This window comes from Comamonas sp. w2-DMI (genome assembly GCF_040187735.1).
Classification (GTDB): domain Bacteria; phylum Pseudomonadota; class Gammaproteobacteria; order Burkholderiales; family Burkholderiaceae_C; genus Comamonas; species Comamonas terrae.
This window is the reverse complement of sequence record NZ_JBANEL010000003.1, coordinates 1-56,689: the sequence shown is the minus strand read 5'-3', so window position 1 is coordinate 56,689 and position 56,689 is coordinate 1. Positions and strand designations below refer to the sequence as shown.

The window sequence follows — 56,689 nt, the reverse complement described above, 5'->3', positions numbered from 1 at the left end:
GGCCCACGCCCAGGCCACGCAGGACCAGCTGCAGGCCGCCCAGCCCGGGCTGACGCTGGCCGCCGCGCCGCTGAAATACGGCTACGGCCACTTCACCACGCGCACCAACGTGCAGTTCAACTGGATTCCCATCACCAAGGCCGCTGACGTGATGGACCTGCTGGCCAGCGTGCACATGCACGGCATCCAGACCAGCGGCAACACCATCCGCAACATCACCAGCGAGGCGTACGAAGGCATCGCCGAGGACGGCATCGTCGATGCCCGTCCGTTTGCCGAAATCCTGCGCCAGTGGAGCACGCTGCACCCCGAGTTCGCCTTCCTGCCGCGCAAGTTCAAGATCGCCTTCAACGGCTCCGCCGAGGACCGCGCGGCCACCGGCTGGTACGACATCGGCCTGCAGGCGCTCAAGAATGCCGAAGGCGAAGTCGGCTTCACCGTCAAGGTCGGCGGCGGCATGGGCCGCACGCCCGTGATCGGCACCGTGGTGCGCGAGTTCCTGCCCTGGAACCAGCTGCTCAACTACATCGAGGCCGTGGTGCGCGTCTACAACGGCTACGGCCGCCGCGACAACAAGTGGAAGGCCCGCATCAAGATCCTCGTCAAGGCCGAGGGCCAGAAGTTCATCGACGCGGTGGAGGCCGAATACCAGGCCATCGTCGAGCAGGACGGCGCCCCGCACACCATCACCCAGGCCGAGCTGGACCGCGTGAGCGCCAACTTCGTGGTGCCCGAACTCAAGCCCGCCAACCTGCCCTCATCCGTCAAGACCGACGGCCAGCTCTACCAGCGCTGGCTGCAGCAGAACGTGCGCGGCCACCGCCTGCCCGGCATGCGCGCCGTCACCTTGTCGTTCAAGCGCGTGGGCTTTGCCCCTGGCGACGCCGACGCCGACACCATCGACGCACTGGCCCGGCTCGCCGACCAGTTCTCGGCCGGCGAGGCGCGCCTGACGCACGACCAGAACCTGATGCTGCCCTGGGTCTTCGAGTCCGACCTGCCGGCGCTCTACGAAGCCGCCCGCGCCCTGGGCCTGGCCCAGCCCAACATCGGCCTGCTGACCGACATGATCGCCTGCCCCGGCGGCGACTTCTGCGCGCTGGCCAATGCCCGCTCGCTGCCCATCGCAGCGGCCATCACCGAGCGCTACCAGGACCTGGACGAGGTGTTCGACCTCGGCCCCATCGACCTGCACATGAGCGGCTGCATCAACAGCTGCGGCCACCACCACAGCGGCCACATCGGCATCCTGGGCGTCGACAAGGACGGCAAGGAGTGGTACCAGATCACGCTGGGCGGCGCCGACGGCTCCACGCTCTCCGGCCCCGCCATCGCCGGCAAGGTGGTCGGCCCCTCGTTCTCGGCGGCCGAAGTGCCCGACGTGATCGAGGCCGTGCTCTCCACCTACCGCGAGCTGCGCAAGCCCGGCGAGTTCTTCATCGACGCGCTGCGCCGCATCGGCCACGACCCGTTCAAGGCCGCCGCCAATGCCGCCCGCCATCCCAAGCAGGCCGAAGAAGCCATCGCCGAATAACGCAGCCGCCCCCGAGAGAAACGCCATGAAAATCATTGCTGCCAACGCCGTACCCGCCAGCGACAACGAACTGAAGACGCTGCAGATCGCCAACGACGCCGAGCTGGCCGAAATCGCGGCCAGCGGCGCCCTGCAGGGCGTGGAGCGCATCGAGCTCTCCTTTCCCAAGTTCACCGACGGCCGCGCCTTCAGCCAGGCCGTGCTGCTGCGCCGCCGCTACGGCTTCACCGGCGACATCCGCGCCACCGGCGACGTGCTGATCGACCAGCTGGTGCAGATGGCGCGCAGCGGCTTCACCAGCGCCGTGCTGGCCGAAGGCGTCAACGCCGAGGCCGCCGAGCGCCAGTTCGCGCGCTACAGCGCCTTCTACCAGGGCGATGCGCTGCAGCCCCGCCCCCTCTTTGCCCGCGAATCCGCACAGGAGGCCGCATGAACGCCGTCCATGCTCCCCATGCCGTGAATGCCGCCGAGCTGGCGCGCGTGAACGCCGAACTCGGCCGCGACGCCGCCGCCCTGGTGGACTGGGCCCTGAGCCTGGGCCAGCGCGCCATCGTCACCACCAACTTCCGTCCGTTCGAGGCCGTGATCCTGCACATGGTCACGCGCGTGCAGCCCGACGTGCCCGTCATCTGGATGGACAACGGCTACAACACCGAGGCCACCTACCAGTTCGCCGACGCAGTCACCCGCCAGCTGGGGCTGAATCTCAAGATCTACCTGCCGCTGCGCTCGCGCGCCCACCGCGAGGCCGTCGAAGGCCCCACGCCCGCGCTCGACGATCCACGCCACGCGGCCTTCACCGAGGAAGTCAAGCTCGAGCCGTTCGCCCGCGCCCTGCGCGAGACCGCACCCCAGGTCTGGTTCACCGCGCTGCGCGCCACCGACAGCGCCGTGCGCGCCCAGATGGAGCCGGTGAGCATCAACCCCGACGGCCTGATCAAGGTGGCACCGCTGCTGCACTGGTCGTCCAAGGATTTGTACGAATACTGCGAAAAGCACGGCCTGCCCAACAACTTCGACTATGTGGACCCGACCAAGGGCGAAGAGCAGCGCGAGTGCGGACTCCATCTCGCCCACTAAGAAAAACGATAGCTGTCAGCGCTTGATGCACAAGCGCCAGAGCCCTGTTTGATTGGAAAACAAATGAATGCCCGTGTTGACACTTCCGTTCTGACTCACCTCAGCAACAGCCATCTGGACGCACTGGAAGAAGAAACCATCTTCATCCTGCGCGAAGTGGCTGCCGCCTTCGAGCGCCCTGCCCTGCTGTTCTCGGGCGGCAAGGATTCGCTGGTCATGCTCAAGTGCGCCGAGAAGGCCTTCGGCGCCGGCCGGATTCCCTACCCGCTGCTGATGATCGACACCGGCCACAACTTCCCCGAGGTGACCGACTTCCGCGACCAGCGCGCCAAGGAGCTTGGCGCCGAGCTGATCGTGCGCAGCGTGGAGGACTCCATGGCCCGCGGCACGGTGCGCCTGGCCCATCCCGGCGAATCGCGCAACGTGCACCAGTCGGTGACGCTGCTCGAGGCCATCGAGGAATTCCGCTTCGACGCGCTGATCGGCGGTGCCCGCCGCGACGAGGAAAAGGCCCGCGCCAAGGAGCGCATCTTCTCCCACCGCGACAGCTTCGGCCAATGGCAGCCCAAGGCCCAGCGCCCCGAGCTGTGGACGCTGTTCAACACCCGCATAGCCCCGGGCGAACATTTCCGCGTGTTCCCCATCAGCAACTGGACCGAGCTGGACGTGTGGCAGTACATCGCCCGCGAGAACATCGCCCTGCCCAGCATCTACTACACCCATCAGCGGGAGGTCGTGGAGCGCAAGGGCCTGCTGGTTCCGGTCACCCCCCTGACCCCGCCGCGCGAAGGCGAGCAGGTCGTGGTGCGCGACGTGCGCTTTCGCACCGTGGGCGACATCACCTGCACCTGCCCGGTGGAAAGCGATGCCGCGACCGCCGAGGACATCGTGATCGAAACCCTGGCCGCCGAGGTCAGCGAGCGTGGCGCCACCCGCATGGACGACAAGACCAGCGAAGCCTCCATGGAAAAGCGCAAGAAGGACGGGTATTTCTAAGGCTCCCCCCGAGCGGCTGCGCCGCTTCCCCCTCTCTCGCTTCGCGGGAGGGGGACGACACCCTCGATGCGCGGCGGCGCTTCCTCGGTGTCCCTCCGTTGGGCTGTGCCTGATCAAAGAAAGAATGCGATGACTGAAACTATCAAATCCGTAGCTGCTGGCGCAATCACATCAAGCGCTGCAGGCCAATCTCTCCCAAATTCCGACCATGCCTCCGCGCTGCGCTTCATCACCTGCGGCTCGGTGGACGACGGCAAGAGCACGCTGATCGGCCGCCTGCTGGTGGACACCAAGGCCGTGCTGCAGGATCACCTGGCCGGCGTGACCAAGTCGGGCGAGACCGACCTGGCCCTGCTGACCGACGGCCTGTCGGCCGAGCGCGAGCAAGGCATCACCATCGATGTGGCCTACCGCTACTTCGCCACCGAGCAGCGCAAGTTCATCATCGGCGACGCGCCCGGCCATGAACAGTACACCCGCAACATGGTCACGGCCGCTTCGAGCGCCGACGCCGCCGTGGTGCTGGTGGATGCCACCAAGCTCGACTGGAAGAACCCCGATCTGCAGCTGCTGCCGCAGACGCGCCGCCACAGCCTGCTGGTGCACCTGCTGCGCGTGCATTCGCTGGTGTTCGCAGTGAACAAGCTCGACGCCGTGGCCGACCCGGCGCTGGCCTTTGCCCACATCGGCGCCGCGCTGCACAAGTTCGCGCAGTCGGCCGGCATCCGGGTGGCCGCCACCGTGCCCGTGTCGGCGCTCAAGGGCTTCAACGTGGTCAACGCCCAGGCCGGCTGGGCCGGCTATGAAGGCCCCAGCCTGCTGCAGCTGCTGGAACAGCTGCCCAACACCCCGGCCGACGTGGCGCTGCCGCTGGCCTTCCCCGTGCAGTGGGTGGAGAAGTTCTCCTCCTCGGCCGACACCAGCCAGGGCCGCCGCGTGTTCTGGGGCCGCGTGGCCGCGGGCGCGGCCCAGGTCGGTGCCCAGGTGCAGATCCTGCCCAGCGGCCAGCTGGCCACGGTGGCCCAGGTCATCGACCATGCACGCGTGCCCAAGGCCGTGAATGCCGGCCTGTCGGCCGGCATCACGCTGGACCGCGAGGTGGACGTATCGCGCGGCGACTGGATCGTGGCCGCGCCCGTGGCAGCCCAGGCCGCCGAAGACGATTTCGATACACCCGCTGCCTCCGTTCCCTGGCCCGCCAGCCGCGAGCTGACCGCCACCGTGGCCTGGATGGACAACGAGCCGCTGGTGCCCGGCCGCGTGTACTGGGCGCTGCACGGCCACCGCTGGGTCAAGGCCAAGGCGCGCCGCGTGCAGCACCGCCTCAACATCAACACCCTGGCGCAGGAAGCGGCCGAGCAGCTCGAAGCCAATGCCATCGGCCAGGTGGAGCTGGTGCTGCAGGAAGCCATTCCCGCCGCGCCCTTTGCCAGGGCGCGCCAGCTGGGCTCGCTCATCCTCGTGGATACGGCCAGCCACGCCACGGCCGGCGCGGCCCTGGTGAACTGAGCGCCGCCGCGCGCAGCCGGTGCGCCGGAATCAGCGCATCGGCGCGCGGCAGCAGCAGCCCGCCGACACGGCGCGCAGCCCTGAAACCGCGTCGCGCCAGCCAGCTTTGCACCGCCCGTCCTGGCACCGAGCGGAAAAATCCTAGAATTGCAGGGTTTCAGCCACCCTTTTCTTATAAATAGAACCCCAATGACTCACGTCGTCACCGAAAACTGCATCAAGTGCAAATACACCGATTGCGTGGATGTTTGCCCCGTGGACTGCTTCCGCGAAGGCCCGAACTTCCTGGTCATCGATCCCGACGAATGCATTGACTGCGCCGTGTGCATTCCCGAATGCCCGGCCAATGCCATCTTTGCCGAAGAGGACGTGCCGGCCGACCAGCTGGCCTTCATCAAGCTCAACGCCGAGCTGTCCCTGGCCAAGGGCTGGAAGAGCATCACCAAGCGCAAGGCCTCGCTGCCCGACGCAGACGAGTGGAATGGCAAGCCGAACAAGATGGATTTGCTGGAGCGCTAAGCCGCTGCCGGGGCTGTGTGCGCTACGCTTGCCGGCATGAGCGCCACTCCAGCCCCCGCCTCCCAGGCCCCGCAGACCTCCTGCGCGAATCCCCTCCTTGCCTCTCCCATTGAAACCGATGCCCTGATCATCGGTGCCGGCCCCGCAGGGCTGTTCCAGGCCTTCCAGCTCGGCCTGCAAGGGATTGCGTCCCATCTGGTCGACGCACTGCCCCATGTCGGCGGCCAGTGCGCCCAGTTGTACGGCCACAAGCCGATCTACGACATCCCCGGCATTCCCGTCTGCACGGGCGCCGAACTGGTGCAGTTGCTGGAGCGGCAGATCGCTCCCATGCAGGTGCCGCGCCACCTGTCCCAGCAGGTCGAGTCGCTGCAGCAGCGCGACGACGGCCGCTGGCTGGCGCAGACCACGGCGGGCACCCTGTTCGCCGCGCGCAGCGTGTTCATGGCCGCCGGTGTCGGCGCCTTCGTGCCCAAGGCGCTCAAGGTGCCCGGCGTCGACGGTCTGCTTCCCGAGCAATTGCACTACCACCCGCTGCAGCTGGACATGGCCTCGGGCCGCACCGTGCTGGTCTATGGCGGCGACGAGGAGGCGGTGAACGCCGCCATCGCGTGTGCATCCTCCTGCGCCGATCCCCAGTCGTCCGGTGGCGCGGGTGCCGCCAAAACCTATCTCATGCACCGGCGCGATGCCTTCCAGGCCGAACCGCAGCAGCTGGCCCGCCTGCGGCAGCTGCGCGACAGCGGCGCCATCGAGGTCGTGATCGGCCAGATCACCGAAGTGCGGCATGCGGCTGGCCGGCTCGGTGCCGTACAGTGGATGGACGGCGAGGGCCGGGAGCATCTTCTCTGCATCGACATGCTGCTGGTCTTTCTCGGCATCTCGCCGCGCCTGGGCCCCATCAGCGACTGGGGCCTGTCCATCGAGCGCAAGCAGCTGGTGGTCGACCCAGCCACCCAGGCCACCAGCGCGGCGGGCATCTACGCCGTGGGCGACATCGTGACCTACCCGGGCAAGAAGAAGCTCATCCTCTGCGCCTTCCACGAGGCCACCATGGCCGCCTTTGCCGCCGCCGAATACCTGCAAGGGGAAAAGCCGCTGCTGCAGTACACGACGACCAGCGCCAAGCTGCACGCAATCCTGGGCGTCGCGCATCCCGGCGCACAGTGATGCCTGCAGGCATTGCGCCATCCGCTCCTCTTTAAGAAGCTGCCAGCGCAATGCCCTCCTTGGTTTCAGCCATTGATCCATCTGGAAACCATGAAGAGCATGCGCAAGCTGCTATCAAAACATCCAGTCCCGACAGTTCCAGGCTGGCGATCGCAGAAGGCCGGCGCAGGCCCCACAGGGATGGCGCTATTATTTTTTCGGTTCCCGGCCTTCAGTTTGCGCGGCAGTTGCCGATAGCCAGAACATCACCACTATTGGACGCCTATGCTGGTTGCACCCCAAGAAGCCCCCACCCCGGCTGCAACGCCGGCTGCCTCACGCAGTGGCCTGTTCCAGATGCCGCTGTTCCATCCCGGCACCGAAGTCACGCAGAACGGCCGACGCGAAAAGGTCAGCCACGTGATCCTGCGCCGCCGCGAAATCATGGTCTACCTCGAAGGCCAGGAAGAGCCCGTCAAGCCCGAGCGCCTGAGCCTGGCTCCCACGACGTTCACCACCGAGCGCCGCCCCGAAACGCTGACCTGGTACCTCTGACCAGCGCTGCATGCAAAAAGGCCACTGACGTCCCGGACGTCAGCGGCCTTTGTTCGTGATGGCTCCGGCCTACGCCCTTTGCGCCATCATCTGGCCCAGGCGTACCGCGCCGGCATGCTGCCACTGCGCGTTGAAACGCACGCCCGCGCTCTGGGGGAACAGCAGCACCACGGTGGATCCCAGCTGGAAGCGCCCCATCTCCTCGCCCTGCGCCAGCTCCACCGCCTGCTCGCCGCTGTAATCCCAGCGCTGGATGCGGCCCGGACGCGGAGGATTCACCACGCCATGCCAGACGGTGGCCATGCTGCCCACGATGGTCGCCCCCACCAGCACCAGCACCATGGGGCCGTGCGCCGTATCGAACACGCAGACCACGCGCTCGTTGCGCGCGAACAGGCCGGGCACGCCGCGCGCCGTCACCGGGTTGACCGAGAACAGGTCGCCGGGCACATAAATCATGCTCCGCAACCGGCCTGCGCATGGCATGTGGATGCGGTGGTAGTCCTTGGGGCTCAGATAGATGGTCGCAAAGCTGCCATTGTCGAATGCGCGCGCCAGCTGGGCATCGCCGCCGACCAGGGCGGTGGCGCTGTAATGGTGGCCCTTGGCCTGGAAGATCTGTTCGCCCTCGATCGCACCGAACTGGCTGATGGCCCCGTCCACCGGGCAGATCCAGTCCGCCTGCGCCAGCGGACGCGCGCCATTCCTGAGCGCGCGCGTGAAGAAGGCATTGAAGGTGGCATAGGCCGCGGGATCGGGCTGCGCGGCCTCCGCCATGTCCACACCGTAACGCGCGATGAAGCGCCGGATGACGGCTGTGGTCAACCCACCGGCCTGCGCCTGCGCCAGGCGGCCCATGACAGCGGTAAGCGCCTGCTTGGGCAGCAAATATTGTGAGATTACGGCGAGTCGTTCAGACACAGTGTGGTTTGCTATCAAAGTTATAGACGATGACGCGGGATTCTAGCCAAGCGCGGTGGTGTGCAAGGCCGTGCGCCGAATACTTTGCATCTTGGCCCCAGGTTTCAAGCAAAACCATCATGAATTACCTCAGCAAAGGTGAAAACCGACCACTGACTCCCGGCAGGCATTTTTCCTACCGCCGGGCCTGCAGCCCGCTTGCACCGTGTCTTGGCCGCTACGGTATATCCTGCTGCAGCGCACAAGGGGAAAACCGGCGGGTTACAATCGACGGGCTAAGGTGCACGCTGTTTTTCGTGTCCCTTCTGTGATTGATATCGGCCTTTTGTTCGGTCTGCGCGGTTGAGCGCAGCACATCCACCAGTAGCCGCGTGAGCTTGCTGCCCACGTTCCAGGCCATGCACCGTGGACCTGACGAACGAGCGCCGCTGACGACTTACCTGAGAGATTGAACATATGGCCAAGGAAGAACTGATTGAAATGCAAGGCTCCGTCACGGAAGTCTTGCCCGACTCGCGCTTTCGCGTCACGCTGGACAACGGTCACCAGCTGATCGCCTACACCGGCGGCAAGATGCGCAAGCACCACATCCGCATTCTGGCTGGCGACAAGGTGTCGCTGGAAATGTCGCCCTACGACCTGACCAAGGGCCGCATTACCTTCCGCCATCTGGCCAACCGCGGCCCGGCCCCCTCGGGCGGTTCGCGCTAAGACCGCAAAAGCCTGGCAACGGCATAAAAAAAGCGCGCTTTCCCAAAAGCACGCCTGTTTCCGGGCTAGAATGCCAGCTTACGGAGCGTAGCGCAGCCTGGTAGCGCATCTGCTTTGGGAGCAGAGGGTCGCGAGTTCGAATCCCGCCGCTCCGACCATAAAAGACAACGGCCTACGTGAGAAATCACGCAGGCCGTTTTTCTATGCATTTCCGGGCTCTCCAACGCACTGGAAAGCCCTTCTTGCATGGATCCCGCCGGCCAGGCCTTCAAACTCAATTGTCTGGCGGCGCTGCCGCCGCAAGCGGCCGGCCCGCAAGCCCGAAACCAATCGCCTCACGCTTCGCTCAGGCGCCGGTCCCTGGTCCTGGCCTGATAGGCACGCGCCTTTTCTGCGTACATGGCCTGGTCCGCGCGCTGCACGATGGACTCTATGGGCGTGCCCTCGTGACCGCAGGCCATGCCCATGGACACATGGATGGTGTGCCCCGGATAGAACTGGTTGTTCAATTCCAGCAGCGACAGGATCCGCTCCTGCACGGCCTGGGCGCCCCGCTCGTCGGTCGCCGGCAGCAGCACCATGAACTCGTCGCCGCCAATGCGGGCCGCACAGGCCGGCGCATCCACGGCCTTGGCCAGCACTTCGCCCATGCGGCGCAGCATGGCATCCCCTGCCGCATGTCCATGTTCGTCATTGACGCCCTTGAGGCCATTCATGTCTATGGCAATCAGCGACAGCGGCCAAGGCCCCTTGCGGGACAGGCGATTGAGCTCCTCCGTATAGAAAGCCCGGTTGCGCAGCTGGGTCAGTACATCATGCTTGCCCAGGTACTCCAGATAGGCCTCGGCCTTCTTGCGGGCCGTAATGTCCACCAGAGACAGCAGTACCAGACCCCAGTTCTCCATATGGCTGGACATGATGGAGAACTCCAGGTGGATGTGGAGCACGTCGCCGGTCAGCGCGTAGTTCACAACCTCCCGCTGCTGCACCAGCTTGCCGTCCCACAGGTCCTGCAATTGCTCGGCAAACGACTCATACATCTCCCCGCGGAAGATCTTGGGCAGGTTTTGCAGCAGCTGGGCCTTGCTCTGCGCACCGAACATCTGCAGCGTCTGCCGGTTGACGTCGAGGACGTGGATTTCCTGCATGCACCGCGTGACGAATTCCGGATGCACCTTCAGGAAAGTGCGAAAGTCGCTGATCCCCCTTGCCCGCACTTCATCGAGCAGCCGCTTGACCTCGCGGAAGTCCTCCACCCATAGCGATACGGGCGAGTACTCGAACAGGTCCCTGGCATATTGCTCGCTGCGCTGCAACTGCAGCGTGCTCTGCACTTCGGCGGTGACATCTTCCAGCGAAACCAGTACCCGGCTCCAGCTATCCTCATAGCCGGGTAGCACCCGGGCCCGCACCTGCACATCCAGCCGCCGCCCATCCAGCGCATAGTTGACCGACCGGGTCTCGAAGCTGAGCTGCCCCTGCCATAGCGCGAGCAACTCGCTCACGATGCTATCGAGCATGTCACCGCGAAAGACTTCATGCAAACGGCCTTGCAATGTCTGCTGGTCGGGAGCCTTAAACAAATCCAGGGTGTATTGGTTGACGCGCAGGACCTTGTAGGACTGGCTGCAACGCGCCAGCTGCTGCGGGTCTTCTCGCAGAAATGCAAGCAGGTCCACAACCCCGTTGGCTCGCCATTGATCGAACAACTGCCTGAGCTCGCTGTAATCCTCCATCCAGAGCGATACAGGAGCAAGGTCGAACATGTCTTCGAAGTCCAGACCTTCTGCGAGTGAATTTGTCACAAAGAACACCTCCACTCACAATTATTGCCGACATGGCCATGCGGGCGGGCCCATCGCATGAACGCAGCGAAGATCTGACACGGACATTGCCCGAAGGAGCCGAGCCAAGCCGGGCGCCGGTTGGGAAGAGAGAGACCTATCTCTTGAACTGGGAATGCAGGCTTACCAGACGCTTGGCCAATGTTTCCGCGTCATAGGCCATCGCATAGACAGAAGTCGTGCCGATGCTTACATGCTCATACCAGAGATGAAGCGCCTCGACGCCCGCCCTGACGCCGACAGCCCCTTGCCGTATGGCTGCCGAAATCGTTACAGCTTGAAATTCGGCAATCTCATTTCTTCCATCAAGAATCCGGGCGCTGTAGATGCCTGGGTCCGTTTGATCGATGTGCAAGGAAATGATCATGCCTTGATGGTAGGGCATGACTGACGTGCGAGCGACTAACTTTTGGCAATGGAATAAGAATAATTCTTGGTTTTAACTATCACATCAAATATCCCTGAGCGACTCAAGAACGACACATGCTGCAACAGTTATTCCATCAAACCATATAAGGCCGACCGGCCATCAAGAATAGCTCCTACGACCTTTCCATCGGCTTGTCACCAATATTGAACAAGGTTTGCCCGATCCAGAACCACCCGATTTTCAGATGCCTGCATGGCACATTTTTTCTGCAGGCTCCACGGGGGATTGAAGCAACACAAGCAGTATTCCGTCCGTCTATTCGATTCGCCGAGTAAAACATGCCAAACATCCAATACAACGTACAGGAAAAAAACAAAAAAGACGTGCTGGGCTCCATGCCTGATTCTTCCAGCGCATCCTATGCCGATCATTCACGGCTGCTGACCGCTTTCGATCACTTTGCCAACAAGGTCACGCGCTGGGCAGGGACACCCATCGCATTCTGCGCAGCACTGGTCGCAGTGTGCATATGGGCAGCGGTGGGCCCGATGTTCCATTACTCGGAGACTTGGCAGCTGGTCATCAACACCGGCACCACCATCGTGACCTTCCTGATGGTCTTCCTCATCCAGCAAAGCCAGAACAAGGACAGCGTGGCATTGCACCTCAAACTCAACGAACTGCTGGCCGCCAGCAAAGTGGCAAGCAATCGCATGATCGGTATCGAAGACCTTGATGAAGAACAGCTGCGCGAAGTGGCAGCCTTCTATGACAGCCTGGCTGCCCGGGCGCGCAAGGCGGGCAAGGACAAGGAATGCCACTCCATCGATGATGACGATTCAAAGCCCGTCGACTTCTAGCTGCATATGCGCAGGACTCCTCGCCCTCCGCATTACGCTCGCAATCGTGCCATGGCCTCGCGCTTGCCCATTTTGAGAATTGCCTGAAGACGTTCCAGCTGCGCTGCGCGCGGCATCACTTTGCCGCTTTCCCAGCGACTGACGGAAAGAGTGGATGCCTCCAGCAAGACGGCCATGGCCTGTTGGGAAATTCCCAGTTTCTTCCGTTTGGCAACCAGCATCTGCGCATTGAACTTGAAGCGACTCGCTTTGGGGGCCGCTTCCTCGGCAGCCTGGGAAGCCGCTTTTTCATTGGCGCCGGCCCGGACCATATCTCTTCTTGCAGTTTTCAAGTCGGAAGCCAATTTCTTGATTTCCTGCTTCAGCGCCACGATCTCGGCCCGCTGGGCCGCAGCGGCCTTTCGCAGGACTTCGAGTTCCGCTTTGATTTCCTTGCGCGCCACACGCGAAACTTCAGTCCGGAATGCATCAGAAAAAGCAGTCATCATTTCACCCCCTTGTGATGTACTGTACAAAGCTCATCCGTCCATGTGAAGCGGTAGCCGAAACCGCAAGGCGCAACGCCATGCATATACAAAGATGGCAAGGTTTTTCTGGCATCCCTCTGCCCGGCATCTTGTGCCGCCACCCCGCGATACCGGCACAGAGTACTCGGGCACCAGCAACGGCCAAGCTCGTTCTATTGAAAGAAGGTTTGCATTTGCCATCGTCGCATGCAGCCTCACCCCCGCATGCCATTCCGCAGCGCCACCATCAGAGCCATGTTTCAGCAAACTTTAAGACGCCGGCGCGACGCTTGCGGCTGAGTCGCTTCATGGAAGCCCAGGTCTATCCATGGCTTCCATGCAGACACTCACGCCAGGCCACAGACGGCAAGCGTTCTCGCACCGACATGAAGGCATCGAAAGCATTCGCCACTTCGATGCACGCATCCGATGCAAAGGATCACACAGGAAATACCATATGAAAACATATACGGCCTCATACAAGGAATTGCTGGCACAGCGTGCGGCACTGGAGCAGCAAATTGCTGCCGCCCGTGAAGCAGAGGTCACCGAAGCAATACATCAGGTCCGGACCTTGGTAGAGAGTTTCGGTCTCACCCATGAAGATGTTTTTCCTTCAGCCAGGAAGAGGCGCACGACTGGCTTGGTAGCTCCGAGATACCAGGATCCGGCGACCGGCCATACCTGGACTGGCCGCGGCAAGCCGCCTGTCTGGATCAAGGACAAGGACCGCACGCAGTTCGAAATCCAATGAACTCTGGAAAAAATGGCCTTGAAGGCCATTTTTTCCAATACGTCAGCGCTTTATGCCATCACTCGGCACCACCGCTTCCTCGCATGGCGTTGAAAGCGTTTTCTGCCCTCTACAGCAAGTGGCTCTTCCAATTCTTCAGATACACGGCTGAAAAACCGAGGTAACGGCAAGCATACAAAGCCATATCCATTGGTGCGACGTACGTATTTCGAGCATCAGGCCACAGTGAACCTCTACGTCTATGGATCTTTCGATGCCTCGTCTGCAAGCATCACTGCACCACTGACTGCTGCACTCCCGAATGCGCCGACCACGCTTCCCAAGGCACTCCCCACCACCGCCCCCACCGGGCCGGCAACTGCAGCGCCGATTGCAGCACCGGCCGCCATGCCTGCAACCGCTGCGCCACCCGCCATGCTGGTCCGCGCCTCCCGCGCCGCTTCCGCGGGAGACAGCCGGAACTGAGCACCGGCGTCAGCATCCTGCGACGGAACACCATGCCCGGGTTTGGCCTGTTCGAGCAGGTCGGGGTCCACCGGCTTGTCGGTATGGCGCGGAAAGTTGCTCCTTCTCATCAGCAGGCCTTTCGAATTCCATAAAGCAGATGCTCCCATCCATCCCTACAACGATTCCAGGGAGATAGCCGCTCTTCATCGAAGTCCTGCAGGCTTCCCGGTTGCCGGAGCCGGTCCCGGAGCACCGTAGTCATGCGGACAGCTGCAGCCCGCTCCGTTTTCAGCCCGCTTGCAGCCAGTAAGACACAAAAGAAAAAACGCGCCAGGCTGCAAGCACTGGCGCGTTTTCTGATTTGGGGTGGCTGATGGGACTCGAACCCACGACAACAGGAATCACAATCCTGGACTCTACCAACTGAGCTACAGCCACCGTAGAAGCAATGATTCTACTGTAAAAACATCGCCTTTCGAGGCTTGCAAAGCAAGTACGACTTTTGGCAATGTAAAACGCCTCATGGTGCATGAGGCGCTTTTTTCTGATCTGGGGTGGCTGATGGGACTCGAACCCACGACAACAGGAATCACAATCCTGGACTCTACCAACTGAGCTACAGCCACCGTAGAAACATCTATTGTACTTCAGGAAAATCAGTCCTCAGTCGAACTTCGAACTAATTTCCCAATTCAGTTCAAGGCCGGGCCACTTTGATCTGGACCTTCAGCTGTTTCTTCAGCAGCTCGTAATATGCCATCACTTCGGCCAGCGACGACCACTGCACGAATTGGGCCCGCTGCTGCTCCAGCAGCTGGGCGTCCGTCGCGGGGCGCTCCACAATGCGGCCGACCTTCACCACGGCATAGCCTTCGGAGCCCAGGTCCACGCCCACCCAGGAAGGCAGTGCGGCCGTCGACGCGCTCAGCGCCGCATCCACGACCTCTCGCGGCAGATTCTGGGGCTGGTCGCGGCTCACGGTCACGGCAGCGGCCAGCTGCGCGGCATCAGGCTTGGCCTTCCAGACGGCCAGCTTGCTCTGGCCTTCCTGGCGAGCCAGTTCGGCCGACTTCTGTGCCACATACAGCTGCTTGAGCTTGTCGCCCACCTCGTTCATCGGCAAGGTGCGGGCCGCCGAATATTGCGTCACGCGGCCGGCGGCCAGGCTGTTGGGAGCCAGCTCCACCGCGTCGGTATTACGCTTGTTTTCCAGCGAATCCTTGGAGAACAACGCCTCCAGGAAACGGGCATTGGCCAGAGGGCCTTGCGCGCCTGCAGAAGGCTGGCGGGTCACATGGTCAACCTTGTGGATGGTCAGCTTGAACTTGTCGGCAACGGGCTGCAGGCTGTCCGACTGCTCGTAGACGCCATTCGAGAAGGCTTCGGCCATTTCGGCGAATTTGCGCTGGGCCTGCTGCATCTTGAGCTCGGCCTCCAGCTTGGGACGCATTTCCTCGAACGAAGGCACCTTGGGCTTTTTGATGCCGGTCAGCTCGATGATGTGGTAGCCGAAGTCGGATTCGATCACATCGCTGATCTCGCCTTCCTTCATGCCGAACACGGCATCCTCGAACGGCTTGACCATGGCGCCGCGGCCAAAATACCCCAGGTCGCCGCCGGAAGCCGCGGAGCCCGGATCCTGCGAGTTGGCCTTGGCCACTTCCGCAAAGCCCTTGGGGTTCGCACGTACCTTGGCCAGCACTTCCTCCGCCCTGGCCTTTGCCTTGGCACGATCGGCCGCCGGAGCATCCTTGGCGGCATTGATCAGGATATGGCTGGCACGCCGTTCTTCAGGGCCGGCCAGACGTTCCGCGTTTTCCTTGTAATAGGTGCGCAGATCGTCTTCGCTCAGCGTGATCCCGGCCTCCACGGCAGCCAGATCCAGCTGCACATATTCCACCGAAGCCTCTTCGGGCTGCTGGAAGCGGCTGGTATGGGCATCGTAATAAGCCTTGAGCTCGGCCTCCGAAGGCTGCACCTTGTCGGCGAACGCCTTGGCATCGAAGCGGGCCACCTGCACTTCCCGGCGCTGGTACAGCGCATCCATGGCCTGCTTGAGCTCCGCATCGGTCGTGAACACCGTGCCGGAAATGCCGCCCAGCACCTGGTTGAGGGCCAGTTCATTGCGCAGATTGGCTTCGAAGCCTTCGGGCGTCATGCCCTGCGAGCCCACGAGTGCCTTGTAGGCCTGTGCGTCCAGCGAGCCATCGGGCTTGCGCAGGGCAGCAATCGCGGGAATCTCCTGCAAGGTGCGCACCAACTGCTCGTCGGTCGTGGTCAGATGCAGCTTCTTCACGGCCGCCGCCAGCACGCGGTTGCGCACCAGCTTTTCCAGCGTGGCGTAGCGGGCCTCTGGCGAGTCCAGCAGCTTCACATCCATGTTGGGATTCTGGGCGCGCAGCCTGTCGCTTTCCATGCGATGCGCATTGTCCCAATCCTGTTGCGTGATGTCATGACCATCCACCCGGGCCACGGTCTTGCTCGACTCCGTGAAATAGTTCTGGTTGATCCCGACAAAGATGAAGGAGGGAATGATCAGCAAGAACAACAAGATCATCACGAACTTGGAATGCTTGCGGATGGATTCGAACATGGTCTATCTTTCTGCGGCAGCAAAAACAAAGGCGAACTTGCGTTCGCCTTCGGTATTGTTCAGTGGTGAAGCCATCAGGCACGCCCGAGATACGCCACAGACCGGGTCTCTACAGAGCATCAAAGCGCCACAGCATGTGCCATCCAACCTCCACCAACGGGTTAGGCTAATCTGGAGCATTCTACCTGCGCGCCCTACGGTTGCCGCTGCCCGCTGTTGCATGGCCGTCATAAAACCGGATTTGCTCCATATCGCGGGACAGTGCCTGGCAACAATGCAGAAACGAAAAAGCACCTGGAAACTCCAGGTGCTCTTCAATGTTTTGGTGGTGGGTGCTAACGGGGTCGAACCGCTGACCTACGCCTTGTAAGGGCGCCGCTCTACCAACTGAGCTAAGCACCCCACCGAAAACCGGTTGTCAGTTCAGGGCATCCTTCAATGCCTTGCCCGGACGGAACTTTGGAACCTTGGCGGCCTTGATCTTGATGGTGTCGCCGGTGCGGGGATTGCGGCCGGTGCGGGCAGCACGCTTGCCGACGGCGAATGTGCCAAAACCAACGAGCGATACTGTACCACCTTTTTTCAGCGTCTTTTTCACTGCGTCGATGGTGGAATCCAGTGCACGCGCAGCAGCGGCCTTGGAAATGTCGGCGTTGGTAGCGATGTGCTCAATCAGTTCGGTTTTATTCACAAGATGCCTCTCGAGAAATAAGTGAATGGAATGCCTCTGTGGCCGCAAATTTGGCGCAACCAGATGACCGGTGCGGACAGATACGGAATCTGGCTTGCTGCTCATCTGCACTGCCTTGCGACATCTGCATTCGGCTTGAAGCCATGGACTTTCCACATGTCAATTCGCGCTGCGCATCACAGCGACAAGATTTGATTCTATGCGGTTTTGCGGGCTTTTTCGGCTTCGCAAGTGGCTTTTTTGCTGGGTGCGGCGTGTCGGCTTCACGGATTGACAAGGGTTCACAAAGCATCCGGCTTTTCCCGCACTCGCCGGCGCGCCGTCCACGCACTGCCGCAAAAGCGGCAAATACTCACAAAACAATAGCAAAAATCGATTGATGAACAAGCGCTTCAAGGGATTTCGATGCAGCTCAGTGCGAGATGCGGGCGCGGATCTCGGGCAAAGCTTTCTGCAGGTAATAGACCATGGACCAGACCGTGAGCACGGCCGCGATCCAGATCAGCCCCTGTCCCCAGACGCCGGTATCGAAGCCGCGAAACAACACGCCGTCATAGAGGAGGAAGGGAATGGCCACCATCTGCGCCGTGGTCTTGAGCTTGCCCAGCATATGCACGGCCACGCTCTTGCTGGCACCGATGTGCGCCATCCATTCGCGCAGCGCGGAGATGGCGATCTCGCGCCCGATGATGATCAGGGCCACGAACACGTCCGTGCGCTGCAGGTGCACCAGCACCAGCAGCGAAGCGCAGACCAGGAACTTGTCGGCCACCGGATCAAGAAACGCGCCGAACGCCGAGGTCTGGTTGAGCTTGCGTGCCAGGTAGCCGTCGAGCCAGTCCGTGGCGGCGAAGACGATGAACATCAGCGTGGCAATCAGATTGCGCGTCGCAGGCTCCAGCGGCGTATAGAACACCCCGACGATGAGCGGAATCGCCACGATCCGCGTACAGGTCATCAAGGTGGGGATGGTCAGAAACATGGGCGCCATTGTGTCACGGGCGCGGGCTCCGGGCATGCGTCAAGACCGACGTGAAACGCACAAAGCAACACATCGCACGGGTGCTGCGTGCCCTACCGCAGCGGCATGCCTCAATGCAGCGCACGGTAGATGTCTTCGGCGAGACTTGCGGAGATGCCGTCCACCGTCATCAGGTCCTCCACGCTGGCCTCTGCCACGCCGCGCACGCCGCCAAAGCGCTGCAGCAGCCGGGCACGCTTCTTGGGCCCGACGCCGGGGATTTCCTCCAGCTGCCCGCCGCCCACGCGCACCTTGGCCCGCGCCGCGCGCATGCCGGTGATCGCGAAGCGGTGGGCCTCGTCGCGGATCTGGGCCACCAGCATGAGCGCTGCGGAGTCGTGGCCCAGGTAGACCTTGTCACGCCCATCGGCAAAGACCAGCTCTTCCAGGCCGACCTTGCGGCCCTCGCCCTTTTCCACGCCGACGATGCGCGACAGGTCCAGCCCCAGCTCGGTGAACACTTCGCGTGCCATGCTGACCTGGCCCTTGCCGCCATCCACCAGCACCAGGTCGGGCAGGCGCGGCTGCTTGCCAGTCAGCTCCGCCCCGCCCGCTTCGCGCTGGGCTTCGGCCACGGGCCGGTAGCGGCGCGTGAGCACCTGGCGCATGGCCGCGTAGTCGTCCCCTCCCGTGATGCCTTCGATGTTGAAGCGGCGGTATTCGCTGCTCTGCATCCGGTGGTGATGGAACACCACGCAGGACGCCTGCGTGTTCTCACCGCTGGTGTGCGAGATGTCGAAGCATTCGATGCTCAGCTCGTCGAGGTTGTCCACGGGCAGGTCCAGCGCCTCTGCCAGGGCCCGCGTGCGCGCCTGCTGCGATCCTTCCTCGGCCAACAGCCGCGCGAGCTGGATGTCGGCATTCTTTTGCGCCATCTCCAGCCAGATGCGGCGCTGCTCGCGCGGCTGCTGCACCACCGTGATGCGCACGCCGCTCTGCTCGGTCAGCAGCTCCACCAGCTTTCGGTCCACCGGGTGGCTGACGATCAGCGTGGGCGGCACGGCCACGCCCACATAGTGCTGCGCGATGAAGGCATCGAGTACCAATTCTTCCACCGGACGTGCGGCAGCGGCCGCATCGAGTTCCTGCTCACTCGAATACACCGAGGCTGCATCGCCCAGGTTGGCCGGGAAATACGGCCGGTCGCCCAGATGCCGGCCGCCGCGCACCATGGCCAGATTCACGCAGGCGCGCCCGCCCTGCACCTTGACGGCGAGGATGTCCACGTCCTTGTCGTCGGCAGTCTCGATGGACTGCTGGTGCAGCACGCGCGACAGCGCGGTGATCTGGTTGCGCACCTCGGCCGCCTTCTCGTATTCGAGCTTTTCCGCATGCTCCATCATGCGTGCCTCCAGTTGCCGCATCAGCTCCTGGGTTTCGCCGCGCAGCATGGCCTCGGCATTGCGCACGTCGAGCGCATAGGCCTCGGGCGAAATCAAATCCACGCAAGGCCCTGTGCAGCGCTTGATCTGGTAGAGCAGGCAGGGACGGCTGCGGTTAGCAAACACCGTGTCCTCGCAGGTGCGCAGGCGAAACACCTTTTGCAGCAGCTGCATGCTTTCCTTAACGGCCCAGGCGCTGGGATACGGGCCGAAGTAGCGGTGCTTCTTGTCGACGGCACCGCGGTAATAGGCCATGCGCGGGAAGGTCTGGAAGGCGGGCTCGCCGTCCTTGCCGTCGCGCTGCGCCACCCCAGTGATCTTCAGATAAGGGTAGCTCTTGTCGTCCCGGAACAGGATGTTGTACTTGGGATGCTGGGTCTTGATGAGGTTGTTTTCCAGCAGCAGTGCCTCGGCCTCGGAGCGCACCACCGTGGTTTCCATGCGTACGATCTTGCCGACCATGTGGCCTATGCGCGTGCCGCCATGGTCTTTCTGGAAATAGCTGGAGACGCGACGCTTGAGGTTGATGGCCTTGCCCACGTAGAGCAAGGTGCCTGCGGCGTCGAAATAGCGGTACACGCCCGGCAGCGGCGGCAGCGCCGCCACCTGGGCCAGCAGTTCATCGGAATGCGAGGAAGACATGGTCGCTATTGTCCGCGCATGCGGGTACCCCTGGCACCGCAGTCCGCCCGCGGACGGGAGCCGGCCCGCGCTCCGCCGTACATCGCTTCAACAAGAATAGCTGCTGACGCTTCATAGGCAAGCGATTCAGCCATTTTCCATGCAAAAAAAGCCCGGATGACCCGGGCCTTTTGCCATGCCGGCAGCCGGCTTACTCGGCCTCGATCCTGGAGGATTTCACCACCTGGGCCCAGTTCGCGTATTCGGTCTTGACCATGGCGCCCAGCTGTTGCGGGTTCATGTAGTCGGCCGTGGCACCCTGCTCCTCGGCTTTCTTTCTGAAGGCCGGGTCTTCCACCACCTTCTTGAGATCGGCCGTCAGCTTGTCGATCACGGGCTGTGGCGTGGCCTTGGGCGCGAACACGGCAAACCACGAGGTGGCATTCACGCCGGGGTAGCCGGCTTCGGCCGTCGTCGGCACATTGGGCAGGCTGTGCAGGCGCTGCTTGCCCGTCACGGCCAGCACGCGCAGCTTGCCGCTTTGCACATGGGGCATGAAGGGCGGCGCGGTGCCGAAGGTCAGGTCCACCTGGCCCCCCAGCAGGTCCTGCAGCGCGGGACCCGTGCCCTTGTAGGGAACGTGCACCATCTTCACGCCGGCCTGCTGCTCCAGCATGGCGCCCGTCACATGCTGCAGCGAGCCGTTGCCCGAGGAGGCGTAGTTGAGCTTGCCCGGATGGGCCTTGGCGTAGCTGACCAGTTCGGCCAGCGTCTTCACCGGCAGCTCGGCGCGCACCACGATGATCTGCGGGGCCGACAGCACATTGGCCACGGGCGCGAAGTCGCTCTGCTCCCAGCTCCTGGCCTTGACCAGATGGGGCGAGATCACGTGGTAGCCCGAGTACTGCATGAGCAGGGTGTAGCCGTCGGGCTCGGCCCGCTTGACCAGGTTGGCGGCAATGGCGCCGTTGCCGCCGCCCTTGTTGTCCACCACCACGGATTGGCCCAGCACCGGGGCCAGGGCCTGCGCCGCCATGCGGCCGGCCAGGTCGGTGGTGCCGCCCGCGGCGGCCGGCACGATCATCAGCACGGTCTTGCTGGGATAGCCACCCTGGGCCAGGGCCTGGCCGGCCGGCAGGCCCAGGGCCAGGGCAGCAGCTGCTGCTGCCAGGTGAATGCGTCGACGTTGAATGCGCATGGAAATGTCTCCTTGTTGATGCCGATGTGATTTTTTTGTGGTGCAGGCGAAAGCCCTGTGCGGCGCCTCCCCCGAGACTCCGCACGCCGACATGCGCCGACAGCTTGCCGGCGCGGCCGTTCAGGCCCTGGCCAGGGCACGTTCCCTGATGTCCGCGAAATCGGCAGGCGGCTGGTGCAGGTCCCAGCGCGTGCCGGCCTTGGCGATCTGGCTGGGCGTCTCATGCCCGATCAGCTCGGGCAGCGCGCGCGCCGCGGCCACGATCTGCGCCAGCTCCACGCCCGTGTCGTAGCCCATGAGCTGCAGCGCGTGCACGATCTCCTCGGTGCAGGCGTTGCCCGAGGCACCGGGCGCATACGGGCAGCCGCCCAGGCCGCCGATCGAGGCATCGAAGCGGTCCGCGCCCGCATCGATGGACGCCAGAACATTGGCCAGCGCCATGCCGCGCGTGTTGTGGAAATGCAGCGTCAGGCCCAGCGCGGGCCAGCGCGCCTTGAAGGCCCGGACCAGTTCATGCACCTGGCTCGGATAGGCCATGCCCGTGGTGTCGCACAGCGTGATGCCCTGCACGCCCAGATCGGCAAAGCGCTGTACCCAGTCCAGCACTTCGGCCTGCGGCACCTCGCCCTCCATGGGGCAGCCGAAGCAGCACGACAGCGAGACATTGACCGGCACGCCGGCCTGCTGCGCCGTGGCGATGACCTGCCGCAGCGAGGCGAACGATTGCCTGCGCTGCATGCGCAGATTGCAGAGGTTGTGCGTCTCGCTGACCGACATGACGAGGTTGAGTTCGTCCGTGCGGGCCTCGATGGCGCGCTCGGCACCGCGCACATTGGGCACCAGCGCCGTGTAGACGGTGCCGGGCCGGCGCTCTATCTCGCGCATCACGATCTCGCCGTCGCGCAGCGCGGGAATGGCCGTGGGCGAGACGAAGGCCGTGACCTCGATCTTGGACAGGCCGGCTTGAGACAGCGCATTGACCAGCGCGATCTTGTCCCCGGTAGGCACGAAGGCCTGCTCCATCTGCAGGCCGTCGCGCGTGCCGACCTCGTTCATGAAGATGCGCCGGCCCGCGCCCTGCCAGACGGAAGTGTGGAATGCTGCGGTGCTCATTGGATGATGCCCTTTTCACGCAGCTGCGCGATCTGCGCGGCCGTCAGGCCCACCTCGGCCAGCACGGCGTCGGTGTCGTCGCCCACATGGGGGGCGCTGGCGCGCACCGTGCCCGGCGTGAGCGAGAGCTTGGGCACGATGCCGGGCACCTCGAGGTCGTAGCCGTCGCGCGTGCGCTGGGTCAGGATCATGTCGCGGGCGCGGTAGTGCGGGTCCTCGGCAATGTCGCGCGCCGTATAGACCTTGCCGGCGGGCACGCGGGCCTTGGCCAGCTCCTGCATCACGGCATGCACGGTGCGGCCATGCGTCCAGTCGCCGATGGCCGCATCGATCTCGGCCACGCGTGCCACGCGGCCCGCGTTATGGGCCAGGTCGGGCGCATCGGCCAGATCCTGGCGGCCTATGGCTGCCATCAGGCGCTTGAAGATGGAGTCGCCGTTGCCTGCCACCAGCACCCAGCCATCCTGGCAGGGATAGGCATTGGACGGGGCGATGCCCGGCAGCGCGCTGCCTGCGGCCTCGCGCACGGCGCCGAAGGCGCTGTATTCGGGAATCAGGCTTTCCATCACGTTGAACACGGCCTCGTGCAGGGCCACATCGATGACCTGGCCCGGGCCGCCGTTCACCTTGCGGTGGTACAGCGCCATCATCACGCCGATCACGCCATGCAGCGCGGCCAGCGTGTCGCCGATCGACACACCCACGCGCACCGGCACGCGGCCGGGTTCGGCCGTCAGATGGCGCAGGCCGCCCATGGCCTCGCCGATCACGCCGAAGCCCGGCAGGTCGCGGTAGGGGCCTGTCTGGCCATAGCCCGAGATGCGCAGGATCACCAGGCCGGGATTGATGGCATGCAGCGCCTCGGGCGACATGCCCCAGCCTTCCAGCGTGCCGGGACGGAAGTTCTCGACCAGCACATCGGCCTCGGCGATGAGACGGCGGGCCACGTCCTGGGCTTCCTTCTGGCGCAGGTCCAGTGCCACCGAGCGCTTGTTGCGCGACTGCACCTGCCACCAGACGGAGGTCCCCTCCTTGATCAGCCGCCAGTTGCGCAGCGGGTCGCCCGCGCCGGGGGCCTCGATCTTGATCACGTCGGCGCCGAATTCGCCCAGCGTCTTGCCGCAGAACGGGCCGGCGATCAACTGCCCCATTTCCACCACCTTCACGCCTTGCAGCGCGCTGGGGGTATCCACGGGCGTGGCGGGATTCCTGATGTTGCTTGCGTTCATCCAGTTGTCTCTCTTGGCGCCATGTCTCCAGGCGAAACATGGCTTTCGGGCCATCTTGCCTCGGGAGCGGCACATTGCAAAACGCTCAAATGCGAAGCTGCCATCGCATTCGGGCATGGCCCGGCGGGATAAAGTCCCTCCCTATGAAACTGGATCCGATCACCTTGCGCCTGTTCGTGGCCGTAATGGAAGAAAACGCCATTGCACGGGCTGCCGCGCGCGAGCACATTGCCCCTTCGGCCGCCAGCCGGCGCCTGGCGGAGCTCGAGGACCGGCTGCAGGTGGAACTGTTCACCCGCAGCAACCGCGGCAGCACGCCCACGGCGGCGGCCTATGCGCTGCTGCACATGGCGCGCGGCGTGCTCAACGAGCTCGACGGCATCGCCACGCAGATGAAGGACTATGCGCACGACGGCGGCCGGGGCCTGCGCGGCCATGTGCGCGTGATGGCCAACATTTCCAGCATCACCCAGTTCCTGCCCGCGCAGCTGCAGAGCTTTCTGAGCCAGCACCCGCATGTGGACGTGCGCCTGCAGGAGCGCGTGAGCAACGACATCGCGCGCGCCGTGGCCGACAACGAGGCCGATATCGGCCTGCTCAACAACGGCAGCTACGGCAACAAGATCAGCCTGCGGCCCTACCGCAGCGACCGCCTGGCCGTGGTCGTGCCGCGCGGCCATGCGCTGGCGCGCCACCGCAGCCTGGCGCTGGCCCAGGTGGTGGCGCACGACCTGATCGGCATGCATGCCGACAGCGCGCTCAACCACCTGATCACGCGCGCGGCCGCCGATCAGGGCCTGCAGCCGCGCCTGCGCATGAAGGTGACAGGCTATGACGCGCTGTGCCTGATGGTGGCCGCAGGCCTGGGCATAGGCATACTGCCCGAAGGCAGCGCGCGTATCTACATGGGTACGCTGCCGCTGCGCTGCATACGGCTGGCCGAGCCCTGGGCCGAGCGCCAGCTCATGCTGTGCGTGCGCTCGCAGGATGCGCTCTCGCCCGTGGCCCAGTTGCTGGTCGAACATCTATGCGAGCCCGGCCCCACAGAGATTGAATAGAACATGCTGGATTTTCATCCCCTTTCCTCCGAGGCCGCGCCCCCGGCCCATGCGCCGCGCACCTGGGATATTTTTTGCCAGGTCATCGACAACTTCGGCGATGTAGGCGTGTGCTGGCGCATCGCCGCCGAACTGGCCGCGCGCGGCCAGCAGGTGCGGCTGTGGATGGACGATGCCAGCGCCCTGCAATGGATGGCGCCGCAGCCGCATCCGGCGGGGCTAGCCGTGCGCCCATGGCCCGCACATGCCGCAAACGTGCCCGAGTCCGCCGGCGATGTCGTCATCGAAGCCTTTGGTTGCGAGATACCCGCGCCCTTTGTGCGGCGCATTGCCGACAGGGCCGCCACGGGAGCGCCGCCGGTATGGATCAATCTCGAATACCTGTCGGCCGAAGACTATGTGGAGCGCTGCCACCGCCTGCCTTCGCCGTTGATGTCCGGGCCCGCGGCCGGCATGACGCGCTGGTTCTTCTACCCCGGCTTCACCACTGCCACCGGTGCGCTGGCGCGCGAGCAGGACCTGGCCGCGCGCCAGCAGGCCTTCGCGGGCCGGAGGGCCGGCTGGCGTTCGCGTTTGGGCATGGCCCAAGGCGACTGCGCGATTTCGCTGTTCTGCTACGAACCCGCCGCCCTGTCCCGATTCATGGAGCAGCTGCAGGCAGCCGCCGCGCTGCGGCCGCACCTGCTGGTGACGCCAGGCCGCGCCACGGCGGCCGTCCAGGCCTTGCCGCCACCTGCGGCGGACCGGCCCGCCCTCCACTATCTGCAGCCCTGCCCCCAGCCGCTGTTCGACGAGATGCTCTGGGGCTGCGACTTGAATCTGGTGCGTGGCGAGGATTCGCTGGTGCGCGCGCTGTGGGCCGGCCAGCCCCTGGTCTGGCACATCTATCCGCAGCATGACGCTGCGCACCATGGCAAGCTCGAGGCCTTTCTCGACTGGCTGCAGGCGCCAGCCAGCCTGCGCGCCTTCCACCATGCCTGGAACGGCATGACCGCACCGCAAGCATTGCCTTTGCTCAACCTTGCGATGCTGCAGGAATGGCAGCAATGCGTGCAGGCCGCACGCACGCGGCTGGCAATGCAAACGGATTTGATTGCACAGCTTCAAGCCTTTGTTGCGGAAAAAAGCTAAAATCTACGTTTTGCCTCCCGGTGCGCGCCGCTTGCAGCCGCAAACTCGCTGTCCGGGTCGCTCCACCGCCGCGGACCACGCGGCAGGCCCCGCCGCCGCACTTTGACTTTTGCGATCAGCTTGCCTGCCGTGTAGAGCGGCTCCAACCTTTCATAAGCAAGCCATGAAAATCGCTCAAGAAATCCGCGCCGGCAACGTGATCATGCAGGGCAAGGACCCCATGATCGTCCTGAAGACCGAATACGCCCGTGGCGGCCGTGGCGCAGCTACCGTGCGCATGAAGCTCAAGTCCCTGCTGGGCAACATGGGCACCGAAGTGGTCTTCAAGGCCGACGACAAGATCGACAACGTGATCCTGGACAAGAAGGAGTGCACCTACTCCTACTTCGCCGACCCCATGTACGTCTGGATGGACTCCGAATACAACCAGTACGAAGTGGAAGCCGCCAACATGGGCGATGCCATCAGCTACCTGGAAGACGGCATGGAAGCCGAAGTCGTGTTCTACGACGGCAAGGCCATCTCCTGCGAACTGCCCACCACCGTGGTGCGTGAAATCACCTGGACCGAACCTGCCGTCAAGGGCGACACATCGGGCAAGGTGCTCAAGCCCGCCAAGATCGCCACCGGCTTCGAAGTGGCCGTACCTCTGTTCGTGGACCAGGGCGACAAGGTCGAAATCGACACCCGCACCGGCGAATACCGCAAGCGCGTCTAAGCTGCGCCTGCGCTCCCCTGCAAAGCCCCTGGCAGCCCGTCTGCCAGGGGCTTTTTCTTTGCCGGGCCAGCATTGCACAATATTTACCCGGATTTAATTGACTTCATATTTTTACACGGGTAATATTTAGCACCATGCCGCTGCATCTTGGGAGGCCGCTGTGGGCCCAGAGGTCAGCGGCATGATCTTTCACCGCCACTGCCGGATAGGACAAGCACATTGACAGGAGAGGCCTTTGCGCAACACATCGAGGTCCTCCCCCAGGACATGCGAAGCTACCTGCACCCGATCAGCCAGCTGGCCGAGACCCCTGCAGAACTGAAGGCTCTGCAGGCCTCCAATTTCTCGTCGCAATACCAGACACACAACACATGACGAAGTCCGACAACGCCCTGCCGCAGGCCGCCGCGCCTGCTCTGCCCGCTCCCGCAGGCCCGCCCATCGCCTCCGGCAGCCAGCCCTTGTGGCGCATCTTTCTGGTGTTCCTCGGGCCCATGGTCCTGGCCAACATCCTGCAGTCGCTGTCCGGCACCATCAACAGCGTCTTCATCGGCCAGATGCTGGGCGTACAGGCACTGGCTGCGGTCGCGGCCTTCTTCCCTGTGATGTTCCTGTTCATTGCCTTCGTGATCGGCCTGGGCGCAGGCGCCTCGGTATTGGTCGGCCAGGCCTACGGTGCACGCCTGCAGGACAAGCTGCGCGCCATCGCCGGCACGGCCATGTGCGTGGGCGTGCTGTTCGGCGCCCTCGTCGCCCTGTTCGGCGGCCTGTTCACCGAGCCGCTGATGCGCCTGCTGGGTACGCCGCCCGACATCATGGAGCAGGCCACGCTGTATTCGCGCATCGTGCTGCTGGGCATGCCCGGGCTGTTCCTGTTCCTGCTGGCCACCTCGCTGCTGCGCGGCGTGGGCGACACGGTCTCTCCCATGCTGGCATTGCTGATCTCCACGGCCACGGGCCTCATCTGCACACCGGCGCTGATCGCGGGCTGGGGCGGTCTGCCGCGCTTGGGCGTGGCCAGCGCGGGCGTGTCAATGATCATCGGCTTCACGCTGGCCCTGGCCTGGCTGTGCTGGCGACTGCGCCACATTGCCAGCCCGCTGGCACCCAACGCTGCGCTGTGGAAGGCGATGCGCATCGACAGGGCACTGCTCAAGAGCATTCTGCGCGTGGGCATTCCCACGGGAGTGCAGATGATTGCCTCGTCCCTGGCTGGCCTGGTCGTCGTCTCCCTGGTCAACGGCTTCGGCTCCAGCGCCACGGCGGCCTACGGCGCGGTCAACCAGATCAACTCGTTCGCCCAGTTTCCCGTGATCTCGGTGGCCATCACGGCATCCATACTCGGTGCGCAGGCCATCGGCGCGGGCCACAGCGAGCGACTGGGAATCATCACCGCCACGGCCATCCGCATGAACCTTGCTCTGGGGACGGCCCTGGCGCTGATCGGCAGCCTGTTCGCCCGGCCGCTGCTGGGCCTGTTCATCACCGACGAGCAGGTGCTGGCGCTGGCGATCGAGCTGCTGTACATCGTGCTGTGGAGCGGGCTGCTGCTGGGCTGCTTCATTGCGCTGTCCTCGGTCATGCGTGCCAGCGGCGACGTGGTCATTCCGACGGCCATCACCATCACGGTGCTGGCCGTGCTGGAGCTGCCGCTGGCCTGGTGGCTCAGCCGCAGCTTCGGCCTCATGGGCATCTGGATGGCTTTTCCGCTGTCCTACACCATCACTCTGGGCCTGCAGACCGCCTACTACCGGCTGGTCTGGAAGAAAAAGCCGATCCGAAGAATGGTCTGATGCAGGAAAAGCAAAAGGCTTCCCGAGGAAAGCCTTTTGCCTGCATGACCGCTCAGGCGTTCAGGTCGAGCACGACGCGGCCTTCGATCCTGCCCGCGTGCATGCGGGAGAAGATGTCGTTGATGTTCTCCAGCCGGTCGGTGGTCACCGTGGCCCTGACCTTGCCCATGGCCGCGAAGTCCAGCGACTCCTGCAAATCCAGCCGCGTGCCCACGATGGAGCCGCGCACGGTCACGCCGCTGAGCACCATGTTGAAAATGGGCAGCGGGAAGCTGCCGGGCGGCAGGCCGTTGAGCGACACCGTGCCGCCGCGCCGCACCATGCCCAGCGCCTGCTCGAAGGCCTGGGGCGACACGGCCGTCACCAGGGCGCCGTGGGCTCCGCCAATCTCCTTCTTGAGGTAGGCTGCCGGGTCCGTGGTCAGGGCGTTGACCGTGACCTGCGCCCCCAGGCGCCGGGCCAGCTCCAGCTTGGCATCGTCCACATCCACGGCCGCTACATTCAGGCCCATGGCCTTGGCATATTGCACGGCCATATGGCCCAGGCCACCGATGCCCGAGATCACCACCCAGTTGCCGGGCCTGGTGTCGGTGACCTTCAACCCCTTGTAGACGGTGACGCCCGCGCACAGCACCGGAGCGATCTCGATGAGGTCCACATTGCCGGGCAGCAGGCCCACGAAATTGGCATCGGCCAGCGCATACTGCGCAAAGCCGCCGTTGACGGAGTAGCCGGTGTTCTTCTGCTGCTCGCACAGCGTCTCCCAGCCGCCCAGGCAATGCTCGCAATGGCCGCAGGCCGTGTACAGCCACGGAATGCCGACGCGGTCGCCTTCCTTGACATGGGTGACACCCGCACCGACGGCAGCCACATAGCCCACGCCTTCATGGCCCGGGATGAAGGGCGGATTGGGCTTGACCGGCCAGTCGCCATGCGCGGCATGCAAGTCGGTATGGCAGACGCCGCAGGCTTCGATCTTCACCAGCACGTGGCCGGGATCAGGCCGGGGCACCGGGACTTCTTCAATGGTCAGGGGCTTGCCAAACTCCCGCACCACAGCGGCCTTCATGGTCCTGTTCATTCGCGCCATCCTTTCACTGCTACAAACGATATGGACAGCATCTCAGCGAACAGGCCGCTCCGCCCTGATGAAGATCAAGGCTCCCCGCAAAGCAAAAAAGGCAGGGGGGCCCTGCCTTTTTTGCTTGGCCGCCAGCGCGCCTCAGACCGGCTGGCCCACCAGATCGTGGCCCTGCGTGCCCACAATCTTCACATTGATCAGCTCGCCCACCTTGTAGGTCTTGCTGGCCTTCTCGGGCGGCAGCAGATGGACCACGCCGTCGATCTCCGGAGCATCGGCATAGGTACGGCCCACGCCTCCCTTCTTGCCCAGGCCGATGGACTTGTCCACCAGCACCTTCATGACCTGGCCCACGCGGCGCTGCAGCCGCTGGATGGATACCTCCTCGGCCACCTCCATGAAGCGCGCGCGGCGCGCCTCGCGCACTTCCTCGGGCAGCATGCCGGGCAGCTCGTTGGCCGTCGCGCCTTCCACGGGGCTGTAGGCAAAGCAGCCGGCACGGTCGATCCCGGCCTCGCGGATGAAATCCAGCAGATGCTCGAACTCCTCCTCCGTCTCGCCAGGGAAGCCGGCAATGAAGGTGGAGCGGATCACCAGCTCGGGGCAGACTTTGCGCCATTCGCGGATGCGCTCCAGGTTCTTCTCGCCGCTGGCCGGGCGCTTCATGCGCTTGAGGACATCAGGGTGGCTGTGCTGCAGCGGCACGTCCAGATAGGGCAGCACCAGGCCCTGCGCCATCAGCGGCAGGATGGCGTCCACCGTGGGATAGGGGTACACATAGTGCAGCCGCACCCAGGCGCCGTGCTGTGCGGCCAGCTTGCCCAGTTCCTCGGTCAGCTCCAGCATGCGGGTCTTGACCGGCTTGCCGTCCCAAAAGCCCGTGCGGTACTTCACGTCCACGCCGTAGGCCGAGGTGTCCTGGCTGATGACCAGCAGCTCCTTGACGCCGCCTTCGAACAGTGCCTTGGCTTCCTTGAGCACGTCGCCGATCGGGCGCGAGACCAGATCGCCGCGCATCGAGGGAATGATGCAGAAGGTGCAGCGGTGGTTGCAGCCTTCGGAAATCTTCAGGTAGGCATAGTGCTTGGGCGTGAGCTTGATGCCGGCTTCGCCGATGGCCCCCGGGATTCCACCGGGGATCAGGTCCACGAAGGGATCGTGCGGCTTGGGCAGGTGGGTGTGGACGGCATCCATCACCTCCTGCGTGGCATGCGGGCCGGTCACGGCCAGCACGCTGGGGTGCACTTCGGCCACCATGCTGCCGCCTTCCTTGCCCGACTTGGCGCCCAGGCAGCCCGTCACGATCACCTTGCCGTTGGCGGCCAGCGCCTCGCCGATGGTATCCAGGCTTTCCTTGACCGCGTCATCGATGAAGCCGCAGGTATTGACGATGACCAGGTCCGCTCCCTCGAAGGTCTTGGAGGTCTGGTAGCCCTCGGCGCTGAGCTGCGTGAGGATCAGCTCGCTGTCGGTCAACGCCTTCGGACATCCGAGGGATACGAAGCCGACCTTGGGCGCCGCCTGTGTGGGGGTGTTGTGTTCGCTAGTCATTGATGTGCTTTAAATCCTTGCGCCCCGGCCGGACAGGACAGCAGCGCGTACGGCCCATCCATGCCCGGCGAGCCAAAACCAACCCTCGATTTTAACGGTGGGCCTGCAACCGTGCTCCAGCACGGCCATGCGCCCGGCCCTGTCTCTGCAGGATTTGCCATGAAAAATGCCGCTCACCGGCATCGGTGAGCGGCACTTCCCCTAGGGGCGGTTCCGGAGCGCTCTTCCCATGGAATGAGGCGCCCGGTGCCTGGGCAGTTACTTCTTCAGCAGATGCTTGAGCGCATTCTGCAGGCGGCGGGCCGAGGCTTCGTCGCGGGCGCTGGCCAGTACCTGCGCTGCATCCTGGCCCCAGGTTTCCTGGGGCGAAGGATCGTTGCGGCGCGTGAGCATCTGCAGTTGCAGCGCGCGGCGGGCGGCCAGCTGGTCGGCCGGCGTGGGCACGTCGGCGGCCATTTCCAGGCGCAGCAGCGCCTGCGAAGCATCACCCTTGGGAGCGGATGCAATGGCCTGGGACCAGGCAGAACGCACAGGTGCCGTCACGCGGCCGCCCAGTTGCTGGGCCGAAGGCAGTTGCGACGCATCGCGCGCTTCCCAGGCGCTCATCAGCTGGCTCAGCGCCTCGCCGTGGGCCTGGGCCGCCAGCTTGCGCAAGGCTTCCTGGGCATGCTCCATGGCCTCGCGCTGGGCGCGGAAGGCCGGATCGGCCAGGCGCGGACCGCGCTCCTCGCGGGCGAAGTCACGCCCGCCGCGGCCGGCATCGCGGCCACGCTCGCCACCGCGGGCATCGCGACCACGGCCGGCATCCCTGCGGTCGCCGGGACGGCCTGCACCGGGACGGCCGGAGACAGCGGCTGCCGCATCCTTTTTCATGCCGGGGCGATCGTCGCCACGCACGGCCACGACGGGACGGGCAGGCTGGGCCGGTGCTTGCGCTTCCGAAGCGTCGGACGCTTGCTCCGTCTGGCTTTGCGCCTGATTCTGCTGCGCGTCTGCGACGGCCTGGCTCTTGAGCACGGATTCGAGCTCGGCCATGGCTGCGCGGATCTGCTGCGCATCGCCGCTGGCATTGGCCGCCTCGACGGCCTTCGAAGCTTCCAGCACGCGGCGATCGCGTTCGGACAGCTCGGCTGCGGCACGCGGGCCGCGCTCGCTGCCCTTGCGGTTGAAGGCTTCGTCCAGCGGCTTGCGGAAGGCATCCCACAACTTTTGCTCGTGCTTGCGGTCCAGCGGCACGGCCTGGGCCTCGGCCTGCCAGCGCTGCTGCAGGGCCTTGACGGCATCGATGCGCAGGCTGGGCGCAGCGCCCAGGGCCGTGGCTTCTTCGATCATGGCATGGCGGCGCTGCAGGCTGGCCTTTTGCGCGGCATGCAGCGGCGCTTCGGCTGCAGCCATGGCCTGCTTGAACAGCGGCTGCAATTCGGCAAACAGCTTTTCGCCGATGTGGCCGCTCTCGCGCCAGCGCTCGGCAAACTGCCGCAGCGCGCGGGCCATGCCCTTCCAGTCTTCGCTGGCGGCATGCTCGGCCGCCCAGGCCTTGATTTCCTCGATCAGGGCCAGGCGCAGGGCCTTGGCCTGGCTGCTGTCCTGGCGCACCTTCTCATGCCAAGCCTCGACAACCTTGTAGGCCGCGTTGCAGGCCTCGTCGAACTTCTTCCACAGCGCATGGTTGGCCACCGCACCCTGGTCGGCCTGCTTCCACTGCTCGCGCAGGCTGCGCAGGGTTTCCTGGATCTTGCGGCCGCCCAGGGCCTGGCCTTCAGGGCGGTTGATCAGGCCTTCGGCCTTGGCCACCAGCTCCTCGCGCAGCTTGTCGGCATTCTGGCGCTGCCAGCCTTCGGCTTCGCCGGCAGCCACCAGGGCTTCGTGCACTTCGCTCACCAGCGCGTCGTCCACAAAGCGGCCATGGGACTTGATGGCGGCGCGCATGGCCTGCACGGCGGCAGAGCCGGCCTTGCCGGCAGCGGTTTCTTCCTTGAGAGCCTGCAGCGCCTGTCCGATGGCGGCCTTGGCGGCTTCCACCTGCTCGGGCGAAGGCTTGCCTCGGCCGCCGGCTGCGGCACGGCCCGCAGCTGCGGGCTTGGCGGCTTCCGCAGGCGCAGCCTCGGGCGGCAGGCCGCGCGCCACGCGGATCTCATCGGCCCATACAGGCACCGTGGGCAGCGGCGCGTTCTCGTCGGCGGCCGCCGCTTCGGTCTGGGCCAGTGCGGACTGGAAGGCTTCCCAGACCAGGGTCAGCTGTGCCGAGGCGGCTTCCAGCTGGGGCGGGAAACGGGCATCCACGCTGCTCCAGCTGGCATCGCCGGTCAGCTCACCGGCCTGCTCCTGCCAGCGGCCCACGTCGGCGCGCAGCGCTTCCAGCGCGGCCTGGGCATCGCGCCAGGACTTGGTGGACAGTACCTCGATACGCTGCGCCAGCAGCAAGGCCACTTCGCGCTGCACCTGGGTGCGGTGCTGCAGGTCTTCCACCGCCTTCACGCGCTCGGCCAGCTGGGCCTTGAACTGTGACAGCGGCTCGCGCGACAGCGCCGCGCCGGCCTTGGCCGCATCACGCTGCCAGGCAGCTGCAGCGGCGGCGTCGAAAGGCGTGGCCGACAGCAGGGCCTGGGCCTTCTCGGCCCATTCCACGGAGATTTTTTCCTGGTTTTCGGTACGGCGGATCTCGTCCAGGCGCTCGCGCACCGCACGAGCCGCGCTCTTGTCGCGCGCGCTCAGTTCCTTGAGAACGTCCTGGAGCTGCTCCACCGAAGGCTGGGTCGCGAGCCATTCGCGGATGCGCGCGGCGCGGTCGCCCGAGGTTTCGGCGGAGAAAGCGCCACCCGTCAATGCATCCAGCGGATGTTGCTCAGAATTCTTGCTGGGAGCTGGGTTCACTTCGGGTGCATCGGACATGGTGCTGCGAGGAGGAATAGATGACATGTACTGATAAAGGAATGCTTGCTGTCCGCTCCGAGGGGAGCGTGGCAACCATTGCCAGCCTATATGGGGGCATACGGAGCAAGCGCAAGCCCGGACGCGGCCGCGTCCGGGTAAAGGCGTATTTTCGCCGTTATTTGCGGCTCGGCCAAAAAACGCCGGAATAAGCGTGCCGTTCCTAGCGGCATGGCCGGCAGGAAAGTACAGCGTACCAAAGTCGGGCCGGCCGCTGCCGCTGCCTGACCTTTGGGCAGGGAGAAAGGCGCGGGCCTTTCCCGATCACTGGGTGGACAGGCTGAGCTGGGCGCGCGGCGTCCAGTCCTTGTCCTGGCCGTCCGTCCTTGGCGCGCCGAGGAACAGGCGCTCCAGCGGCAGCTGCTGGCTGGCCAGATAGTCGCGCACTGCCACGCCGCGCGCCAGCGCGAGTTCGCGCATGGCATCGTCGGGCACGGCGATGCTGTCCATCAGCAGGGCCTTCATCTGCTCGGGCGGCAGGTCCTTGGCCAGGCCGATCATGTTGCGCGGCTTCTTGATGTCGGAACGGCTGTAGACGGCCTTGAGCAGCGCGGGGCGTTCGGCGTCGGTGATCTCGGCCACATCCTCGCCGCTCTTGCCATCGCGGATGGCCTGGCGGCGCTTTTGCGCCAGCAGCAGGCGGTCCAGCTCCACGGACTTCCAGGCCTGGCGGTCCTCGGCATCGCGGGCCTCGCCCACCACGGTCATCTTGAGCGCCGGACGGTCGTTGAGCGCCTTGACGATCTTGGCCAGGCCTTCCCTGGCCTTGGCGTCCAGCTTGGCACTGCCCGGGGCGAAGTTCACGGCACCCGACTCGTCACCGCCCGAGAATGCCCCCGACAGCAGCGCGAACGGCGCCGTCACGGCCTTCATGATCAGGTTGCCGATCACCTTGAAGATGATGGGCGCCAGGCGGAACTGCGGATCGTTGAGCGAGCCGCTGATGGGCACGTCCAGGTCGATCACGCCATTGCGGTCGGCCAGCAGGGCCACGGCCAGGCGCACCGGCAGCGAGGCCGGGGCCCCGGGCACGGCTTCGCCGAAGGTCAGCTGGTTGAGCACCAGCTTGTTGGAGGCCGTGAGCTGGCCGTCGGGCTGGATCTTGTAGTTCACGTCCATGTGCAGCTTGCCACGCTCGATGCCATGGCCTGCGTACTTGATCGAATACGGCGACAGCGGCGACAGCTCCAGATCGCGCATCTGCGCCCGCACGTCCATGGCCAGCGGCCTGGCCAGCGGATTGATCTTGCCGGTGATGTCCAGCGAGGCCGTGCCCTGGGCGCGGCCCTTGATTTCCAGGTCGGCCATCTGGGGCCCGTCCTGGCCTTCGGGGGCCTGCGAGGAGAACGCGCTCAGGCGGCCCGACAGCTCGCTGAGGTCGGCCGAGTAATTGGGCTGGATGAAATAATCGGAGAACTGCACCTTGCCGCCCGTCAGCACGATGGGGCCCACCTTGATGACGGGCGCCGGGCCGGAGTCTTCGGGCTTGGCGGGCGCCGCGGCGGCAACGGGCGCTTCCGGCTTTTCGCCGGCCGCGGCCTTGGCATCGGCCTGCGCGTTCTGCTGCACCGACTGCTCGGAGCGCTCGGTCTTGACGATGTCCTGCAGGTTGATGCGGCCGTTGCGCTGCACGATGACGCGCGCGAAGAAATCGCCCAGTGCCGTCTCGCGCACGGTCACGCGCAGCGGCTGCGCGGGCTTGAGCTGCAGCTCCAGGCCGCGCACGGCCAGCGTTTTCCAGGCAAGCAGGTCGTCGCCCAGACCCAGGCCGGTCTCGCGCGCCAGCGCCTTGGCGCGGTCGGCCGTGGAATCGTTGAGCACCGCTGTCAGTGCGCCCTTGGCCGTGCGCGGCTTGTCGCCGGTTTCAGGCTGCACGGGCGCCGCCAGCCGCGAGCGCATGCGCAGGTCGTTGAGCTCCACATCGCCTTGTACGTTGACTTCGGGCCCCCTGGCCAGAGCCGCATACTGCACCTTGCCCCGGAAGTTGCCGTCGGCACGTACCAGGTCCACGTTGAGCTGGCTGCCGAAATACGGCTCGAACGCATGCAGCGGCACGCCGCGCGCCTGCAGCTGGCCCTGGGCCGAAACCGGCGCCAGGCCGAACTGGCCCCGGAAGCTGAGGCTGCCGGCCTGCACGCGCCGGCCCGATCCCACCTTGGCCGACAGCTCCAGCGGCGTGGGCGCGGCCTTGGCGGCCAGGGGCTCCAGCGCGCCCAGACGTACACGCAGGGCGCTCAGCTCCAGTTGCACATTGTTTCTGGCACCAGTCTCCGCAGAGGGCGCTTCATCCCTGTACTGAATCACGCCGCCATCGACGGCCACCGCAGCCAGCTTGACCGCCCAGGGCCTGACCGGCCCACTGCCCTTGGCTGGCGCCGCCTTCGCACGGGATGCATGGGGAGCCGCAGATGCAGCAGGCAGCCAGCGCTCATACATCCAGCGGCCCTGCGCATCGCGTGTCGCGGCCAATTGCGGCTTTTGCAGGGCGATGGATTCGATCTGAACCTGCTGCGACGCCAGATCCACCTGCGCACCCTGCACTTTCAACTGCTCGATGCTGACGGGCGCCTGCTTGTCCTGCAGCTGTACCTTGTCGGCCGTCAGTTCGGCGATCCGGGCTACGATCCCGTCCTTGCCCCAGGCCAGTTCGGCCCGGGTGTCGAGCATGGCCGTCAACCGGGGCTTGAAGTGCGCAGCGACATAGGGCTCCACCCACTGCAGCGGCAGTTGCCCCAGCTCCAGGTTGAGTCGGCCCTCTTGCACGGTCGCCGTTCCCTGCACGGCCAGGGAGGCTGCGCCAGTTCCTTCCTGCGCCTGGGCGCCCTGGTTCAGCCGGGCCTTGAGCGCCAGATGCATGGGCTGGCTCATGGGCCACAGCAAGTCGCGCGCCTCGATATGCAGGGGAGCCAGCGTCAGGGCTGCGGGCGCCGTGCCGGTGGCGGCATCGCTCCAGTGCACGGTTGCACCATCCAGGTCGAACTGGTGCAGCGACAGCTTCAGGCCCTTGTCGGCTGCGGGTTGGGCCTCGGCGGTCTTTTCGGCTGGCGACGCCGGCTCCTTGGCCTTGGTCTGGACAGCTCCATCATGGGAAGTACCCTGCAGGCTCAGCCAGTTGATCATGCCCTCGGCATTGCGGCTGGCGAAGATTTCCGGCTTGTCCCAGCGTACCGATTCCAGTTCGACCTGCTGCTGCAGCGGCTGCACGTTCTTGAGCTGGGCTTGCAGCTGATCGAAGCGCAGCAGCGGCGCATTCTGCCGGTCATCGATGGCCACCTTGCTCAGCGCCAGCTTGCCGCTGACATGGACCATGGGTTCGGCCAGTTGCTCGAAGCGAATATGCAGGTCAGTATCCAGCACCCCCGAGCGCGCTTGCACGGGCACGGAGGCAGGCACATAGCCCAGGTACGGCGTCAGATCGATGCCCTCCCATTTGAGCTGTACGGAAGTCTGGCGCCTGTCGGTGAACGGCGTGCTCTCGGCCTGCGACTGGAACCGGCTGCCGTTGAGGTCGAAGGCCAGGTGGGGCAGCACCTTGATTTCGCGCTTGGACGCCAGGTTGCTGATGAAGGGAATGCTCAGCTGCAAATCCTTGAGCTCATGCTTGCGCTGCACCACCTCGTCGTTCAGCTCCACCCGGCCGTCGCGCAGGGCGATGTTGTAGAGCGCGAACTGCACGGGCTTGGACGGCTCGGGGCTGGGCTCGGCCAGCTTGGCCAGCACGTCGTCGATGTCCAGCCGGCCCAGCGCATGCTGGGTCAGGCGCACCACGGGCGCGTCCACCTCCACGGCGTCAAGCACGGGCGCCAGCCTGAACAGCGACTGCAGGCTGGCGTTGACATAGATCCGCTTGATCTGCAGCTGCGGCTCGGCTGCGGCATTTTCTACCAAATTTTGGCTTCCAGCGCTTTCCCCACCTGCGTCGGAAGCTATGCTTTTTGAGGCTTTGTCTATGCTCAGGTCATGGAGGGTGATGGCCAGCGCCCAGGGCTCGAACTGCACCTTGCCCACATGCACAGGGCGCCCCAGCTTGGCCGATGCCTGCTTCTCCAACTGGCTCTTGGCAATCACGGGCACCAGCGCCCAGGCCAGAAACCCCAGCAGCAGGATGGCAGAAACAGCCCAGATCAGGCGACGCAACCAGGGGCGAGATGCAAGCAATGGCATGAGAGATAGGAAATGACAAAGAACTCGGGGCAGGCAGGCCCGGCCCTCGGGGCAGCGGCGGGCCGGTACGCAAGCAGGTCCGGCCATGGCGCAAATGTACTCTTTGCAGGCACCTTCAGGCAGGACCGGCGCAGTGCCGCGCCGCTGACGCGGCATGCGGCGCAAAACGCTCTATATATAAGAGCGTGCAGCGGCTTTCCCTGGGAGTGTGCCTGCCATTGACAACCTGCACGGCCAAGGCACCCGGTGCAAATGCAAAAAATCTACAGATGCCCGAGAAAGCAAAGCAGATGCCCCCAAACGACAAAGCCCGGAAGCGGAGAAACCGGCTTCCGGGCTTTACGGCAAGTACCAGACTGTGCCGTTTTTCGCAGTCAAGGAGGGTGTGGTCCTTGCTGCTGGAAGCAAGAGATTGCTCCCTGGGGTGCCGCAGCGAAGTTGTAGAGCAAATGGCCGGGTAGAGTTCCCTGGCTGGGTTTGCCTTTCCCTTTCCTTTGGCAGTCACCTGCGATGTGCAGGTGGATTCACTATATCCCTGCCAATCCCGCCCAGCCAGGTTTTTTTCATTTTTTTGCGTTTTGATGACAAACCCGGCAATGTGAGCATCCACACCGCTTGAACAGAGCGATTTGCGGCCTTAAAAATTCAAATAACTGTATTTATATACAGTTTTATTATAAATTTAAAGTATAAAAACCAAGGTTGTTAGTGTTGACCTAATATTTAGGCCCCACCTAGAATCCGCCAGCGCTCGAATAGAGCGTTTTTTGTTTCCGCTGCCTCACGACTGAGCAGATCTGCAAACGCCCTCTGCGGGCTTTTTTTGCGGATCCGCAGCGTACCTCATCAAGGGTGAGTCTTCGGCCTTGCATCGCGCACCCGCTGCGCCTGCCCTGGGCTGACACCGCCGCTAGAAAGGACAAGCTATGCCAGCGTCAGGAAAATTTGTCGCCTCCGCGCGCACGTTGGGCCATCAGGTGGCCAACGGTTTTCTTGCTCTCACTCACAACGGCTTCGCCCTGCTGGGCCTGGCCGTGGCCATTGCGGCCCTTACTCTGATCTCCCGCCCCGACCTGCGCCAGGCCGGCGAGGCCCAGCTGCGCCAGTGGCTGGACCAGCGCCACCCCCAGGCCCTGGCCGCTGCGCCGGCGCCGGCCGCCAATTCGCTGGCCCAGCCGGTCGTTGCCAGCGACCGCGCCACCGCAGCCAATCCCAAGGCCCTGCCCAAGGAACAGGCCGCCGTGGCCTACTGGCTCAGCAAGAAATACCGCGTCGCGCCCGAGCCCATCGCCGCCCTGGTCAGCGCCGCCTACGAGCAAGGCAAGGCCAACAAGCTCGACCCCACGCTGATCCTGGCCATCATGGCCATCGAATCGAGCTTCAACCCGTTTGCCCAGAGCACCGTCGGCGCCCAGGGCCTGATGCAGGTCATGACCTCGGTGCACACCGACAAGTACGAAAGCTTCGGTGGCCAGCATGCGGCTTTCGACCCGGTGACCAACCTCAAGGTCGGCGTCAAGGTGCTCAAGGAATGCATTGCGCGTGCCGGCTCCATCGAAGGCGGTCTGCGCTACTACGTGGGCGCAGCCAACCTCGAAAGCGATGGCGGCTATGCCGCCAAGGTGCTGGCCGAGCACCAGCGCCTGCGCCTGGCTGCCGGCCTGCGCGCCGAATCGGTGATGACCGCCAAGGTCGCAACACCGGTCCAGAAAGCCAAGCCTGCTGCCGTGGCCACCAAGGACGACTCCGTTCCCCCGCCGGCTGCCGACCTGAACGCCAAGCCCGTGGCCGGTGCCATCGCCCCGGCTGCCACGCTGGCACTGGCGCAGGCCGGGCAGAAAGCCAAGATCGGCTCCACCATCACCCACGCGGAACAGGTGGCGCTGGCCGAACCCAAGATCTGACATTCCTGCCGCAGGCAGTCCCAGGCGAAACGAGCTGGCCCAAGCCAGCTTTTTTTATTTTGGCGGCGGGTCCGCGCCCGGGCGAACAGCCCGCAGGCAGCCGGCCCGTGCCAGCTCAGCTACACTAGCGGATGTACGCAACTGGCGATAGGCGCAGCTTCCTCTGGGGCTGCCGCTGACGTGGAAACCGACGGATGGGCTTTCATCTGTAACCACCGGGGAGCGTACCGCCCAGGGCCTGCGCGATTGGGACCTGCAAGCGTTTCAGCCGTTCGCCTGGGCAGCCCTTGGCCTCAAGGGAATTTCAAGTTCACAGGACTGCCATGTTTCAACGCACCAATACCGTCGCCAAAGTCGACCCCGAGCTGTTTGCCGCCATCCAGGCCGAAGACCTGCGCCAGCAGGAGCACATCGAGCTGATCGCCAGCGAGAACTACTGCTCTCCCGCCGTCATGGAGGCCCAGGGCTCCCAGCTGACCAACAAGTACGCCGAAGGCTATCCCGGCAAGCGCTACTACGGCGGCTGCGAGAACGTCGATGTGGTCGAGCAGCTGGCCATCGACCGCGTCAAGCAGATCTTCGGCGCCGAGGCCGCCAACGTGCAGCCCAACTCGGGCTCGCAGGCCAACCAGGCCGTGCTGATGGCCTTTGCCAAGCCCGGCGACACCATCCTGGGCATGAGCCTGGCCGAAGGCGGCCACCTGACCCACGGCATGGCGCTGAACATGTCGGGCAAGTGGTTCAATGCCGTCTCCTACGGCCTGAACGCCGAGGAAGCCATCGATTACGACAAGCTCGAAGCCCTGGCCCGCGAGCACAAGCCCCGCATCATCGTGGCCGGCGCCTCGGCCTATGCGCTGCGCATCGATTTCGAGCGCTTCGCCAAGATCGCCAAGGAAGTCGGCGCCATCTTCTGGGTGGACATGGCCCACTATGCCGGCCTGATCGCCGCCGGCGTGTACCCCAACCCCGTGCCCCACGCCGACGTGGTCACGACCACCACGCACAAGAGCCTGCGCGGCCCGCGCGGCGGCGTGATCCTGATGAAGGCCGAGCACGAGAAGGCCATCAACAGCGCCATCTTCCCCGGCCTGCAGGGCGGCCCGCTGATGCATGTGATCGCCGGCAAGGCCGTGGCCTTCAAGGAAGCGCTGACGCCCGAGTTCAAGGCCTACCAGGAGCAGGTCGTCAAGAACGCCAAGGTATTCGCCGACACGCTGACCGAGCGCGGCCTGCGCATCGTTTCCGGCCGTACCGAAAGCCACGTGATGCTGGTGGACCTGCGTGCCAAGGGCATTACCGGCAAGGCGGCCGAAGCCGCTCTGGGCCAGGCCCACATCACGGTCAACAAGAACGCCATCCCCAACGACCCCGAAAAGCCCTTCGTGACCAGCGGCATCCGCATCGGCACGCCCGCCATGACCACGCGCGGCTTCGGCGAGGAAGAGACCCGCATCACGGCCAATCTGGTGGCCGACGTGCTGGACAACCCCAACGACGAGGCAGTGATTGCGGCCGTGCGCGCCAAGGTGGCCGAGCTGACCGCAAGGTTCCCCGTCTACGGCCAGTAATCGAGGCTTTCGCCGCTACGCCATGAAGTGCCCTTTCTGCAGTCACCCGGATACGCAAGTCGTGGAGACGCGCGAGTCCGAAGACGGGGGCTTCATCCGCCGCCGCCGCCGCTGCGGCGGCTGCGACAAGCGCTTCACGACCTATGAGCGGCCCGAAGTCAGCTTTCCGACCATCGTCAAGAAGGACGGCCGGCGCATCGAATACGAGCGCGCCAAGCTGCTGGGCTCGTTCCAGATCGCGCTGCGCAAGCGTCCTGTCAGCACCGAGCGCATCGACAAGGCCATAGACCGCATCGAGGACAGGCTGCTCAACGTGGGCACGCGCGAAATCGACTCCAGCCGCCTGGGCGAATTGGTAATGGAAGAGCTCAAGGGCATGGACAAGGTCGGCTACATCCGCTTTGCCAGCGTGTACCGCAGCTTCGAGGATGTGGACGACTTCAAGAGCATCATGGACGAGATGCGTGCGCCCAAGTAAGTGAGGACGCCGCGCTGGAAGCGGCCCCGTTACCAAAGGCATCGATGGCGACATCGGTGCCTTTTTTCATCTCCGCACGGCAGGCCCCGGACCCGCAATGAAAAAAGCCCGCGCTCCTTCGGGCGCGGGCTTTCCAGGCATGGCTGGCACTGGATCGCGATCAGAGCGCTCCGTCGCCCAGCACAATGCCCTCGCGCCGCGGATCGGCCCCGCCCTGCAGCATGGGTTTGCCGTCCTTGGTCACGCGCATGATGGTCGCCACGCCGCTCGACTGCGGGCTGTTGGACACCTTGTGTCCCTTGGCCTTGAGGCCGTCGATCAGGCCCGTGAGGTCCAGCGTGGTGTTGGAGCCGTCCACGTTCGTGGTCGGGCTGTTGCTGGCGCCGAAAACCACGAGCGACGTGGCCTGCTGCGCATCCAGCCCCCAGTCCAGCGCACCCACCACCGTCTTGAGCACGTACTGGATGATGTTGCCGCCGCCCGGCGAGCCCGTGGCCATCACGAACTCGCCCGGCTCGTTGCCCTTGAAGACCAGCGTCGGCGCCATGGTGCTGCGCGGGCGCTTGCCGGGAGCCACGCGATTGGCGATCGGCACGCCGCTTGCAGGGTCCGCCGGATCGGCTGAGAAGTCGGTGAGCTGGTTGGTCAGCAGAAAGCCGTCGACCATGTGGAACGAGCCCATGCTGGACTCGACCGTCGTCGTCATCGACACCGCATTGCCATAGGCATCGACCACCGACAGATGCGTGGTGCCATGCTCCACCGTCTTGTCCACGCCCAGCGGCACCGGACCAAGGTCGCCCGCCGTGGCCGTGCCCATGCTCTGATCCATGTTGATGAGGCTGGCGCGCTGCTTGAGGTAGTCCGTGTTGAGCATGGTGGCGACGCCGCTTCCAGGCAGCGGGATGAAATCGGTATCCGCCACATACTTGTCGCGGTCCGCGTAGGCCAGACGCTCGGCTTCCGAGACCAGGTGCACGCCCGTCACGCTCGGGATGCCGCCCTCGTTGGACGGGTTCGCAGGCCCGTACTGCGCCAGGTTGAACTGGCCCAGAATGCCCAGCGACTGCGCGATCGCGATGCCACCCGAAGAAGGCGGCGCCATGGTGCAGACGTGGTAGCTGCTGCGGTAGTTCACGCAGACCGGATCGCGCTTCTTGGCCTGGTAGCCGGCCAGATCGCCCAGGGTGATCAGGCCGGGGGTGATGGGCGTCCTGGCCGCATCGTCGCCCACCGACTGCGCCACCTTGGCCACGATGGCCTGCGCGATCTCGCCCGTATAGAGCGCATCGGCGCCCTTCTGCGCGATCGCCTTCAGCGTCTTCGCATAGGGCAGATTGGTCATGGTCTCGCCGGTGGCGCGCGGCGTTCCATCCGCGTGGAAATAAGTGGCCATGGCATTGGCGTCGAGCGCGAGGCTGGAAGCATTGCTCTTGATCGCATCGCCCAGGCGGCCGGGAATCCTGAAGCCGTCGGTCGACAGCTTGATGCCATAGTCGAACAGGCCGCTCCAGGCCAGCTTGCCGTGTTCCTTCTGCGCCATCTCCAGCATGCGCAGCACGCCGGGCACGCCGATGGAGCGGCCGCTGCGGCGGGCGGACGGCACGGGTTTGGGCGAGTTCGGGTCCGTCTGGTCCTGGCGCAGCAGGTAATAGCCGGTGGCCGCCGCAGGCGCAGTCTCGCGGCCGTCATAGGCCACGACCTTCCTGGTCTTGGCGTCGAAATACACCATGAACGCACTGCCGGCGATGGTGCTGGACTGCGGCTCCACCAGGCCCAGCACGGCCTGCATGGCCACCGCGGCATCGACGGCCGAGCCGCCGGCCTTGAGGATGTCGCAGCCGGCCTTGACGGCCAGCGGCGTATTGGCAACGGCCATGTAGCGGCTCGAATTCTTGGCCGTCAGCCCCAGCCGGTAGCCCGAAGCCGCCTCCGGCGCGGCGGGGTCGCCGGCCAGGCCGGAGCCGACGACGACCGAGGCACCGCCGCTGCCCTGTACCGTGCAGCTGTTGGGATTGTTGTCGACGATCAACGCCTGCTCGAGACCGCCGCTTTGCCCGTCCCCACCGCAGCTGGCCAGAAGAAATACCGCCAGCGTCAACGGCGCCAGCGGCCAGAGTTTTCTTGTGCGCATGCTTGCTTGCCTCCTTGTGTGCATGGTGTGCGGCGCGATGAAGCGCCCGAAGCCGGATGGCGTCCCGGACAGCCGTACGGCCCGGGCCGTGCATCCGGTACGGGGCGGCAGCCCGCTCCGCCCGGCGAGCAGGAAGGACGCCACCCGCCTGCCACTTTATCGGCAGGCGCCGGCAAGCCCGATGGTGTTTGGTCTCTTGCACGACAGATGGTTCTCATGCGTACCATCTTGCGGAGGCCGCGGCCACATCCGTGGAAGCGGTGCACAGGAATGCAGAAAAAGAAGCTGCCAGCGCCCGGAAAGCCTTGGCTTCAGGTGGTTTCATCACCAAAACCAAGGCATGCCAGGCGCTGGCAGCTTCGTTTTTGCTAGCAGCAGCTCAGCGGCTGGCGGATGCGGGAATCGGCAGCAGGCCCGAATCCACGTCTCCGCACTGGGCACGATGGCGCAGTACGTGGTCCATGACCACCAGGGCCAGCAGCGCCTCTGCAATGGGCGCGGCGCGGATGCCCACGCAGGGATCGTGGCGGCCCTTGGTGATGACCTCGGTGCTCTGGCCATGCACGTCGATGGATTCGCGTGGCGTGATGATGGAGCTGGTGGGCTTGACGGCGATGCGCACTTCCAGGTCCTGGCCCGTGCTGATGCCGCCCACGATGCCGCCCGCGTTGTTGCTGCGAAAGCCCTCGGGGCTCAGCGAATCGCCATGCGTGGTGCCACGCTGGGCCACGCTGTCGAAACCGGCGCCGATCTCCACGGCCTTGACCGCGTTCAGGCCCATCATGGCGTAGGCGATGTCGGCGTCCAGGCGGTCGTACAGCGGCTGGCCCAGGCCCACGGGCATGCCGCTGGCCTGGATGCGCAGCGCCGCGCCGCAGGAGTCGCCCGACTTGCGCAGCTGCTCCATGTATTCCTCGTAGCGGCTCACATCGGCCACGGGCGCGAAGAACGGGTTGTGGGGCACATGCTCCCAGCTCTCGAACGGGATGGCGAGCTCGCCCACCTGGGTCATGCAGGCGCGGAACTCGGTGCCGAACTTTTCCTTGAGCCACTTCTTGGCCACGGCGCCGGCGGCCACCGTGGGCGCCGTCAGGCGGGCCGAGGAGCGGCCGCCGCCGCGCGGATCGCGGATGCCGTATTTCTGGAAATAGGCATAGTCGGCATGGCCGGGGCGAAAGCTCTGGGCGATGTTGGAGTAATCCTTGCTGCGCTGGTCCGTGTTGCGGATCAAGAGCGCGATCGGCGTGCCCGTGGTCCTGCCCTCGTACACGCCCGAGAGGATTTCCACCGCGTCGGGCTCGTTGCGCTGGGTCACGAACTTGCTGGTGCCGGGGCGGCGGCGGTCCAGGTCGCGCTGGATGTCCGCCTCGCTCAGTTCCATGCCCGGGGGGCAGCCGTCAATCACGCAGCCGATGGCCGGGCCGTGGGATTCACCGAAATTCGTGACGCAAAAAAGGGTGCCAAAGGTATTGCCGCTCATAGACCGACGATTATGCCTGCGGCCTTTGCCGCGCGGCCGTGCGCGGGCGTCACAAGACTGCTGCGCAGCCATCGCGCATGCCGCAGGCCCGGCTCTGCGCTCTTCGGGCTACCAGCGCGGCGGCTGGCTGCCGGGCGGCATGGACGGATGGTCCCAGGCCACGGGCGTGCGCGAGAACTGCGCACAGTGGCGCACGGCCTGCAGCCGGCCGAAGCCGCTGTCCAGCGTTTCCAGGTATGGCGTGATATCGGGCCGCGCCGCATCCCAGTCCGGCTGCGCCACGCGCCCCAGGCTGCGCAGCCAGTGCGCCACCCCGGCCAGCGTGACGCGCACGCGCCAGCTGCCGCCCTCGGCGGCCTGCCTGAGCAGCGCCGCCTGCACGCCAAAGGCCAGCAGAAAGCCCGCGCCATAGTCCAGCGCCTGCATGGGCAGCACACGCGGCTTGGCCAGGGGATTGCCGGGCTCGCGTGCCTGCGCCTCGTCCACATTGATGCCGCTGGCCGTCTGCACGATGGAATCGAAGCCGCGCCGGCCTGCCCATGGCCCCTGCCAGCCATAGGCGCACAGCTCGGCCACCACCAGGCCCGGGCGCAGCTGCGCCAGCCGTTCGGCGCCAAAGCCCCGGGCCTGCAGGGCACCGGGCCGGTAGGCCTGCATGAAGACATGGGCCTGGGAAGCCAGCGCCTCCAGCGCCTGCCGGCCTTCTCCATCGTTCAGGTCCAGGTGCACGGAGCGCTTGCCCCGGCTGGTGTCGGCAATGGCTTCGATATTGGGCAGGCTGGGGCTGTTGACCAGCATGACATCGGCGCCGTAGGCAGCCAGCGTTCGCCCTGCCACCGGGCCGGCCAGGATGCGGGTCAGATCCAGCACCCTGATGCCCGCCAGCGGCCGCTGCTGCGCATCCAGCCCCGGCAGCTTGCGCGGCGGCGCGTCCCCCATGCGCTCCAGCGCCACCAGCGGCTGGGCGGCCACCACGGCATCCTGCCCCAGGGCCTGCCAAGCCGCATGGCTGCGCGAGGCCGCCACGGGCAACCCCTGCCCGGCCGCCCTGGCTTCGAAGTCCTGCGCACGCCAGTGCTGCAGCGCCTGCTCCACGGCCGCACGCGGCGTCTCGCTTCCAGCGGGCAAACCCAGCAGCGCCAGCGCACCGTCGCGGTGGTGGTCGAAGTTCGCATGGATGCGCACCCAGCCCGGCTCGCCCACGGCCGCGCCGCAGGCATATAGGCCCGAGATCGGCGCCCACAGCTGCGGCACCTGGCCGTCGAGCGTGAAAAAGCCGCTGCTCTCGAACGCCGCATGCTGGGCGTCGATGCCCACGGTCTGCGCCGGCAGGCCCGGCGTGCGCAGCGCGCCGATCTCGGTGGCCGCCAGCGCCGCCGCGCCCACGCTGGCCTGCACCACATCGGCCGCGGCAAAGCTGGAGGCAAAGCCGCGCGCCGCGCCCGTCAGCGCTGCGCGATCCAGGGCCCGCGCGTCCAGCCCGCACTGCGTCCAGAGGGCTGCCAGCGCGGCCGGTGCACGAGAGGCTGGGTTGGAGGAATCGTTTTCCATAGCTACCACCGCTTGTCCTTCAACGGCTTGAGGCCGATTTCATTCAAAAAACTGCAGCCCTGGCCCCAAACGACAGACCCCGCGGCTGCGGGGTCTGGGTGCATGGATTCAGTGCCGGGCCGGTTCCGGTGCCGTCACTCGGCGCCCTGGCGCTCGCCTTCAGGCCAGTCGCGGATATAGGCCTTGAGCATGCGGTTCTCGAAGTTCTGGCTGTCCACCACGGCCTTGGCCACGTCGTAGAGGCTGATCACGCCCATGAGCATGCGCTTGTCCATCACCGGCATGTAGCGCGCATGGCGGTCCAGCATCATGCGGCGCACCTCGTCCATGTCGGTTTCCAGCGTGCAGGTCATGGGCGCGTCGTCCATGGCCGAGCGCACGGTCATGTTGGCAATGCCGCCGGTCTTGACGAAGCCCTGGATCACTTCGCGGAAAGTCAGCATGCCCACCACGTCGCCATGCTCCATGACGACCAGCGAGCCAATGTCCTTGTCCGACATGACCTGCACGGCCGCAGCCAGGCTTTCGTCGGGCGACACCGTGTACAGCGTGTTGCCCTTGACGCGCAGGATGTCACTTACTTTCATTGCCGTTCTCCAATCTTCTCTGGGGTCTCCCGCCCGGCGCAGGCCCGGCTGTCGCCATGGCGGCCGCCGCGCGGCGCGGAAGTGATAGTGCGAGCACAAATATAGCCCACAATGCCCGCTGCAACCGACAACCATGGAGACCTTGCGATGCCCGGTTATTCCGATCCCGGCTTTGACACCCTGAGCCTGCACGCCGGCGCCCAGCCCGACCCGGCCACCGGGGCGCGGGCCGTGCCCATCCACCTGACGACCTCCTTCGTCTTCGAGTCCAGCGACCATGCGGCCAGCCTGTTCAACCTGGAGCGGCCCGGCCACGTCTACAGCCGCCTGAGCAACCCCACCAACGCCGTGCTGGAGCAGCGCGTGTCGGCGCTGGAAGGCGGCGTGGGCGCCATCGCCGTGGCCAGCGGCCAGGCGGCGCTGCACCTGTCCATCGCCACGCTGATGGGCGCGGGCAGCCACATCGTGGCCAGCACGGCGCTGTACGGCGGCAGCCAGAACCTGCTGCACTACACCCTGCGCCGCTTCGGCATCGAGACGACCTTCGTGCAACCCGGCGACATCGACGGCTGGCGCGCTGCCGTGCGCCCCAATACCAGGCTTTTCTTTGGCGAGACCGTGGGCAACCCCGGGCTGGATGTGCTGGACATTCCCACGGTCTCTTCAATAGCCCACGAGGCGGGTGTGCCGCTGCTGGTGGACTCCACCCTCACCTCGCCGTGGCTGATCAAGCCCTTCGAGCATGGCGCGGACCTGGTCTACCACTCGGCCACCAAGTTCCTGTCGGGCCATGGCACGGTGATCGGCGGCCTGGTGGTGGACGGCGGCAGCTTCGACTGGGAAAAAAGCGGCAAATTCCCTGAACTCACCGCGCCCTACGATGGCTTCCACAACATGGTGTTCAGCGAGGAAAGCACGGTGGGCGCCTTCCTGCTGCGCGCGCGCCGCGAGGGCCTGCGCGACTTCGGCGCCTGCATGAGCCCGCACACGGCCTGGCTGATCCTGCAAGGCATAGAAACGCTGCCGCTGCGCATGCAGCAGCACATGCGCAACACCGAGAAGGTGGTGCAGTTCCTGGCCAGCCACCCGCTGGTCAGCCGCGTGGGCCACCCCATGCTGGAGTCGCACCCCTCGCACGCGCTGGCCCAGAAGCTGCTGCCGCGCGGCGCGGGCTCGGTGTTCAGCTTCGACATCGCCGGCAACCGCAGCCAGGGCAAGAAGTTCATCGAGACGCTCAAGCTCTTCAGCCACCTGGCCAACGTGGGCGACTGCCGCTCGCTGGTCATCCACCCGGCCAGCACCACGCATTTCCGCATGAGCGACGAGGCGCTGGCCCAGGCCGGCATCGGTCAGGGCACGATCCGCCTGTCCATCGGCCTGGAGGATGCCGAAGATCTGATCGACGATCTGAAGCGCGCGCTCAAGGCCGCCGAGAAAGCGGCTTGAGGCAGGCTTCGCCCATGGCCGGCACCACAGCTTTCGACTGGCAGGCTTTCGAGCAGACCCTGTTCGATGCCTGGTGGCAGGACGCGCAGGGCTTTCTCGCGGCCCATCCCGCCGAACGCATTTACGCATTCGCGCTCGGCGGGCTGTACCGCGAGGAAGACGGGCCCATCTGCCTGCCCTGCCTTGCCGCGAATTCCGAGGCCGCCTATGCCGAGGACTTCGGCGGCGACGCGGACGGCAACCCGGACAGCCTCGACCACGTGCGCTTCCATCCGGCCGACTGGCGCTGGCCCGAGCTCGGCTCCGACACCACCTCGGCCAGGCTCCGGCAGGCCGAGCAGGCGCTGAACGCCGAAGCGACATCAGGCACCGTGGCGCACTGGCGTGCGACCGAGGCGCGCCTGCTCGGCGTGCTGGTGCGCGTGTGCAGGGCGCTCGCCCAGGCGCTCCAAAGCTCCCGCTGGCAAGCCCAGCTCACCGAGGACTTCATCTGCTGGCTCTCCACCCCGGATGACGGTGAAGAAGCGGACCTCGCGCGCCAATGCCTGGGCGACGAGGTTTTCGCACGCATCTTCCGTGGCAATGCCCAGCAGGAGGAGGAGCGGCGGCGCATTGCCGCACTGCCGCTGGATGACCGGATCCGCTACCACATCGCCTGCCTGCAGGGCATTCCCGATGCATCGCTGGGCCTGGACCGCGCGCACGCGCAGTCGCAGCGCGAGGCAGCGCAGACCGCGCTCTGGCACATCGGCGGCCTGCGAGCGGCCCATGCACTGCTGCCGCTGCTGGACAGGCCCATGCAGCAATGGCAGGCGGCCTTCATGCTCGCGCGGCTGGGCGTTGCCGATGGGCAGGTGATTGCGGCGCTGCGCATGCATGTGCTCCAGCCCGCCGGGAAACGCGAGCACGAGAACGGCCGCGACTGGTGCGCAGCCGCCCTGGGCGCACTCGGCGACAGCGACTGGCTGCTTCAGCAGCTGGACGCCGATCGCGCGGCCTTGCCTGTCCAGCGCATTGCCCACGGCATCGCCCATCCGTACCGGGCCTGGAACAGCCGTGAAGACACGGCCCTCATTGCGCTGGACTACGGGCCGCTCGAAGCGGCCCTGGCCCATCGCACCCAGGCGGTATCCATGCTGCAGGCGCTTGCCAGCGAGCTGGCGCCCGGGTCGGGCTACTGCAGGCTACGCGCGGGCGATGTGGCCGAGGCCGTGCGCGGCCTGCACTCGCCCCATGTGCTGGTGCGCATGCACGCCGCCGCCATCATGGGCGAGCGTGTGCTCGGCGACGCCGCAGCGCAACAGCTGCTGCCTGCGCTGGCCCATGCCATCACGCACGAGGCCGAGCTGCCCGTTCGCCGCCTTGCCATGTATTCGCTGCGGGACTGGAGACAGGACTGCGCGCCCTGGCGCGCCAGCATCGCGCAGGCGGCAGAGCGCGATGCCAGCGAGGAGATCCGCGGCATTGCCCGCGAGCTGCTGCGCCAGCTGCCCGAAAACAGGATGACCGCACCATGACCTTCGAGCCGATGACGATCCGCAGTTTCGAAACCGCCGACACGGAAGCCGTGGTCCGGCTCTGGAGCACATGCGGACTTACGCGCCCCTGGAACGATCCCTACAAGGATATCGAGCGCAAGCGCACCGTGCAGCCCGAGATGTTCCTCGTCGGCACCGGCGCGGAGGGGGCCATCATCGCAAGCGCCATGTTCGGCTACGAGGGCCATCGCGGCTGGGTGAACTATCTGGCCGTGCATCCCGACCATGAACGCCGCGGCCATGCCCGCGCGCTCATGCAGCGCGGCGAAGCCATGCTCGTCGAGCGCGGTTGCCCCAAGCTCAACCTCCAGGTGCGCAGCGGCAACGATGCCGTCATCGCGTTCTACCAGCGCCTCGGCTATGCGGACGACCACACGGTATCGCTGGGCAAGCGGCTGATTCCCGATCCGCCGCGCCAGGCGCTGCCATCCACGCATTCCCCATCCATTCTTTAGGAGACCCGCGCATGCACATCGACGTCCATGGCGCCCAGATCTATGCCTATACCGGCGGCAAGTCTTTCGATGCCGCCAAGCCCACGGCCATCTTCATCCACGGCGTGCTGTGCGACCACAGCGTCTGGGCGCTGCAAAGCCGCTACATGGCCAACCACGGCTGGAACGTGCTGGCCATCGACCTGCCCGGCCATTGCAGAAGCGGTGGCGAGGCGCCCAGGTCCGTCGAGGACGCAGCCGCCTTCATCGGCCGGCTGATGGATGCGGCAGGCCTGGAAAAAGCCGCGCTGGTCGGCCACAGCTGGGGCAGTCTGATCGCGATGGAAGCCGCCGCGCGGCTCAGGCAGCGCATCAGTCACCTGGTGCTGGTGGGCACGGCCTTTCCGATGAAGGTCTCGCCCGCCCTGCTCGATTCGGCGCTGAACACGCCCGAAAAGGCCATTGCCATGGTCAACACCTTCTCGCGCGCCACGCTGTCGCCGCCGGGCGGCGCGGGCAGCTGGGTCTATGGCGCGGGCATGGCCCTGGGCCGGCGCGTGCTGGCCAGCAATGCCGGCACCAATTTGCTGCATGCCGGCTTCGTGGCCTGCGACCGCTATGCGGGCGGCGAAGCCGCCATGGCCGGGATCACGGCGCCCGTGCTGTTCGTGCTGGGCGAGCAGGACCAGATGACCTCGCCCCGGGCCGCCAGGGGGCTGGTCGATGCAGCGCAGGCCGCGGGCAGGCAGGTCAAGGTGCAGATGATTCCCAACGGCCACAACCAGATGACGGAATCGCCCGACGAGACCCTGTTCGCGATTCGCGATTTCCTCGCGCGCTGAGGCCTTATGCTCGGCGCATGACCGATGCTTTTCTGCCCTGCAGCCGACTGCCCCGAGCCTGTGCCGGCTGGAGCGCCATCGCGCTGACCGGCCTCACGCCCCGGCGCAGGCTGGATCTTGCGGACAAGAGGGCGGACTGTAAAGAGGCGCTGGCGGCCCTTGGGCGCTTCGCGGCGAGCCCCGGCTATGCACGGCCCATGGACATGCGGGCTGACGCCGCACTGGACAATTACCACCAGTGGCAGGAAGCCGGGCAGCAGGCCTGCCGGCTGCTGATCTACGGCCTGGACCTGGGGCTGGACGGCGCAGTGCTGCGCCCCATCTACCTGGAAACCGTGGCCTTGTGGAAGGATGCCGCCGCCGTGGCCGGCCATGCCCGCGCCAGTATGGCGCAATACGGGCAGGACGATGGCGTGGCCCCGCCGATTGCCACGATTGCCACGCGCGGCAGCGGCTATCCCTATGCCGTCATCCTGCTGGCCCTGGCCTCGCTGCTCGATGCCCAGGACGAGGTGCCGGCCATCGTGGAGCAAGTGCTGGCCTTCGATACCGACCGGCTGCTCGACTATCTGAGCGCCGGCGCCATCGAGCTGCACGCCGTCAACGAGACACTGTTCCACAAGCGGCCCTACGGCGCACTGCTGCCGTTCTTCGAGCAGCTCGATGCCGCCCTGCCCGGCCCGCTGGTTCCCTACCTGAAGGCCCAGTACGAAGAGTTCCACCGACTCTCGCCCAGGCAGCAGAAAAAAGGCGGGCCCTGGCTGGGCACCTATTACTGGGCACTGGAGGTCGCCGCGCTGTCCGTGCTGTACGGCTGGGACGATACGGCGCTGCGCGCCTCGCCTTGCTATCCGGCCGACCTGGTGGACTTTGCCCGGGTGCGTGCCACCGCCTGAAACAACCAAGGAAACTCTGGATGCCTTCTTCCACGACGAACAACGAAATACGCCTGATCGACTGCAACGAGGCCGAACACGCCGCACCCATCCTCGACATCCTGAACGAAGCCATCGTCAACTCGACGGCGCTGTACGACTACGTGCCCCGACCTCCGCAGGCCATGCAGGCCTGGTTCGCCACCAAGCGCGCGGGCGGTTTTCCCGTGGTCGGCGCCGTCGATGCCTCGGGCACGCTGCTGGGCTTTGCCAGCTGGGGCGCATTCCGCGCCTTTCCGGCCTACAAGTACACGGTGGAACACAGCGTCTATGTGCACCACACGCAGCGCGGGCGAGGCCTGGGCAAGCTGCTGATGCAGGAGCTGATCCGCCGCGCGCGCCAGGCCCAGGTCCATGTGCTGGTGGCCTGCATCGATGCCTCCAACGGCGCCAGCATCGACCTGCACCAGCGGCTGGGCTTCACCCATTCGGGCACTTTTCCCCAGGCCGGCTTCAAGTTCGGGCGCTGGCTGGACGTGGCCTTCTACCAGCTCACGCTGGAGACGCCGCTGCACCCCGTGGACGGCTGAACGCCGGGGGGCATTGCTGCCAGCAGGTCCGTGCGCCGGAGCGGCGCAGGCCGTCCCGGCCTCAAAGCGCGGCCAGAAAGCGCGCGATGCGCTCCGTGATGCGCCCGGGCAATTCGCGGTGCGGCACATGGCCGCCGCCGGCGATGATCTCGGTCTCCACCGGCCCCGCCGCCCACTGCCGGATGTTCTCGGGATGCACCAGCGAGCCGAATTCGTCGCGCTCGCCATGGATGGCCAGCACCGGGCAATGCACGCGGGCCAAGGCCTGGTCCAGCCGGTAACCCGCAAACTCGGGCGAGAGCCAGCTATCCACCCAGGCCGACAGCACCCAGGCCGCCTTGTCGCCGTGGTAGCGGGCCAGGCGCTGCAGCTGGCCCGGCTTGGCAAAATCGTCGCGCGCCGCGCGGATGCCCTGCAGCGTGCGGTCCTCCACAAAGGTCTGGGCCGATTCGGTGACCAGGGCCTGGCACTGCGTCCCATAGGCAGCCGCCACCATGGCGGCCATGCCGCCGCCCACGCTGTGGCCCAGCGCGACAAAGGCATCAAGCCCCAGCGCCCGTTGCACCGGGGCGAAGCCGGCCTGCACCTCCTGCGCCACGAAGTCGGCGGCCAGCCGGCCGGGGTGGGGATCCGACCGGCCAAAGCCCAGCCGGTCATAGGCGATCACGTCGCGCCCCGTGGCGGCGGCCAGCTGCTCGGGGAACTCGCGCCACAGCGCCACGCTGCCCAGCGAATCGTGCAGCAGCACGACGGGCGCGCGGCCGCCTGCGCCATCCGCATGCCAGCGCCTGGCATACAGGCGGCCGGCGGGCGTGGGCACCAGGGCTTCGCTGGTGGCGCAAGAAGGGATGGCGGGCGGATTCATGGTGGACGAACCTCGGGCATGAAAGGCGGGCGGGCTGGCTGCACCGCCCTGCATGGGACAAGCCTAAAGGCTGCAGGCCGCCTGCGGCTGCCGCCATGGCGACGCTGGCAGCATTTGCCGCGCCGCCGTCCCATTTTGCGCAAGGCCGCCAGCCCTTCCCTGTCTTGAGTCTTGGCGGTTTCCCGCTGGCCGGCGGCAGCTGCAGGGCGTATAAAAGCCATGGGTGCGCCCTTGCCGCGCGCCCTGCATGCATCCGGGCCGGCACGCCCGCTCCCGCGATGCGCCGGCGGCAACTCCAAAACACTCCAGGCCGCGCCATCTTGCAAAGGATTTGCCATGTCCCGCACCTCCGACCCTGGAGTCCATGGCGCAGCCACTCCGGTGGACCCGCGCCAGTTCAAGAGCTTTGCCGAGTTCTACCCCTTCTATCTGCGCGAGCACAGCAACGCCATGTGCCGGCGCCTGCATTTCGTGGGCACCTCGCTGTCGCTGCTGTTCCTGATCGGCTTGGTGGTGACCGGCCACCTCTGGTATCTGATCGCTGGCCTGGCCTGCGGCTACGGTTTTGCCTGGGTCGGCCATTTCGCCTTCGAGAAGAACCGGCCGGCCAGCTTCAAGCGCCCGCTCTACAGCTTCATCGGCGACTGGATGATGTGGCGCGACATTCTGCTGGGTCGCATCTCTCTGCACTGATTCCTTAACGATTTTCGTAGCAGGCAGCACTTGCCATGGTCCGATTTCAGGCGATAAACCGCCTGAAAACCTTGCTCCACATGCGCAAGCCGCTATGCGTCCAGGAGCTCAAAGCAAGTCCGCCAGCGTCATCTGCGAAAGCTGGGCCCGCTGCCACAGCGGCGCCACGGCGTCCGACGGCGCCAGCAGCAGGGCCTGCACCAGGGGCGCCACAGAGGTGGCGCGCGGATCGACCAGCAGCACATAGCGCGGCTCGGTGCTCTCCAGCGATGCCTGGGCGCCCGGCGGCTGCACGGCTCCCACCCAGTCCAGCTGCGCCAGCGCCTCCAGCACGGGCAGGATCTGCGCGGGCTCCATGCGCAGGCGGCGCGCCAGCTGCCACAGGTACAGGCCCTTGTGCGGCAGCTCGCGCTCCCGGGCCAGGCATTGCAGGATTTCCACGGCCAACTCGAACTGCCAGCCCTGGTGGCCGCCGAGCCGCTCCACACCGGCCAGCACCGTGGGCAGATAGGCGGTGACCAGCGCGCCGAGCAGCACGATGCACCAGGCCACGTACATCCAGATCAGCAAAATGGGCAAGGTGGCAAAGGCGCCGTAGATCACCGAATACGTGGGTACCGAGGTCAGGTAGACGCCAAGGACCTTCTTGGCCAGCTCCATGCAGACCGAGACGAAGATGCCGCCCACCCAGGCATGGCGCCAGCGCACCGGCGTGTTGGGCACGTAGTGGTACAGGCCGGCCATGCCCGCGGCCAGAACCATGAACTCGATGGAGTCGAACACGAAGCGCAGGCTCTCGGGCAGGGCATTGACCAATCCCCTGGATGCCGACATCACATATGACGACAGCACCAGGCTCAGCCCCAGCACCAGCGGCCCCAGCGTGATCGCGGCCCAGTAGATCAGCACGCGCTGGCCCAGCGGCCGCAGCTGGCGCACGCGCCAGATGTTGTTGAGCGTGCGGTCTATGGTCAGTATCAGCGCCACGGCCGTGACCATCAGGATCGAAAAGCCCACCAGCCCCAGCCGGCTGGCCTTGGAGGCGAACTGCGTGAGGTAGCCCAGCACCTGGCGCGCGATGGTCTCGGGGATCAGGCTGTCCACCAGCCAGCGCTCCAGCACCTGCTGCACCTTGCCGAAAATCGGAAACGCCGTGAACAGGGCTAGCGCCACCGTGAAGAACGGCACCAGCGCCAGCAGCGTGGTGAAGGTCAGGCTGCTGGCCGTCACGCCCAGTCGGTCCTCGCGGAAACGCGCGCTCAGCACATGCCAGGTATTGGCCCACGGAAAGGTGCGCAGGCGCTGGTGGATGCGCCGGCCGCGGCGGTGCACATAGGCCTTGACCTCCTCGGCGGACACCGGCTTCAGCGCAATGCACGGCAGCAGGCGGGGCACCATCTGCGCATAGCGCTGCCTGGCGGGGCGCGTGAAGCGCCCGATTCTTTCCTGCAGGGGCTCCGCTGCCGGTCCCGGTGTTGCCTGCTGTGCCTGCTGTGCCGGCTCCTGCGGTTGCGGTGCCGCAGCCGCATAGGGCGAAGGGCTGGCAAAGGAGCCGGCAGCCGGCGCCTGTTCGGCCCCCAGCTGCAGCTCCTGCTGGGCAGAGGCGCCGGGCTCGGCCGCAGCCGCCGGTACGGGGCGGGCCGCAGCGGCCGTGCGGGCGGCCGTGCAGCC

At 65.5% G+C, this 56,689-nt stretch carries 48 protein-coding genes, 4 tRNA genes and 1 riboswitch (1 of these 53 cut by a window edge); of the genes, 26 read left to right on the top strand and 26 right to left on the bottom strand.

The annotated features are described in order from the left end of the window. The 8 genes from V8Z74_RS04720 to V8Z74_RS04685 form a co-directional block, all read left to right on the top strand. Positions 1-1,534 carry the 3' portion of a nitrite/sulfite reductase gene (locus V8Z74_RS04720; protein ID WP_349708230.1) on the top strand. Its footprint begins 257 nt before the window's first position, so the window shows 1,534 of its 1,791 coding nt (coding positions 258-1,791); its start codon lies off the left edge, out of view; it ends in the stop codon at positions 1,532-1,534. 25 nt (positions 1,535-1,559) lie between these two features. Beyond that, the gene (locus V8Z74_RS04715; protein WP_349708229.1) at positions 1,560-1,967 is read left to right on the top strand and encodes a DUF934 domain-containing protein; all 408 of its coding nucleotides are present in this window, start codon (positions 1,560-1,562) and stop codon (positions 1,965-1,967) included. After that, positions 1,964-2,614, top strand: a complete 651-nt coding sequence (locus V8Z74_RS04710; protein WP_349708228.1) for a phosphoadenosine phosphosulfate reductase domain-containing protein — start codon at positions 1,964-1,966, stop codon at positions 2,612-2,614. The genes V8Z74_RS04715 and V8Z74_RS04710 overlap by 4 nt, the downstream gene beginning before the upstream one ends. Positions 2,615-2,677: 63 nt before the next feature. Beyond that, entirely contained in the window at positions 2,678-3,610 is a 933-nt protein-coding gene (gene cysD, locus V8Z74_RS04705; RefSeq protein ID WP_066471072.1) for a sulfate adenylyltransferase subunit CysD, read from the top strand. Positions 3,611-3,739: 129 nt separating this feature from the next. Next, on the top strand, positions 3,740-5,119 hold the full coding sequence (locus tag V8Z74_RS04700; protein ID WP_349708226.1) for a sulfate adenylyltransferase subunit 1: 1,380 nt from the start codon (positions 3,740-3,742) through the stop codon (positions 5,117-5,119). A 189-nt stretch (positions 5,120-5,308) separates the two neighbouring features. Continuing rightward, positions 5,309-5,638 (top strand): ferredoxin FdxA, encoded by a 330-nt coding sequence (gene fdxA, locus V8Z74_RS04695; protein WP_066471084.1) that lies wholly within the window; start codon positions 5,309-5,311, stop codon positions 5,636-5,638. A 108-nt stretch (positions 5,639-5,746) separates the two neighbouring features. Next, complete coding sequence (locus tag V8Z74_RS04690) at positions 5,747-6,808, top strand: NAD(P)/FAD-dependent oxidoreductase (RefSeq protein WP_349708435.1); 1,062 nt, start codon at positions 5,747-5,749, stop codon at positions 6,806-6,808. A 264-nt stretch (positions 6,809-7,072) separates the two neighbouring features. Beyond that, positions 7,073-7,342: a hypothetical protein gene (locus V8Z74_RS04685; RefSeq protein WP_066471087.1), complete on the top strand. Its 270-nt coding sequence runs from the start codon at positions 7,073-7,075 to the stop codon at positions 7,340-7,342. Positions 7,343-7,411: 69 nt separating this feature from the next. Here V8Z74_RS04685 and asd read toward each other — a convergent pair whose 3' ends face one another. Further along, positions 7,412-8,263, bottom strand: coding sequence for an archaetidylserine decarboxylase (gene asd / locus V8Z74_RS04680; RefSeq protein WP_349708225.1), 852 nt, complete (start codon positions 8,261-8,263; stop codon positions 7,412-7,414). A 217-nt stretch (positions 8,264-8,480) separates the two neighbouring features. Further along, complete coding sequence (locus tag V8Z74_RS04675) at positions 8,481-8,663, bottom strand: hypothetical protein (RefSeq protein ID WP_157081791.1); 183 nt, start codon at positions 8,661-8,663, stop codon at positions 8,481-8,483. 56 nt (positions 8,664-8,719) lie between these two features. On the opposite strand from V8Z74_RS04675, the gene infA reads away from it, so the two are divergent. After that, entirely contained in the window at positions 8,720-8,974 is a 255-nt protein-coding gene (gene infA / locus V8Z74_RS04670) for a translation initiation factor IF-1 (RefSeq protein WP_066471098.1), read from the top strand. 81 nt (positions 8,975-9,055) lie between these two features. Further along, positions 9,056-9,132: transfer RNA gene (locus V8Z74_RS04665), tRNA-Pro, on the top strand. A 177-nt stretch (positions 9,133-9,309) separates the two neighbouring features. On the opposite strand, the gene V8Z74_RS04660 is transcribed toward V8Z74_RS04665, so the two are convergent. Further along, the gene (locus V8Z74_RS04660; RefSeq protein WP_502879457.1) at positions 9,310-10,740 is read right to left on the bottom strand and encodes a sensor domain-containing diguanylate cyclase; all 1,431 of its coding nucleotides are present in this window, start codon (positions 10,738-10,740) and stop codon (positions 9,310-9,312) included. A gap of 175 nt (positions 10,741-10,915) precedes the next feature. Further along, positions 10,916-11,185 (bottom strand): hypothetical protein, encoded by a 270-nt coding sequence (locus tag V8Z74_RS04655; RefSeq protein ID WP_066471932.1) that lies wholly within the window; start codon positions 11,183-11,185, stop codon positions 10,916-10,918. A 341-nt stretch (positions 11,186-11,526) separates the two neighbouring features. On the opposite strand from V8Z74_RS04655, the gene V8Z74_RS04650 reads away from it, so the two are divergent. Next, positions 11,527-12,048 carry a low affinity iron permease family protein gene (locus V8Z74_RS04650; RefSeq protein WP_502879445.1) on the top strand — a complete coding sequence of 174 codons (522 nt, stop codon included), beginning with the start codon at positions 11,527-11,529 and terminating at the stop codon, positions 12,046-12,048. A 32-nt stretch (positions 12,049-12,080) separates the two neighbouring features. Here the strand turns inward: V8Z74_RS04650 and V8Z74_RS04645 are convergent, their stop codons facing one another. After that, complete coding sequence (locus tag V8Z74_RS04645) at positions 12,081-12,536, bottom strand: helix-turn-helix domain-containing protein (protein ID WP_349708221.1); 456 nt, start codon at positions 12,534-12,536, stop codon at positions 12,081-12,083. Positions 12,537-13,011: 475 nt separating this feature from the next. Between V8Z74_RS04645 and V8Z74_RS04640 the strand changes: the two genes are divergently transcribed. Then, the gene (locus V8Z74_RS04640) at positions 13,012-13,308 is read left to right on the top strand and encodes an H-NS histone family protein (RefSeq protein WP_349708219.1); all 297 of its coding nucleotides are present in this window, start codon (positions 13,012-13,014) and stop codon (positions 13,306-13,308) included. Between the two features lie 239 nt (positions 13,309-13,547). Here the strand turns inward: V8Z74_RS04640 and V8Z74_RS04635 are convergent, their stop codons facing one another. The 11 genes from V8Z74_RS04635 to V8Z74_RS04585 all read right to left on the bottom strand — a co-directional run bounded on the left by V8Z74_RS04635 (position 13,548) and on the right by V8Z74_RS04585 (position 23,603). Then, entirely contained in the window at positions 13,548-13,922 is a 375-nt protein-coding gene (locus V8Z74_RS04635) for a bacteriocin (protein ID WP_349708218.1), read from the bottom strand. 195 nt (positions 13,923-14,117) lie between these two features. Next, positions 14,118-14,193, bottom strand: a tRNA-His gene (locus V8Z74_RS04630). A gap of 112 nt (positions 14,194-14,305) precedes the next feature. Further along, positions 14,306-14,381: transfer RNA gene (locus V8Z74_RS04625), tRNA-His, on the bottom strand. 71 nt (positions 14,382-14,452) lie between these two features. Continuing rightward, positions 14,453-16,348 carry a SurA N-terminal domain-containing protein gene (locus tag V8Z74_RS04620; RefSeq protein ID WP_349708217.1) on the bottom strand — a complete coding sequence of 632 codons (1,896 nt, stop codon included), beginning with the start codon at positions 16,346-16,348 and terminating at the stop codon, positions 14,453-14,455. A 326-nt stretch (positions 16,349-16,674) separates the two neighbouring features. Beyond that, a tRNA-Val gene (locus tag V8Z74_RS04615) sits at positions 16,675-16,750 on the bottom strand. Positions 16,751-16,766: 16 nt separating this feature from the next. Further along, positions 16,767-17,039, bottom strand: a complete 273-nt coding sequence (locus tag V8Z74_RS04610) for an HU family DNA-binding protein (RefSeq protein ID WP_066471310.1) — start codon at positions 17,037-17,039, stop codon at positions 16,767-16,769. Between the two features lie 412 nt (positions 17,040-17,451). Continuing rightward, positions 17,452-18,021: a CDP-diacylglycerol--glycerol-3-phosphate 3-phosphatidyltransferase gene (gene pgsA, locus V8Z74_RS04605; protein WP_349708216.1), complete on the bottom strand. Its 570-nt coding sequence runs from the start codon at positions 18,019-18,021 to the stop codon at positions 17,452-17,454. 110 nt (positions 18,022-18,131) lie between these two features. After that, the gene (gene uvrC, locus V8Z74_RS04600; RefSeq protein ID WP_349708215.1) at positions 18,132-20,084 is read right to left on the bottom strand and encodes an excinuclease ABC subunit UvrC; all 1,953 of its coding nucleotides are present in this window, start codon (positions 20,082-20,084) and stop codon (positions 18,132-18,134) included. A gap of 190 nt (positions 20,085-20,274) precedes the next feature. Then, a complete protein-coding gene (locus V8Z74_RS04595) occupies positions 20,275-21,261 on the bottom strand; it encodes a Bug family tripartite tricarboxylate transporter substrate binding protein (RefSeq protein ID WP_349708214.1) in 987 nt (328 codons plus the stop codon). A 120-nt stretch (positions 21,262-21,381) separates the two neighbouring features. After that, entirely contained in the window at positions 21,382-22,374 is a 993-nt protein-coding gene (locus V8Z74_RS04590) for a hydroxymethylglutaryl-CoA lyase (RefSeq protein WP_349708213.1), read from the bottom strand. Continuing rightward, a complete protein-coding gene (locus V8Z74_RS04585; protein ID WP_349708212.1) occupies positions 22,371-23,603 on the bottom strand; it encodes a CaiB/BaiF CoA transferase family protein in 1,233 nt (410 codons plus the stop codon). Before V8Z74_RS04585 ends, V8Z74_RS04590 begins: the two co-directional genes overlap by 4 nt. Before the next feature lie 143 nt (positions 23,604-23,746). Here V8Z74_RS04585 and V8Z74_RS04580 point away from each other — a divergent pair, with 143 nt between their 5' ends. The 4 genes from V8Z74_RS04580 (at position 23,747) to V8Z74_RS04565 (ending at position 28,303) form a co-directional block, all read left to right on the top strand. Beyond that, complete coding sequence (locus tag V8Z74_RS04580) at positions 23,747-24,661, top strand: LysR family transcriptional regulator (protein WP_066471324.1); 915 nt, start codon at positions 23,747-23,749, stop codon at positions 24,659-24,661. A 3-nt stretch (positions 24,662-24,664) separates the two neighbouring features. After that, positions 24,665-25,792: an elongation factor P maturation arginine rhamnosyltransferase EarP gene (gene earP / locus V8Z74_RS04575; protein WP_349708211.1), complete on the top strand. Its 1,128-nt coding sequence runs from the start codon at positions 24,665-24,667 to the stop codon at positions 25,790-25,792. Positions 25,793-25,955: 163 nt separating this feature from the next. Then, positions 25,956-26,510 carry an elongation factor P gene (gene efp / locus V8Z74_RS04570; RefSeq protein ID WP_066471336.1) on the top strand — a complete coding sequence of 185 codons (555 nt, stop codon included), beginning with the start codon at positions 25,956-25,958 and terminating at the stop codon, positions 26,508-26,510. 371 nt (positions 26,511-26,881) lie between these two features. Further along, positions 26,882-28,303: an MATE family efflux transporter gene (locus V8Z74_RS04565; RefSeq protein ID WP_349708209.1), complete on the top strand. Its 1,422-nt coding sequence runs from the start codon at positions 26,882-26,884 to the stop codon at positions 28,301-28,303. A gap of 52 nt (positions 28,304-28,355) precedes the next feature. On the opposite strand, the gene adhP is transcribed toward V8Z74_RS04565, so the two are convergent. From adhP to V8Z74_RS04545, 4 genes are all read right to left on the bottom strand, one after another. Beyond that, positions 28,356-29,384 (bottom strand): alcohol dehydrogenase AdhP, encoded by a 1,029-nt coding sequence (gene adhP, locus V8Z74_RS04560; RefSeq protein ID WP_349708207.1) that lies wholly within the window; start codon positions 29,382-29,384, stop codon positions 28,356-28,358. A 141-nt stretch (positions 29,385-29,525) separates the two neighbouring features. Next, entirely contained in the window at positions 29,526-30,935 is a 1,410-nt protein-coding gene (rimO, locus tag V8Z74_RS04555) for a 30S ribosomal protein S12 methylthiotransferase RimO (RefSeq protein WP_066471344.1), read from the bottom strand. Positions 30,936-31,193: 258 nt separating this feature from the next. Continuing rightward, a complete protein-coding gene (locus V8Z74_RS04550; protein ID WP_349708206.1) occupies positions 31,194-33,827 on the bottom strand; it encodes a DUF349 domain-containing protein in 2,634 nt (877 codons plus the stop codon). 303 nt (positions 33,828-34,130) lie between these two features. Then, a complete protein-coding gene (locus V8Z74_RS04545) occupies positions 34,131-38,030 on the bottom strand; it encodes a DUF748 domain-containing protein (RefSeq protein WP_349708205.1) in 3,900 nt (1,299 codons plus the stop codon). A 926-nt stretch (positions 38,031-38,956) separates the two neighbouring features. On the opposite strand from V8Z74_RS04545, the gene V8Z74_RS04540 reads away from it, so the two are divergent. The 3 genes from V8Z74_RS04540 (at position 38,957) to nrdR (ending at position 41,983) form a co-directional block, all read left to right on the top strand. Beyond that, positions 38,957-39,934, top strand: coding sequence for a lytic transglycosylase domain-containing protein (locus V8Z74_RS04540; RefSeq protein WP_349708204.1), 978 nt, complete (start codon positions 38,957-38,959; stop codon positions 39,932-39,934). A 127-nt stretch (positions 39,935-40,061) separates the two neighbouring features. Next, positions 40,062-40,223: riboswitch (ZMP/ZTP riboswitch) on the top strand. Between the two features lie 34 nt (positions 40,224-40,257). Beyond that, positions 40,258-41,505, top strand: a complete 1,248-nt coding sequence (glyA, locus tag V8Z74_RS04535; protein ID WP_349708202.1) for a serine hydroxymethyltransferase — start codon at positions 40,258-40,260, stop codon at positions 41,503-41,505. A gap of 22 nt (positions 41,506-41,527) precedes the next feature. Next, positions 41,528-41,983, top strand: a complete 456-nt coding sequence (nrdR, locus tag V8Z74_RS04530) for a transcriptional regulator NrdR (protein ID WP_066471358.1) — start codon at positions 41,528-41,530, stop codon at positions 41,981-41,983. Positions 41,984-42,143: 160 nt separating this feature from the next. Here nrdR and ggt read toward each other — a convergent pair whose 3' ends face one another. The 4 genes from ggt to V8Z74_RS04510 all read right to left on the bottom strand — a co-directional run bounded on the left by ggt (position 42,144) and on the right by V8Z74_RS04510 (position 47,735). After that, positions 42,144-44,117 carry a gamma-glutamyltransferase gene (gene ggt, locus V8Z74_RS04525; RefSeq protein ID WP_349708200.1) on the bottom strand — a complete coding sequence of 658 codons (1,974 nt, stop codon included), beginning with the start codon at positions 44,115-44,117 and terminating at the stop codon, positions 42,144-42,146. Positions 44,118-44,496: 379 nt separating this feature from the next. After that, the gene (aroC, locus tag V8Z74_RS04520) at positions 44,497-45,597 is read right to left on the bottom strand and encodes a chorismate synthase (RefSeq protein WP_349708199.1); all 1,101 of its coding nucleotides are present in this window, start codon (positions 45,595-45,597) and stop codon (positions 44,497-44,499) included. Positions 45,598-45,705: 108 nt separating this feature from the next. Continuing rightward, positions 45,706-47,148, bottom strand: a complete 1,443-nt coding sequence (locus V8Z74_RS04515) for a CoA transferase (RefSeq protein ID WP_349708197.1) — start codon at positions 47,146-47,148, stop codon at positions 45,706-45,708. Between the two features lie 134 nt (positions 47,149-47,282). After that, the gene (locus V8Z74_RS04510; RefSeq protein ID WP_066471370.1) at positions 47,283-47,735 is read right to left on the bottom strand and encodes a CBS domain-containing protein; all 453 of its coding nucleotides are present in this window, start codon (positions 47,733-47,735) and stop codon (positions 47,283-47,285) included. A 147-nt stretch (positions 47,736-47,882) separates the two neighbouring features. Here V8Z74_RS04510 and V8Z74_RS04505 point away from each other — a divergent pair, with 147 nt between their 5' ends. The 6 genes from V8Z74_RS04505 to V8Z74_RS04480 are packed head-to-tail and all read left to right on the top strand — an operon-like array spanning position 47,883 to position 53,460. Continuing rightward, on the top strand, positions 47,883-49,181 hold the full coding sequence (locus V8Z74_RS04505) for an O-acetylhomoserine aminocarboxypropyltransferase (protein ID WP_349708196.1): 1,299 nt from the start codon (positions 47,883-47,885) through the stop codon (positions 49,179-49,181). Between the two features lie 14 nt (positions 49,182-49,195). Further along, positions 49,196-50,698: a DUF4303 domain-containing protein gene (locus V8Z74_RS04500; RefSeq protein WP_349708195.1), complete on the top strand. Its 1,503-nt coding sequence runs from the start codon at positions 49,196-49,198 to the stop codon at positions 50,696-50,698. Then, complete coding sequence (locus V8Z74_RS04495; protein WP_349708194.1) at positions 50,695-51,174, top strand: GNAT family acetyltransferase; 480 nt, start codon at positions 50,695-50,697, stop codon at positions 51,172-51,174. Before V8Z74_RS04500 ends, V8Z74_RS04495 begins: the two co-directional genes overlap by 4 nt. Positions 51,175-51,185: 11 nt before the next feature. Beyond that, the gene (locus V8Z74_RS04490) at positions 51,186-51,995 is read left to right on the top strand and encodes an alpha/beta fold hydrolase (RefSeq protein WP_349708192.1); all 810 of its coding nucleotides are present in this window, start codon (positions 51,186-51,188) and stop codon (positions 51,993-51,995) included. 17 nt (positions 51,996-52,012) lie between these two features. Beyond that, positions 52,013-52,891, top strand: a complete 879-nt coding sequence (locus tag V8Z74_RS04485) for a PoNe immunity protein domain-containing protein (protein WP_349708191.1) — start codon at positions 52,013-52,015, stop codon at positions 52,889-52,891. A gap of 20 nt (positions 52,892-52,911) precedes the next feature. Beyond that, on the top strand, positions 52,912-53,460 hold the full coding sequence (locus V8Z74_RS04480) for a GNAT family N-acetyltransferase (RefSeq protein WP_066471390.1): 549 nt from the start codon (positions 52,912-52,914) through the stop codon (positions 53,458-53,460). Positions 53,461-53,521: 61 nt separating this feature from the next. On the opposite strand, the gene V8Z74_RS04475 is transcribed toward V8Z74_RS04480, so the two are convergent. Next, positions 53,522-54,325 (bottom strand): alpha/beta fold hydrolase, encoded by an 804-nt coding sequence (locus tag V8Z74_RS04475; protein ID WP_349708190.1) that lies wholly within the window; start codon positions 54,323-54,325, stop codon positions 53,522-53,524. 336 nt (positions 54,326-54,661) lie between these two features. Between V8Z74_RS04475 and V8Z74_RS04470 the strand changes: the two genes are divergently transcribed. Next, a complete protein-coding gene (locus V8Z74_RS04470; RefSeq protein ID WP_349708189.1) occupies positions 54,662-55,018 on the top strand; it encodes an Mpo1-like protein in 357 nt (118 codons plus the stop codon). 108 nt (positions 55,019-55,126) lie between these two features. Here the strand turns inward: V8Z74_RS04470 and V8Z74_RS04465 are convergent, their stop codons facing one another. Continuing rightward, on the bottom strand, positions 55,127-56,392 hold the full coding sequence (locus tag V8Z74_RS04465; protein WP_502879456.1) for a YihY family inner membrane protein: 1,266 nt from the start codon (positions 56,390-56,392) through the stop codon (positions 55,127-55,129). Positions 56,393-56,689: the final 297 nt, after the last annotated feature.

Coding starts and splice junctions, on each gene's coding strand:
- V8Z74_RS04715 (WP_349708229.1), top strand. CDS start 1,560: ATGAAAATCATTGCTGCCAACGCCGTACCCGCCAGCGACAACGAACTG.
- V8Z74_RS04710 (WP_349708228.1), top strand. CDS start 1,964: ATGAACGCCGTCCATGCTCCCCATGCCGTGAATGCCGCCGAGCTGGCG.
- cysD (WP_066471072.1), top strand. CDS start 2,678: ATGAATGCCCGTGTTGACACTTCCGTTCTGACTCACCTCAGCAACAGC.
- V8Z74_RS04700 (WP_349708226.1), top strand. CDS start 3,740: ATGACTGAAACTATCAAATCCGTAGCTGCTGGCGCAATCACATCAAGC.
- fdxA (WP_066471084.1), top strand. CDS start 5,309: ATGACTCACGTCGTCACCGAAAACTGCATCAAGTGCAAATACACCGAT.
- V8Z74_RS04685 (WP_066471087.1), top strand. CDS start 7,073: ATGCTGGTTGCACCCCAAGAAGCCCCCACCCCGGCTGCAACGCCGGCT.
- V8Z74_RS04675 (WP_157081791.1), bottom strand. CDS start 8,663: ATGGCCTGGAACGTGGGCAGCAAGCTCACGCGGCTACTGGTGGATGTG.
- infA (WP_066471098.1), top strand. CDS start 8,720: ATGGCCAAGGAAGAACTGATTGAAATGCAAGGCTCCGTCACGGAAGTC.
- V8Z74_RS04660 (WP_502879457.1), bottom strand. CDS start 10,740: ATGTTCGACCTTGCTCCTGTATCGCTCTGGATGGAGGATTACAGCGAG.
- V8Z74_RS04655 (WP_066471932.1), bottom strand. CDS start 11,185: ATGATCATTTCCTTGCACATCGATCAAACGGACCCAGGCATCTACAGC.
- V8Z74_RS04650 (WP_502879445.1), top strand. CDS start 11,527: ATGCCAAACATCCAATACAACGTACAGGAAAAAAACAAAAAAGACGTG.
- V8Z74_RS04645 (WP_349708221.1), bottom strand. CDS start 12,536: ATGATGACTGCTTTTTCTGATGCATTCCGGACTGAAGTTTCGCGTGTG.
- V8Z74_RS04640 (WP_349708219.1), top strand. CDS start 13,012: ATGAAAACATATACGGCCTCATACAAGGAATTGCTGGCACAGCGTGCG.
- V8Z74_RS04635 (WP_349708218.1), bottom strand. CDS start 13,922: ATGGGAGCATCTGCTTTATGGAATTCGAAAGGCCTGCTGATGAGAAGG.
- V8Z74_RS04620 (WP_349708217.1), bottom strand. CDS start 16,348: ATGTTCGAATCCATCCGCAAGCATTCCAAGTTCGTGATGATCTTGTTG.
- pgsA (WP_349708216.1), bottom strand. CDS start 18,021: ATGTTTCTGACCATCCCCACCTTGATGACCTGTACGCGGATCGTGGCG.
- uvrC (WP_349708215.1), bottom strand. CDS start 20,084: ATGTCTTCCTCGCATTCCGATGAACTGCTGGCCCAGGTGGCGGCGCTG.
- V8Z74_RS04595 (WP_349708214.1), bottom strand. CDS start 21,261: ATGCGCATTCAACGTCGACGCATTCACCTGGCAGCAGCAGCTGCTGCC.
- V8Z74_RS04590 (WP_349708213.1), bottom strand. CDS start 22,374: ATGAGCACCGCAGCATTCCACACTTCCGTCTGGCAGGGCGCGGGCCGG.
- V8Z74_RS04585 (WP_349708212.1), bottom strand. CDS start 23,603: ATGAACGCAAGCAACATCAGGAATCCCGCCACGCCCGTGGATACCCCC.
- V8Z74_RS04580 (WP_066471324.1), top strand. CDS start 23,747: ATGAAACTGGATCCGATCACCTTGCGCCTGTTCGTGGCCGTAATGGAA.
- earP (WP_349708211.1), top strand. CDS start 24,665: ATGCTGGATTTTCATCCCCTTTCCTCCGAGGCCGCGCCCCCGGCCCAT.
- efp (WP_066471336.1), top strand. CDS start 25,956: ATGAAAATCGCTCAAGAAATCCGCGCCGGCAACGTGATCATGCAGGGC.
- V8Z74_RS04565 (WP_349708209.1), top strand. CDS start 26,882: ATGACGAAGTCCGACAACGCCCTGCCGCAGGCCGCCGCGCCTGCTCTG.
- adhP (WP_349708207.1), bottom strand. CDS start 29,384: ATGAACAGGACCATGAAGGCCGCTGTGGTGCGGGAGTTTGGCAAGCCC.
- rimO (WP_066471344.1), bottom strand. CDS start 30,935: ATGACTAGCGAACACAACACCCCCACACAGGCGGCGCCCAAGGTCGGC.
- V8Z74_RS04550 (WP_349708206.1), bottom strand. CDS start 33,827: ATGTCCGATGCACCCGAAGTGAACCCAGCTCCCAGCAAGAATTCTGAG.
- V8Z74_RS04545 (WP_349708205.1), bottom strand. CDS start 38,030: ATGCCATTGCTTGCATCTCGCCCCTGGTTGCGTCGCCTGATCTGGGCT.
- V8Z74_RS04540 (WP_349708204.1), top strand. CDS start 38,957: ATGCCAGCGTCAGGAAAATTTGTCGCCTCCGCGCGCACGTTGGGCCAT.
- glyA (WP_349708202.1), top strand. CDS start 40,258: ATGTTTCAACGCACCAATACCGTCGCCAAAGTCGACCCCGAGCTGTTT.
- nrdR (WP_066471358.1), top strand. CDS start 41,528: ATGAAGTGCCCTTTCTGCAGTCACCCGGATACGCAAGTCGTGGAGACG.
- ggt (WP_349708200.1), bottom strand. CDS start 44,117: ATGCGCACAAGAAAACTCTGGCCGCTGGCGCCGTTGACGCTGGCGGTA.
- aroC (WP_349708199.1), bottom strand. CDS start 45,597: ATGAGCGGCAATACCTTTGGCACCCTTTTTTGCGTCACGAATTTCGGT.
- V8Z74_RS04515 (WP_349708197.1), bottom strand. CDS start 47,148: ATGGAAAACGATTCCTCCAACCCAGCCTCTCGTGCACCGGCCGCGCTG.
- V8Z74_RS04510 (WP_066471370.1), bottom strand. CDS start 47,735: ATGAAAGTAAGTGACATCCTGCGCGTCAAGGGCAACACGCTGTACACG.
- V8Z74_RS04505 (WP_349708196.1), top strand. CDS start 47,883: ATGCCCGGTTATTCCGATCCCGGCTTTGACACCCTGAGCCTGCACGCC.
- V8Z74_RS04500 (WP_349708195.1), top strand. CDS start 49,196: ATGGCCGGCACCACAGCTTTCGACTGGCAGGCTTTCGAGCAGACCCTG.
- V8Z74_RS04495 (WP_349708194.1), top strand. CDS start 50,695: ATGACCTTCGAGCCGATGACGATCCGCAGTTTCGAAACCGCCGACACG.
- V8Z74_RS04490 (WP_349708192.1), top strand. CDS start 51,186: ATGCACATCGACGTCCATGGCGCCCAGATCTATGCCTATACCGGCGGC.
- V8Z74_RS04485 (WP_349708191.1), top strand. CDS start 52,013: ATGACCGATGCTTTTCTGCCCTGCAGCCGACTGCCCCGAGCCTGTGCC.
- V8Z74_RS04480 (WP_066471390.1), top strand. CDS start 52,912: ATGCCTTCTTCCACGACGAACAACGAAATACGCCTGATCGACTGCAAC.
- V8Z74_RS04475 (WP_349708190.1), bottom strand. CDS start 54,325: ATGAATCCGCCCGCCATCCCTTCTTGCGCCACCAGCGAAGCCCTGGTG.
- V8Z74_RS04470 (WP_349708189.1), top strand. CDS start 54,662: ATGTCCCGCACCTCCGACCCTGGAGTCCATGGCGCAGCCACTCCGGTG.